Here is a 56,417-nt window from a genome sequence, read left to right as displayed (position 1 = left end):
CACCCAATCCGCAAAGCCCTCGGCTTCGATGGACAGTGTTCCTCCATCGTCCTGCAGCAGAAGGGTTGGCGAGCGCCCGCGGTAGATCCGGTCCAGCGGCGGCGAGGGCATCAGCGCTTCTTGCCGCGAGGCGGGATGCCAGTCGCCGCCCTCCTCGAAACTGCAGTCGGCCAGGCCGAGCACGCGGGTCTGGCCGAGCGTGCAGGCGAAGTAGGTGTGCAGGGCACAACAGAACTCCATGCCGAAGGCGTCGCGGTTCTCGATATCCAGCGTCAGCACCATCGTGTCCGCGGCGAGACGGGCCTCGAGATGCAGGGCGAAGCGGTGCGGCCACAGCGCGCGCGTGGCTTCGGAATCGGTGAGCTCGAGCAGCAGCCGGTCGTCAGCCTGTTCGCGGAGCCGCCAGGGCTGGGTGCGCGCAAACCCATGCCGCGCGTAGGGCCCGCGCGCATTGAACTGCGGAAAGATGACCGGCACGCCGCCGCGGATGGCCGCATGGCCGTCGAGCACCGCGCGCGGGCTCATGAAAAGTCGCTCGCGTCCACCGGCGCGCCAGCGCAGCAGCTGGCCGCCGAACAGGCTGAACTCGGCGAACGCATCGCCATGTTGGAGGGTGAGGGTCTGCATGCACACGCTGCCCGGGAATGCGGCTCGCAGACTGCCAGAACGACGACGCTGGGCGCAGCCCTGGGCCGCATGCGCGCCTTCCTTGGCGCGCGGCAAGACGGCGCGACCTTGGCTTAGAGCTGGCTCAGGCCGACCAGACGGCGCAGCAGCTTGCGGATGGCGGCGGGCAGGCGGTCGGCGGGAATCGCCTGGCCGTCGATGCTGACGCTGCCGCTGAACTCGGGCCCCTCGCCGTCGCGGACGACGGTGAGACCGTTGATTTCCAGCACGCGTGGCGCGCTGTTGGTGGCTCCGGCGGCCGGAGTCAGGGTGAGTCGGCCGCTCAACACGCTTTCGGTGTCGCGGCCTTCGCGGCTGAAGTCGCGGCGCAGGTTGCCGTCGACGCGGCCGCCATCGGCACGCGGCTGGAAGTTCGAGAAGGTGGCCTCGGTGCTGCGGTTGGCGCCGGCCGCACCCAGCTCGCCGGTGGTTACGGCGATCATCTGCCCGCCGCGGCCGTCGGCGAGGGTGGTCTCCTTGCTGAGGGTCATGGCCTGCCCGACCTGAGCGAAGGCGAAAAGCGCGAGAGCGGCAAGGCTGTTGCGAAGGTTCATCGGGGGTCTCCTGTGGCGTCGCAATGGGAGCAGCCCACGCGGGGTCTGCCCGCACTTCAACGCACGGTCGGCGCTCGCGTTGACAGCGCGCCGAGCCAGAGCGCGAGCAGGGCGAACAGCAGCACCGAGAGAAAGCTCGAGTACACCGCGTAGTGGGTGTTCAGCGGGAACAGCAGGGCCAGCAAGGCCAGGCTTGCCGGCCAGGCCCGATCACGCGCCTCGACGGGCGCCGCGCGCAGTGCACGCAGGAAGCACGCCACCGCGCCGAGCCAGCACAGCAGGCCGAGCGTGCCGGTCTCGCTCAGGATCTCCAGCACGATCTGGTGGGCGTGGAAGGCTCCCTGTTCGCCGCGCTCGCCCTCGAACAGGAAGCGGTCATCGCTGGGCGCATGGTCCGGGTAGGCATAGCGGTAGCCGCGTACGCCGACGCCATTGATCGGATGCGCGGTGAACATCGACTGTGCGGCCCGCCAGATCGGCAGCCGGAAGGACAGCGCGTGGTCCAGCGCCGCGGGATCGCCAGCGAGCGCCGCTGCGCTGCGATCGATGCGTTCTGCGAAGCGCTGCGAGCTGTGCTGCAGGACCAGGCCGGCGCCAAGCAGCAGAACGCAGGCGACCGCAAGCGCGGCCAGCCGCTGCGACAGCCGCGGCAGGGCAAACCACAGCATCAGCGCCAGGACGAGGGCATAGCTCAGCCAGGCCGCGCGCGCGCCGGCCAGCCCGATCACCATTGCCAGCGCCAGCGCCGAGAGCGCGAAGCCGCGCCAGCCGAACCGCTGCTTCGCCGCGACCAGCAGCAGTGGCGACAGCGCGGCCATCACCGCGCCGAGCTTCAGGTCGTCGTCGCCGAAGATGCCGCTGAGGCGATCAACACGGTTGCTGCCGCCCAGCGAGACGCCAGCAACGGCCTGGACCAGTGCGTCCATGGTCCACAGCGCCACCAGCAGACCCAGGCCGCGCAGGGCGAACGCCGCGGCACCCGGACGCGACAGTCCGCGCTGGGCGTAGAGCAGCGCAGGCAGGAAGCGCAGGTCCACCGCGACTTCGGTCCAGCTCTTCGAGGCTGCGACCGAATCGAGGGCCGAAAGCAGCTCGGGCAACCAGTAGCCGAGGAAGAGCAGGGCGGCCACGCCTTGCATCGGCTCGGCACCGGCGCGGAACAGAGCGGGCACCTGCTTCGCCCCGAGCACGGCCATCACCAGCAGAGGCAGCTCGTAGCTGCGCGAGAACGGCAGCAGGGCGAACACCGCAATCAGCCACAAGGCAGGCGCCTGCGCCCGCGCCGCCGCGAGATGCGCGCGCAGTGCCTGGCTCATCCGCGCGCGGCTGCGAGTTCGGTGTACAGGTCCAGGGTGGCCTGCTGCATGTCGGCGAGGCGATAGCCGTCGAAGGGCGCGACCGGCACGGGCGAGGTGAGCAGGCGCTGCGCGGCGTCGAGCAGGGCGGCGCCGTCACCCAGCGGCACTGCGCCCGCCGGATACAGCTCGCGCAGCAGTTCCCCCGCTCCGCCGTGTTCAAAACCCAACACCGGCACGCCCATATGCAGGGCCTCGATCACGGTCCGGCCAAAAGCTTCGGGCTTGCGCGAGAGCTGCAGCACCACATCGCTGATCGCGTACACATCGGCCACATCGGCGCGCGGGGCGGTGATGGCCAGCCGATCTTCGACTCCGGCCTCCCGCGCTCGGGCCCGCACGCCGGCCAGATAGCGCTGACGGCCAGCTTGATCCGCGCCCAGCAGCAGCAGGCGTGCATCGATACCGCGCGCGACCAGGCCGGCCAGCAGCTCGATCGCCTGGGCGTGGCCCTTCAGCCGGGTGCCGCGACCGGGCAGGGTGAGCAGTCGCCCGCCCGCCAACTGCGCGTGCCGGCGGAAGAAGTCCTCGCGCCAGGCCTCGCTGGGGCGATGCCCACGCGGGAAAGCCGCGGGCTCGATGCCGCGCGGGATCAACACGTAGCGCTCATCCGGCACGTGCGGATAGTGCTGTCGCATGTAGTCGCAGACGCTGCGCGAGACGCAGATCACGCGCTCGCCGCGGGTCATGATTGCGCTGTAGCGACCGGGCGAATTCAGCCCGTGCGCAGTGGTGACGAAGACCGGCCGCGGGCGCAGTCCGATCATCGCCGCCAGCGCCATCCACGCCGGCAGGCGCGAGCGCGCGTGGACGATGTCGGGCTTGATTTCGCGGATCAGCCAGCGCAGCGCAAGGATCCTCGCCGGCGCGGCCAGCGATTTCGCGCCGATCTTCAGCTCGACGTGGCTGCTGCGCTCCTTTTCCAGCTGCGCGACGAGCCGGCCACCGCCGCTCACCACCCAGGACCGATGCCCCGCGGCGACCAGAGCGCGGCCGATCTCCAAGGTCGAACGCTCGACGCCGCCGGAGTCGAGTCGCGGCAGCAGCTGCAGCACAGTCAGGCGCTTGGGCCCGGCCGGCTCCTCCATGGGCTTCTCGGGCGGCGGCGACTCGTGATCGGCTTCAAGCATGGACAGGCGTTGCGCTCGGGGCGTACGGGGAGGTGGCCGCGACGGGCCGGGCAGCGTGTCCCGGGGCGCCGCGCGGAAAAATGAGGCTCCCACCCGGAGGTGAGTGGCGATTGCCGCCATCGCGCTCGCGCACCGGCGGCAGTGCCCCAGCGGCAGGGTATCGGCAGGAATCCGGGCGCGCGACCCGAAGCCTCAGCCCTTCAGCACGTAGTGCGCGCCGCAGTAGGGGCAGGTGGCCTCACCCTTGGCCTCGATGGCCAGGTAGACCTTGGGATGCGAGTTCCACAGCGACATGCCCGGCATCGGACAGGACAGCGGAAGATCCGCCCGGGTCACCTCGTAGCGGTTCTGGGCGTTGGCGGGGATTACGCGGTCGGAAGCGGTGGCAGGCATGGCGGCTGGGCGCTGTGGGGCGAAGGGGCCTGATTCTAGCGCGGTGGGGGCGGCATACTAAGCGAACACGTCGAGGTGTTCGGGTCTTTCGCGATTGGGGCGGACGGCAGGTGTGCTTCCAAGCTGGGGCCTGAAGTTCAGAGCTGCGCAGTGTGCGGAGATCATTGAAGGGATCATAGATGCCCGCGCGCTGATTGACGGCGCTGGCGGAGGTTGCCGGTGAGCGCGCGTGAGCCCCTGATTCCAATCCCGTCGTTGGGATGCAAGCATTCCGGACCACGTTTGCCCGCGTGTCCTCATTAGGTTCGCCCTCGTGAATAGCAGGGCGGTCAGCTCTGACGAAACATGAAGAACAAGGCCCGCCAATCGGCGGGCCTTGTCCAGAATCATCGGGATGAGGCGCTGTCCGAGAAGCGCGCCAGTCGGATATCGGCTTCTGGGCGCAGCGTCGAGATCCACTCGAATCTGCACGCCATCCCTAAAGCGTGGGCTGCGACGAAACCTCTAGCCGCATTCCCAAACGTTGTCGCGGCAGAAGCACATGCCTGGCTCGTACTGTTGCCAGAAGCAGCGGAAGCGTCCCCCATTGGTTGGGCATGACTGGCCATCGTAGAGGCCACACCGAGGCGTCCATGGGTCGTTGACCAGCGCCGACAGCGCGGAGCCTTGATCATGCGCGTTGGCACCCTTCATCGAGTCGAGGATCAGCCCCGCGGATTGGCTTACATCAACTTGCGCGGCGCCAGATGCCGCGACCGCGGCACCGGAAACGCTCAGCGAGAGCATGGAAAGAAGAATGTACAGAACAAGTGCACGCATTCGATTTCTCCTTGAGATGATGTGCCCGCTTCTTCGGACACGCATGTGAAATGAACATACCAAGCGAATGTTGTCAATCTTCAGAATGGTGATGTTGGATCCCACGCGCTAAGTGTCGGGTCCCGGATGAATATCTCCTGCATAATCGGTCAGCACTGCTGATCGGCCGCGAGGTCTTGGCGGGTTTGCCAGGCGGTCTCTCCGCACCGGACCTTGCATGAATATCCGTCTGCACAAGAACGCCCGAACCACGCCAGTGATTCGTCGCGATATCCAGCAGCCGACGGGCAGCGACTACGAACTGGCCGAGCGTTTCGGCGTCACTCGCGACACCATCCGCAAGTGGCGCAAGCGAACGCCGCAGCAAGACTTCGGCCACACCGCCCACCGGCTTCAGACCAGCTCAATGCGGGCCAGGAAGAAGTGGTGGTGCAGCGGCGCAAGACCCTGCGCTTGTTGCTGGACGACCTGATGTCGGTGGTGCGCGAGTTCATTCACGCGAGCATCAGTCGATCGGCGCTTGCTCGACTGCTACGTCGGCGTGGCGTGTCCCGCCCGCCCGTCGAGCCAGCGCCCGAACGTCCTACGCACGCGAGAATGGGGTCAGGTTCACTTCCCGAAAGTCAAATGCAGGGCTTGCCAGGACCCGGCAGATAGGCCCAGACGGCTGAGGTCGAGCCACCCACAACAACAAAGCCCGCCAATCGGCGGGCTTTGTTGTTTCTGTTTTCCCGTGCTGCCCTAAGCGTTCGGCCACGACACAGAGGACAACGGCCTGCGCTTCGAGCAGTTGCTGAACACCCGCGGCCTGCCCAGCGAGCGCAGCGACGGCTTGGGCGTAACGGCGCGGCTGTTGGACACGCTGAGCTGGGACGGCAACGGCAATCTGACGGCCATCAACGACAAGGTGGGCGACGCGAACGCGTATCGCAACGCCAGCCGCTCGATGATCTACGACGGCTTGGATCGTCTGACCGTGGCCAACAGTTCGCCGCAGCCGCCGCTCCGCACCGAGTCGCCCTGGGCCTACAGCTGGGGCGAAGCCCGTTTCAGCTACGACGGGCTCGACAATCTCCGCACTTTCAAGATGGGCGCTGCAGATTTCAGCTACGCCTATGCGAGCAATGGTCAGCTGCAGAGCGTGAGTCAGGCGGGCGTGGCGTCGCCGATCTTCAACTACAGCCACAACGCGCGCGGGCAGATGACGGGTCGCCAGTTCGGCGGCCAGCAGTTCACGCTGAGCTGGGACAGTGCGCACCGGGTGACGCAGACGTGGAACGCGGCCAGCAGCGTGGTGGAAAGCTACCGCTACGACGCCCACGGCCATCGCGTCCGCACGGTGCGCGGCGGCGAGACGGTGTACCAGGTGTACACGCAGGGCGGCGACCTGCTGATGGAGCGCACGAATACCGGCACGACGCGCAAGTACGCCCGCCTGGGTGGGCGGCTGATTGGTGAGACGGTGAACGGCGCGCGGCGGGCGATCCACACCGACGTGATCGGCAGCGTGCGGCAGAAGACGGACGCCTTCGGCACCCTCGTGCACGAGGACGTGCGCGCACCCTACGGCTCGACACTGATCGGCTGGCAGTACCAGAATGGCCCGGCGTTCACGGGCCACATGGAGGATGGTGCGACCGGTCTGACCTACATGAAGGCGCGCTACTACGACCCGGTGGCGATGCGCTTCATCAGCCCGGATCCGGTGTATGTGAATCTGAGTACCGGTGGGAATTTCAATCGGTATTGGTATGCAAATAACAATCCTTATACCTATACGGATCCAGATGGGCGAGAGGCTGGCTGCGGAACCAGAGTGCAAGGGGGTGCGACATCGCACTGTTCTTCTACGGGCGTTCCTACGGTGTCTGATACAAACAGAACCAATGTCGAGAAGCTCCCCAGAATAGTAGATGGAAGGGCTTCGACACAGGTCGTTGATCTTGATGGGGAGGGCTACGAATCGTTCGAAGCCGCGGGCCTAGCTGGGTATAGGCGTTTTGAGAGTGCGTACTTCGAAACAAGCGAAACTGAGGAGATCGCTGGAGTCACCATCATGGTGAACGATCGGCACTATTTTACAGTCCCCGTGCTCGGCGGTCTTGAGAATAGGTATAGTTTGTCCATCGAGAATGCTCCGGACGGCGCAGTCATTAGTGGTAGATGGCACACCCATCCTTTCAACGGAGCGAATAACTTTTCCCCGCTGGACATAGTCGGCGTGAACAGGGAGGGCGGCGTTCCGTTGCTCCTTCGAGCTGGTTCTGGCTATGTCGGCGCCATTTATCCTGGGCAGGGACCTGGACATGGCTTTGGCGGCGTTCCGATTTGTGACATGTGTCTTTCCCCTCATCCTCGATACGGAGAGTGATCAAATGCGCTTGAATCATAAGAGGTGGCTGCTTTGTGCGGCTTTACTCCCTGCGCTTGGTTGCGGCGCGGCTCCGCGGATTGAGCGGGAGCAGGTGGTTCTCCCGTACTATCCTGCTATGGGGGAGGTGACGGACCGTCATGGAAAAGTGCTTAACGAGGTTAAACCTTCCAGCTTGGAGTTTTCGCGCATAATTCTCAGCACATCTCCCAGCTATTCCCCAGGTTCTGAGCAAGACGCAGCATGCGAGCTGAAGCGCATGCTGCCATCTTCGTTATACGTTCGTCTCCTTGCATCGCGCCAGGCTATCGCAGATTTGTCAATCCAGCGAAGCGATCCGGCCGTTGCTGATCGACTCTACGATATCGCCACCTATATTGGGGAATCGTGGGGGGATGAGTGGACAGAACAGCGGGATTGGATTAGACGTTTGGAAAGGCTTATCGATCTTTCTAGTTCGTGCGTAGATCTTGGTCGATGACTATTGATCTGCCCTCGTAAGCTCTCGTAAGCTCTCCCGTCCGGAAACGGGGTCAGGTTCACTTTCCGGAAGTCAAATGCAGGGCTGGCCAGGACCTGGCAGATAGGGCCTGACATTTGAGGTCCAGCCCACTACAACAGCGACGGAAACGGGGTCAGGTTCACTTCCCGAAAGTCAAATGCAGGGCTTGCCAGGACTTGGCAGATAGGGCCTGACATCTGAGATCGAGCCACCCACAACTGCAAAGCCCGCCAATCGGCGGGCTTTGTTGTTTCTGTTTCCCCGTGCTGCCGTAAGCGTCTGACGTAAGCGTCCGCCCACCTCACCGTAAGCGTCCGCCCACCTCACCTTCCCTCCTGAGCTGATCTTCCCGACCGTCCCCGGTTTCCCCAACGGAGGACCGGTCGATGGCGTGTTCGGAGGCGTGGCGGTGGCGGGCGCATGTGCGTTCGCAGATGCGGAGTTTGCTCAGTCAGGCGGAGTACTGCCGGCTGTGGGGTATCCCGCGGGGAGAGTTCGCCGCGTGGCGGCGGCGGATGTGGGTGCAGGAGGTGTCGCCGCTGCGGCTGCTGCCGATCGTGCGGAGGGACGGCTGATGCGCCTGCCTTCGCAGTGGTTCCTGGCGGTGGAGCCGATCGATCTGCGCTGCGGCATGGATCGGCTGCTGGTGTGGGTCCAGCGTAGCGGCGGTTCTGCGTCGGCGTCGGTCGGCTACGTGTTCCGCAACCGCGCGGGTTCGCGGATCAAGTTGCTGCGGATCGATGGCACCGGCGTGTGGCTGTGCGTGCGTCGGCTGCCCGCGGGTCCAAGGCTTGATCGCCTGCGCCATCCGCACTCGCGGTCGACACAAGCGCGGTGCGTGGCGGCCGGCATCTCAGGCCCGCTGTGAGGCTCTGGCGTCTGCCATTGCCTTGGGTCGAGCCGCCGCACGTTCTTGAAACCCCGGACGCTCCGAGGGAGCGTCCGGGGCTGCAGGCTTCAGCTGCGCCTGGTCTTACCAGTCGTAGGAGATCGCGAACCGCACGGCACGCGGATCCTGGTACAGCGTGGGCAGCAGGTAGGCCGGGTTCGGGTCGCCGTTGTCGTCCTCGCCAAGTTCGTTGACCTCCAGCGTCTTCTGGCTGTTCAGGATGTTGAAGACGTCCAGCTTGATGGCGAGGCGCTCAGACGCCCAGCCGGGGCGATACTCAAGGCCGAGGTCGACCGTGTAGGTGCTGGGCGTGCGACCGCCCGAGCCGCGCGGACGCAGCTGACCGCCGCAGTAGAAGGACTCAGCGCCGTACTCGGCGGCGAACTCATCTGTGGGATGCACGCCGAAGCAGTTGATCGGACGCCCGCTCTGGAACTGCAGGTTCGAGCTGGCCGTCCATTCGGAAGCGAACTTCCAGGCGCCGAACAGCTTGAGCTTGTGGCGACGGTCGTTGGGCAGGTAGCCGCTGGCTCCGTCAAGCAGGCCCGGCTGGTCGAACAGCGTCGTCAGGCCGGCATCGTCCTGGCCGTTGTCGGAACGCACGTAGCCCTCGTTGTTGCCCTCGGACTTCGACAGCGTCCACGAGCCCTGCAGGAACCACACGTCGTTCCAGCTCTTCTCCCAGAACAGCTCGACCGCCTTGTAGGTGCGCGTCGAATCGGGGTAGCCCAGGGCATCGGCGGTGAGCAGGACTTCCTCCAGGCTGCCGTCGCCATCGAGGTCGACGCCCATGCGGATGTCGCGGCCCGGATTGGTCAGGACGTAGTAGTCGAAGCCACCCGCCTCGAAGTCCGCGAAGCCGTTGGCGGCAGCGTAGGCATTGAGGGCGGCGTCCACGGCGACGTCTTCCAGGGTGCTCTTGAGATCGCGGTAGATGCCGCGCACGCCCAGCGTCCAATCGTTCCAGATCTCGCGCTGGTAGCCGAGGATGAACTCATCCTGGTACATCGGCTTGAGATCCTGGTTGACGATCTCGCGGGGATCCTTGATCTCGCCATCCGCGAACACCGAGACGTCGGTGAGCGGCGCGCCGATGATCGGGGTGAAGTCGGCGTTGACGCCGTTCAGCACCAGGAACTGCTCGGTGAAGAACTCGGCGCCCGCAAGCCGGATGTTGGTGTTGTTCGCCACCGGCAGGTGGTAGCGACCGGCATTGGCGAAGAACTTCTGGCTGCCATCGCCCTGGATGTCCCAGGCGAGTCCAAAGCGCGGCGCCCACTGGTTGTCCAGCTTGGTGAAGGTCTCGCCGTTGGCATTGCGATTGTCGAAAGCCTCGTTGCGGATGCCGAGGCTGAGCAGGACGCGGTCGGTGACCTGCCAGGCGTCCTCGAGATAGAAGGCCGAAGCTTCGGTCTCGAAGCTGCCGCCGTTGCTGTAGAAGCGCTGGCGCAGCTCGAAGCCGGTCGGCGAGCGGCTGCTCTGCAGGTACTGCCAGAGCACGCCGCCGGAGTAGGCGACGTTGTCCGCCGAGGTGTTGATCTCGTTGTCGACGCCGAAGCGCAGCACGTGGCGGCCATCCGCCAGGCTCCATTCGACATCCGCGCGCCAGGCTTCGCGATCATCGACGGCCGTGCCGGGCAGCTGGCTGGAGTAGCAGCCGCGGGGGATGCTGGAGCCGCCGGCGCGACGATCGAGGATGACCGGGCAGTCGTCGCCCTCGCCAACGTCCGACCGGTTCGCTTCGCCGCGTCCCCACAGAAGGGACAGGGTGAAGGTGTCGCTCAGGTAGCCGGTGTATTTGAGGATGTCGTTGCGGCCGCCGCGCTCCAGCGTGGTGGCAGAGCGGCGCTCGCCGATATCCGGGTCCGGATAGGCGTAGAGGAAGGCCGTATCGACGGTGTCCGCGCGGTCCGAGAAGCCGGTGTACTCGAGCAGGTGGTTGTCGGTGATGTACCAGTCGAGCTTGGCGCCCCAGAACGGGTCGTCGCTGGCGCGGCGGGTGAAGGAGCCGACGCCGTAGAAGTCGGAGTCCAGGTTGCGCGACTGGCCGAGCAGGAAGAAGAACAACCGATCCTTGATCAGCGGACCGCTGACGTAGGCATTCGCGGTCAGGAAGCTCGACTCGTCGCGGCTGTTGAAGGTGTAGATCTCGCCGTCGGCGAAGAAGGTGTCGCGGGCGGTGCTGGTGAGCGACTCGGGCTCCCAGTACAGATTGCCGCCAAATGCCCACTCGTTCGTGCCGCGCTTGGTGGTGGCGCTGATCACGCCGCCGGTCGAGCGGCCGAACTCGGCACCATAGCCACCGGTCTTGACCTGGAACTCGCGATAGAACTCGAAGGGAACGGTGCTGCCACCCAGGCCGTTGCGGAAGTTGGTGACGTTGAAGCCGTTGATGTAGTACGCGTTCTCGCCGACCGATGCGCCGCCGAAGGAGGCCAGGTTGCCGAACGCGCCGTCGCCCTGGGTGGTGCCCGGGGCCAGCAGAGCCACCGAGGTCAGGTTGCGTCCGACCGGCACCCGGTCGATCACGGCTTCGCTGAGGATGGTGTTCGATTCGACCGAGGACACGTCGATCGGGTTGATCGCCGAGGCGGTCACCTCGATCGCTTCAAGGCTGGTTTCAGTGGCGTCGCCGACGAGCGACACGCGACTGCCTGAGCCTGCGCTCACGACGACCGTGCGGGTCACCCCGTCGGCGGTGATCTGGTAGCGACCGCTGGGAAGATTGCCGACGGAAAAGCGACCGTTGTCGCCGGCCTTGGCCTCACGGACTGCGGCGGTGTCGAGGTTCTCGATGCGGATGGTGGCGCCCTTGGACGCCTCTCCGAAGATCGAGCCCTGCGTGCTCTGGGCCAGGGCTGTGCCAGAGATCAGGCAGAGTCCAAGGGCGAGGCTGAGGGCGGTGCGGCGGGTTCCGACGCGTGTCGTGGTCAAAATCATGCAGGATGCTCCCGGCAAGCTGAAATGTGAATGCGAGCCAAACTGGCAGGCTGTCCGACTTTACCAGTAAAGGCTGCGTTAAGTGTCTTTCCGTCTGGGGGTGGCGCTCGGTCGTGGGCCTGCCCCTCGGCGCCAGCGGCCTGCAGCGAGCGATGGGGCAGCCAGGGTCCGCCCTGCTCCTCCCGCGGGCTGCGCATGCCGCCTGCGGGCGGGGCCACCGCCCTGTCCGGGCGCACCGGCCGGAGGTCCGGGGCAGGCCGCTCGCGGTGGGCTGGGCGAGTCCTTCGGTCACACCCTCAGCGGCCTGCCGCGAGGGGCAACGCGCCGCCCGCCGGGAACGGTTCATGTCTCGACGTTTTCATGCTCTCATCACGCCCGCCGGACCCCGGCGCCGTCATGGACACCACCACGCTCCGCCATGCCCAAGTCCAGAACCAGCAGCAAGCAACCCGTTGACGTGAAGCGCATCCTCGGCGTCGTGCTCGGCATTGCCGCGCTCACGTGGTGGACCCTTGACCGCGCCGAGTACTTCATCTCGCGCAGCATCCTGGTGGCCTATGGAGACTTCGAGACGCGCTTCAGTGGCGCCTGGTTCGAGTGGGATGGCGATCTCTATGCCAAGGACTTCCGCATCGTCGATGAGGAGACCGGCGAGACCGTCCTGCGCGCCGACCATGTCGTCGCGGAGACGCCGGGCTGGTTCTGGGTGCTGCGCAATCTGATCTTCCAGAAGCGCCAGCATCGCATCAAGGTCGACCGCATCCACCTCGAACTTCTCGGCGTCGAGGCGCATGCCGACCTCGGCGATCCCAGCCTTGGCGATCTCGGCCCCTTCAGCGCCGATGCGGCTTCGCCCTGGGATGGTGAAGGCTGCAGCGACCTCCTGTCGTTCAGTCGATTCCAGCTCGCCGACCTTGGATTGAGCCCCGGACCTGCCAAGCTGATGTTCGACTATCAGATCAACGGCCGCGATCTCGACGCGCTGGTGCAGCTTGAGGTGCCGGGCGTCTCGCAGGTGCGGGTGACGCGAAAGGAGGCGCTGCTCGGTGGCAGCAACGCGCTCGTGCTGGACCATCTCGCCACGCAGATCCACTCCGAGCGCATCGAGATCGAGGACCTGGGCTTCGTCGCCGCGCGCAATCGTCATTGCGCGAAGACCGCGGGAATCGACGAAGCGGCTTTCGTGCAGCGGCACATCGACTCGCTGCAGCGCATCTTTGCCCATCACGGTCTGTCGGTGGACAGCGAATCCGTCCGCCTCTATCGCGAGTTCGCGGCGCGCGGCGGCAGCCTGGTCGCGGAGCTCCGCTATGTGCCGCCGCTGGATTCCGAGTCGTTCTACGCCATGCGGCAGTCGATGGAGGTGCTGCCGAGCTTGAGCCTGAGCCTGCAGCGTGCGGGCCGCAGCGTGAGTACGCAGCTGGCGCAGGTCCGCGAGCGACCGCTGGATGGCTTTGACAGTGCGCTCTCCACCTGGCGCCTGATCGAACGCGAGCAGGAGGCCTTGGCGCGCAGGGACGTGCAGGGTGGCAGTCGTTCCTTGGCAAGTCTCGGGGGCAGCGGCGGCGCGCGCTCGGGGCGCAGCGTGCAACCGGCGCGCGCCAGTTCACCTGCCGCCACGGCCGGGCCTTCCCCCGCACTGGCTGCGGCCGATTCGCTGGATGCGGTGCCTGCCTCGCGGCCGGCCGCGCCCACCGACGGCGCCGCCGACGCCGACTGGCAGCCGGAGTTTCGCGACCCCAGCGCCCTGGAGTGGGACGAACTTGGAGCGCTGGAGGGGCAGCAGCTCCGCGTGTTCACCCGCCATAGCGGCGGCCGCGTGGTGGAACTGATCGAGCATCGCGGCACTGAACTCCGGGTGCGCGCAGCACTCGGCGGCGGCAGCGCCGAGTACACGATCCAGCGCGAGGCCTTCCAGTTCGCGCGCAGGATCTGAAGGCGCGAGAGGGCGCCGGCCCAGCCTTGGGAAGTGCCGAGGACGTGCCCCGGATCACTCTGCCGACTGCCAGGACCAGAGCGTTGGGGGGGCGGGCGTTGGCGGGCAGGCCCAGAGTCAGAGCCTGATCGCGTCGATGTGAGCTGGCCTGCTGATGGGCGTCCTGCGCCCCTGGCCCCGCCGAGCGGAGGCGCGCGGCGGCCTGTGCGTAGCGACGTCCAATGCCGAGCAGCGCTCGCACGACTGGGCTACGCTCGGCGGCCTCGAAGAACGCAAGGACGCCGACAGGCATGGCCATGGATGCTGCAATCGAGATCCGCGCGCTGGGCAAGACCTACGACAGCGGCCACGTCGCGCTGAAGGACGTCTCGCTGTCGATCCGCCGCGGCGAGATCTTCGCCCTGCTGGGCCCCAACGGCGCCGGCAAGACCACCCTGATCGGCATCGTCTGCGGCACCGTCCGCGCCAGCTCGGGCCAGGTGATCGCCAACGGCTTCGACATCCAGCGCGACTACCGCGCGGCGCGTGCCTGCATCGGCCTGGTGCCGCAGGAACTGGCCACTGAGACCTTCGAGACGGTGTGGGCGGCGCTGCGCTTTTCGCGCGGCCTGTTCGGCAAGCCGCACGATCCAGGCTTCCTCGAACAGCTGCTGCGCGACCTGTCGCTGTGGGACAAGCGCGACACCAAGATCATGAGCCTGTCCGGCGGCATGAAGCGCCGCGTGCTGATCGCCAAGGCGCTGGCGCACGAGCCGCAGATCCTGTTCCTGGACGAGCCGACCGCGGGCGTCGATGTCGAACTGCGGCGCGACATGTGGCGTCTTGTCGGCGGCCTGCGCGAGCGCGGGGTGACCATCATCCTCACCACCCACTACATCGAGGAGGCCGAGCAGATGGCCGACCGCATCGGGGTGATCAATCGCGGCGAGCTGCTGCTGGTCGAGGACAAGCACACCCTGATGCGCAAGCTCGGCCGCAAGCAGCTGACGCTCAGCCTGAGCGAGCGCATCGAGTGGATTCCGGAAGCGTTGTCCGACCTGCCGCTGGAGCTGGCCCGCGATGGCGAGGCCCTGGTCTACACCTTCGACTCGCAGGGCGAGCGCAGCGGCATCGCCACCCTGCTGCGCCGGCTACAGGACGCGGGCATCGGCTTCCGCGACCTGCACACCGAGGAATCCTCGCTGGAGGACATCTTCGTCAACCTGCTCAAGGCCCCGCGATGAACCTCTACGCCATCCGCGCCATCTACCGTTTCGAGATGGCGCGCACCTTCCGCACCCTGGGCGAGAGCCTGGCCGCGCCGGTGCTGACCACCTCGCTGTACTTCATCGTGTTCGGCGCCGCCATCGGCTCGCGCATGGGCGATGTCGACGGGGTGAGCTATGCCGCCTTCATCATCCCCGGCCTGATCATGCTGTCCCTGCTCAACGAGAGCATCTCCAACGCCAGCTTCGGCATCTACATGCCCAAGTGGTCGGGGACGATCTACGAGCTGCTGTCGGCGCCGGTGTCGGTCACCGAGGTCGTGCTCGGCTACGTCGGCGCGGCCACCACCAAGTCGCTGATGATCGGCCTGCTGATCCTGGCCACCGCGCGCTTCTTCGTGCCCTACTCGATCGAGCACCCGCTGTGGATGCTGTTCTTCCTGGTGATGACCGCCGCCAGCTTCTCGCTGTTCGGCTTCCTGATCGGCCTGTGGGCGAACGACTGGCAGAAGCTGCAGGTGATCCCGCTGATGGTGATGACCCCGCTGACCTTTCTTGGCGGCGCCTTCTACTCGATCAGCATGCTGCCGCCGTTCTGGCAGACCGTGTCCCTGTTCAACCCCGTCGTCTACCTGATCTCCGGCATGCGCTGGGCCTTCTACGGCCAGTCCGATGTGGCCCCCATGCTTTCGGCCGCGATGATCGGCCTGTTCTTCCTCGTCTGCCTGGGCGCTGTGACCTACATCTTCCGCAGCGGGTGGCGGCTGCGGAGTTGAGGCAAGGTCGCGTACTCAGGGCTGCAGCGGCGTCGGCGCTGGCGTGGCGATGGGCGCGTCCAGCCGCACCACCAGATAGGGAAGAAAGAACTGCGTCACCGGGCCGACGCCGAGTGCGAACACCACGGTACCGACGCCGACAGTGCCGCCCAGTGCGACGCCGGCCGCGAGCACCGTGAGTTCGATCAGGGTGCGCACCCGCCGGATCGACCAGCCGCTGCGGCGGGCCAAGCCGGTCATCAGGCCATCGCGTGGGCCCGGGCCCAGTTGCGCGCCGACATACAGCGCGGTGGCGAAGCCGCAGGCCAGCACGCCGCCCAGCATGAAGGCGATCTGCGTGGCCCAGCCTGATGGCGCGCCGAGCAAGGCCAGGTTGATGTCGGCGAAAGGCCCCAGCAGCAGCGTGTTCGCCAGCGTGCCCAGGCCCGGCATGTGGCGCAGCGGAATCCAGGCCAGCAGAACGGCCAGCGACGCGATCACGATCACGGTACCCAGCGACAGCGGCACGTGCAGTGCGATGCCGAGGTGGAAGACATCCCAGGGCGAGGCGCCCAGCGCGCCCTTCACCATCAGCGCGATCGCCACGCCGTACAGCCACAGCCCCAGCAGCAGCCGGAGCAGACGCTGCGGCAGATGGCGCGCCTTGAGTTGATCGATCGGGCCGAGGTTGGCAAGTGTGGTAACGGGCATGGTGGTTTTCATGGCGCCACGATCCCGATAATTGGCTCTTCAATACAGAGCCAATTCTGCGATAGTGGCCCCATGCATCGATCTCTGAGTCCAGAACGCATCGCGGCCCTTGTCGGCGACTTCCCGCGCGCTCCGGCCTACCGTGGCCTCTGCCTTGCGCTGCAGGAACGCATCGGCGACGGACGCATTCCGCTTGGCTGTCGCCTGCCCAGTGAGCGCGCGGTGGCGCCGGTGTTGGGCGTCTCGCGCAATACCGTGACCCGCGCCTACGCGGATCTGGTGAGCGCAGGGTTCGCCATCGCCAGGCAAGGCTCCGGCACCTTTGCCGCGGTGCCCGTGGAACGCCGCCGCGCGCATGATCATGTGCTGCATCCGCTGGGCAGCGGACAGTCTGCCGAGGGCGCGATCGATCTCAACTGCGCGGCGGGTTCTGCGACGCCGGGCGTCGCCGCCGCCTACGAGCGTGCGCTGGCCGCGCTGCCTGCCTACCTGTCCAGCGATGGCTATCTGCCCTCGGGGCTGCCCGTGCTGCGCGCACTCATCGCCGACACCTACTCGCACCGCGGCCTGCCGACCCGCGCCGAACAGATCGTCATCACCAGCGGCGCGCTGGCGGCCATCGGCATCGCGGTGCGGGCGCTGTCGCGTCCGGGCGACCGCATCGCGGTGGAATCGCCGGTGTACTCGAACGCGATCGAAGCGCTGCGGCTGGGCGGCGGACGCTTGGTCAGCGCGCCCATGGGCGACGCGCTCGGCGCGGAGGGATGGGATATCGACGCCATCGATGCCACCTTGCGGCAGACCTCTCCGCGCCTCGCCTACCTGATCCCCGACTTTCAGAACCCCACCGGTTTTCTGATGGCCGACCCGATGCGTGCGGACTACGCGCGTGCCCTGCACGGCACGCGCACGACGGCCATCGTCGACGAGACACTGCAGCCGATCCTGCTGTCTGATGTGCCGATGCCGGCGCCGTTTGCGTGCCACTCAAGGGATGCCATCACCGTCGGCAGCGTCTCCAAGATGTACTGGGGTGGCCTGCGCGTGGGGTGGCTGCGGGTGTCGCCTGAGCTCGTCCCGCGCCTGATCCGGGCACGCGTGCAGAGCGACCTGGGGAGTTCGCTGTTCGATCAATTGGTGGTCGCCGAACTGCTGCAGTCGCCGGAAATTCTGCAGCTTCGACGCGAGCAGCTTCGCCGCCGCCGAGATCTGCTGGTGCAGGCACTGCGCGAACACCTGCCAGAGTGGCGCCTGCGCGTGCCCGAGGGCGGGCTGTGCCTGTGGGTGCAGCTGCCGCGGGGCAGTGCGACCCGCCTGGCCGCCGATGCCGAGCGCGAGCATGTGCACGTGGCGCCGGGCCCGATGTTCAACGTCGAAGGCGGCTCGGACGCGTGGCTTCGGATTCCGTATGCGAAACCGGAGGCCGAGCTGACACAGGCGGTTGAGCGGCTGGCGCGCACGTGGCGCAGCCTTGCTTCTGAATCACCACGCGAGCGCAGGGCAACGCGACTCCTGATTGCCTAGGGGGAATGGAGGCTGGGTGCGCGACGATCGTGCGCACGCAAGAGCGTGAACGTGAGCGACATTCGCCCTCTGTATCGGCTGCTTCCACAGCGGGCGGCGGCAGCGGAGTTGAGCGCAGGCTGCGCCGAACAGGGAGAGGCGTGCCGAGGCCCGACGCGCGCCGCTCAGCCCGGCTGCGCAGGCAGACGCACCATCCGATCCATCAGATGCTCCAGCGTGGCCACCAGATCACCGCCGCAGCGGCCCATGTGCACGGGCGAGGTCTGGATGATCGCGCTGCGCTGCGCCGTGAGCCAATGGAAGCGCGTGCGCGGCGGCAGCAGGCCGATCGGCGCCGCGGCTTCACCGCCGCGGCAGATCGCCGGGATCGCATCCAGATGCCGGCAGACCAGTTCCATGTCGATGGCCGGGGCGAGCGCGCGCAGGCGCGCTTCGTCCACCTCGATCCGTGCCTGCAGGAACCCGGCGGCCTCGCAGGACAGGATCACGCCAACGTTGATGAACTCCTCGCGCTCCACGCGCGGCACCACGCGGATCACCGCGTAGTCGTAGAGCTCATGCGCGCGCACGGATCGCCTCCTGCACGAAGCCCTGGCGCTCGGCCAGCCGGCGGCTCAAGTAGTCCACGTAGGCCGCGCGCTGGGTGCGCGGATCGCCGAAGTCCTGCGCGCCCTGCAGCCACGCATCGGGCACCTGCGCCACCACCTCGGCGATCACATCGCCCTGCAGGCGCTGCGCCATGTCCGCGTCGACCTCAGCGATGGCGGACGCCCCGCGCAGCAGCACGTGGTCACGAATCAAGGGGAAGGGCTTCCCGGCCTGCGCCGTATCGCCATCCCAGCCGTGATGGAAGTACAGCGCCGCGCCGTGATCGATCAGGAACAGCCGGCGGTGCCAGACCATCAGGTTCGGATTGCGCGCCGTGCGGTCGAGGTTGTGGATGTAGGCATCGAACCAGACGATGCGCGAGGCCAGCTCCGCATCGGGCTGCTCGGCGACCGGATCGAAGTTGATCGCGCCCGGCAGGTAGTCCATGCCCAGGTTGAGCCCGGCGCTGGCGCGAATCAGATCCTGGATCTCCGGATCGGCCTCGGTCCGCGCCAGCTCCGGGTCCAGATCCATCAGCACGATCTCCGGCACCGGCAAGCCCAGCGCCCGCGCCAGCCCACCCGCAATGACCTCCGCCACCAGCGCCTTCGGCCCCTGGCCGGCGCCGCGGAACTTGAGCACATACAGCCCCTCGTCCTCGCCCTCCACCACGGCAGGCATCGAACCGCCTTCGCGGAGGGGGGTGATGTAGCGGTTGACGGCTAGGTGGCGTAGGGGCATGCTGCAAGGGTAGCCGTCAGTTTGGGTGCGGCAATGCCGCGGGTTGGCGAGCGAATGGGAACTGACTACCGCTTTGGTGCCTACCTTGATGCGGAAGCAGAAAGGAAGGCGTCGCAGCCAGCTTTTGATTTGCAGGCTGAGCCAGTTAACTGGCTACCTCCAATTTTCGGCCGCCTTTTCGGCCGACGTCCCCCCTTTTCAGCATTTTTACTCGGGAATTGTTCGGCGATAGGATGCCAACCTAAAACCCTCAGGAACAGGCTTGTAGGGATCAGAATCCTCGGGCCATCGTGTCGCTCTACTTTGGAAAGCGCGAAGCTCTGCCACATCGATTTCGACAACCACCACGTGCTCGTTTCTACCGCCTCTCAAGCGGCAAAGGTCTCGGCCGTGATGCGCCTTTGATGGCACCCGGACCCTACTATCCCCATACTTACGGTTGTTGACCAAGGCAATGCTCGCGTGCACGTCAAGACTCGCCGACTCAACGAGCGAAGAAAACGTTTCTAAATCTTGATTCCAAGACAGCACCATCAGGCAATCAACGTCCCCCTGCAAGTCCAAGCGATGACCGGCATTCTGCAACTCCGAACAAACCAGCACCGCGAACGCAAACCCATTGTGTATGTATACCGGCTTGCGAGGTGGCAAGCCCGTCGTCCAGCCGACACCAAAATCCTTACGCAATAGCTTGTCTTCCCCCGGGGCAGGGAGGGATTTCACTTGACGCACCTCGACGCGCGTGGGATACCCAAGACGCGTGTCCTCAAGTGTAAGCACGGCCGAACTATGAATAGCGCCTGTGCCGCCGGACTGGTAATCGACACCGGCCACTAGTCCAATTCCGACATCGCCTAGCATTTGTGAAACCGTATCTATCCACCGTTCGGGAAGCGAAAGCTCCGGCAAGAGAAGATACGACGGCTTCGGAACTGCACTGATAGCTTGATTGACAACGGTGCGCACCCGCTCGTATCGGTCCCGGCCTATATCTGAAGTCCCGGCAGCAGCCTTACGCCAGCTGGCGACACTGGTTTCAATGCTGCTAATCCCGAGCAAGACCTTCGGGGGGCGATCGTCCCCCCCGAGGTATGCGACGTCGAGCCATTCTGAATCGGAAGTACACCCCGTCTTGGAAAGCCTAGTGCGAGGCCGTCTCGACGGATTTTCTGGCGCATCCGCCCAAGCCCCTCGCACTGCTTGTGCGTATCTCGCCCAATTGGCCGTAGCATGAGGCTCGGCTTCAAATACACATTTATCTGGCAACAGGCCAGATATCTGCTGCGTTGAATAGGGCCTAGTTGGAAAAACGTATGGAAGCAATGAATCGCGCGAAAAATCCATCGCGCCAGCGCCGGGACTCGTGCGTGGCAAGCCGACCCGACCAGGGGACTCATCGCAGTGAACGAGAAAATCGCGAAGCCCGTCGAAACGACGATACAGACTCGTAAGCGCCACCTCATCTTCTGCCAGGGCTCTGTGTTTCAGCGCAGTGATTGCCAAGTGCTGCTTATATGGCATCTTCGCAAGATCCGCCTCTCTGATCTGAAGCGCGAGCGCCTCGACGGTTTCCTGTGCTGCCCGCATGCCCAATCGCTCGCACAACGCGAGTGCGCTAGTCGGAAGCGGGTGCGCTTTCCCTGTCGCGCTGTCCCATCGAATCGAACAAACCACGGCATCCACAAGAAGACCATTCAGGGCTTCTAGAAAATCCTGCCAAACAGCACTGCCCAAGCCACACTGCATGCCGTTCACAATTACGTGCGACGAGTTCTCCTTAAGAGCAGCTACCGCAGACATGGCCGAACTAATCAGGCCTTCTGCCTCGCCCCACTCCGCCAACGCTACGGCTAGTGACAGCAAGCGGGGTAGATAGTCCATGTGATCTAGGATGCGATCCGCACGGAGCACGTGATTACGCGCAAATCGATAGAACTCGGCTCGTTCCTCCGCCCAGTCTTGCTGCCGCAGGTCGCGGGCGAGAATCTCGACCGCTCGCAGCTGGAGCGACCAGCTCAAACGACGGATGGATAGGCCCTCGGCCCTTCGCAGTGTGTCTGCCTCTTCAGCCGCATGACTGGCAGCGCTGAGGACCTTTGCCGACGCCATCGCACCTAGCCTGTCTGGCGAGGGCATCAGCCGCCGCTCGCTGGCCACGCTGCGAATTTGGGCCTCGATGCTGTCGAGAAGGTCAAGACCTGCACTGCCACTAAGAAAGAACACCTTCTGCTTGGAAGGCTGGAGTGACAGCACTGTGCGTCCTTGGTACTGCCCGGGCAATCGCAGCTCGACTATGTCGCCGTTAACGGTCGAAGGAAAGCACTTCGCGCGGGCACCGATGTATTCAAGCATTCCCCGGGCTGACTTCACGTTGCCTGGATCGCGGAACACCAAGAAAATGTCGTCGATATAGCGTCCGTAATAAATAGGCGCGAGTTCTCGTTCGAGGTCCCGATCGAGCTCAACGAGCAGGACATTTGCGACAATTCGACTGGCGGCCAATCCGATCGGAAGGCCGCCGTCTGCAGGGCTCTCGGAGAACCATCGAGATGCGAAATGCGCTCCTACTTCGCGAGACCAAGCGCACAGGAATGCGCAAAAGGCCGCGTTCAGATCCATCTCCCAGTCGTTCAGTTCGATCCCTAGGCGTGCATGGAAATCGCGGGACGCGAGAAACGCTGGATCGATACGGTGGTAAAAACTCTTTAGATCCAAGGACAAAGCGACGACAGAACGCTCGCCCTTCAGCTCGTCCCTTATTGCCTTTAGACCCAGCTGTCGCCACTGTCTGTAGGGGCGGAAATAGGGTTGGAAAGAACCCACAGCATCAATGTGGTAGGTGCCTGCGCCCTCTCTTTGGTTGCTGCGGGGGCGGAATCGCTTCAGGCGCGACCCGGACGCAACCTTTCCAAGACATGCATCGAACTTGTGACCCACATGATTGATCCAGAGCGCGGACAGGATGTGCGCCTCGACAGAGAAGTCGCCAATCACCCTGAATTCAGGTCGTATTTCAAATTCCTGCAGGACGCGCTCGAAAGCCCGCTCTGCATCGGAAAAATAGGCGTGACCGCCTTGCTCCGCCTGGCGAGCCTCCAACGTCAGCTTCTTTGCGACGACACGGTAGCAACGAACATCTCCCTCAAGAGCCTCATTTATGAGTCCATTGCGTAGCCGTTCAAGCAGACGGACTAGATTTCCGCGCAGATCTCGCTCGTAGTCCGAAAATCGAAAGGAGACAGCGGCGACTCGATCATAAAAACAATCCGCCTTCGCTTTTCGATATGCGTAAAGCATGTGCTGGAGCGTGAGCTCCCCCCAAGATGAAACCTCCATCTCCATCTTCTCCAGACAAAAGAGAAATGAACCGTTCTTCAATACAGTGAAGGGCTACATATTCCTCCGATACTCCCCACCCACCTCGTACAGCGATTGGCTGATCTGGCCGAGGCTGTGGGTCTTCACCGCCTCGATAAGCGGATCGGGATCAGGTCTAGCGTCGTAGCAGGAACCTAAGCGCAGCATCGCCACCTGATCCAAGTGGCACATTGCAAGACCTGACCACGCTCCCCGCCCTCACCTCAACACCCCCACCATCGGATGCCGCGCACTCGCCGCATCCAGCACCACCCGCCGCACCTCCAGCCCCTGCGCTTCCGCTGGACAGCGCTGCAGGGCCGGCGCGTAGTCGTCCTCAGTGCCCTCACCCACCTGCAGGCCCAGCGGCGATGGCAGGCGCATGCCGACGAAGTTGCGGCCGTCGCCGGTGGCCGCCTTGATCCAGCCGATGTAGGTCACGACGCCCGCGGGCGCATCGAAGCGCAGGCCCAGGCTGCCCTCGTTCGGCACCTGGTAGCCGCTGCCGCCGCCGGCGTAGTTCCAGTAGCGGATGCCGTTGAACTGCTGCTCGCCGCCGCGCACGACCTCGCAGAAGTAGAACCAGCGCTGGCGCGACTGCATGTCGACGATGTCCCACTCGATGTCGCCGCCCGTGATCGATCCAAACTCTGCTTTCAGGAGTCCGGGGATGTAGTCATCCACGGTGGCCGGCTTCTCGACCTGGCCGAAGTAGGTGGTGAGCGCATTGAAGGCCTGCTGGCATTCGGTCTTTGACTTGTGCCAGCAGTCCACGCCGTAGCGGCCGATGACATAGCCGCGCTCGGACAGCGGTACGGCCTCCAGCCGCTGCTGCTTGACCTGCGTGTACGGCGTGCACCCCGACGCGGCCACCAGCGCGAGTGCGGCGCTGAACACACGACTGCTTCGGATTTTCATGTTGCCCCCTGATTCGAGCCCGCATAAAAGTCCATGCAGTGGCGGGCGTCAAGACAGGTCCCGGGTCGAAGTGGGGCCGATCTGAGAGCAGCGGGCGGGACGGCTGCGTCTGCGCCGTGCGGCCTTTGACGAACAGCGCCCTGCCATGGCCGGTGCTATCGTCCGCAGCACATCGGGGGCCGACCCTGGGGAGCCGTCATCATGTGCGCGAGAAGCACGGTGCTGTGGGTGTTTCTGATGGGCTTTGCGATGCTGGCGGGGCTGCCTTCCAGCGCTTCAGCGCAGACCGCCAACATCGGCAACTTCGTGTGGCGTGACTTGAACCGCAACGGGATCCAGGACGCGGGCGAACCCGGCATTGCGGACGTCACCGTGCAGCTGTGGAACGGGGCGCGCACGCAGCTGCTGGCAAGCACCACCACCAATGCCAACGGCATCTACACCCTGCAGGGCCCGACAGGCACCGCAATTCGCGTCCGCGCGATTCTGCCCGATGCCAGCCTGCGCTTCTCGCCGATGGATGCCGGCGGCGATGACACGCGCGACAGCGACATCTTTCCTTCCGGCAGCGAAGCCGGATTCACCGCCAGCTTCACCCTGGCCTCCAACGTCATTTCGATCACGAGCTTCGACGTCGGCATGATGACGCCGCCGATGGCGAATGTCGGCAACTTCGTGTGGCGTGACTTGAACCGCAACGGCGTGCAGGACAGCGGCGAGCCCGGCATCCCTGATGTCACCGTGCAGCTGTGGAACGGGGCGCGCACGCAGTTGCTGGCAAGCACGACCACCAATGCCAACGGCATCTACACCCTGCAGGGCGAGAACGGCATCGCGCTGCGCGTGCGTGCCCTGCTGCCGGATGCCAGCCTGCGCTTCTCGCCGATGGATGCCGGCGGTGATGACACGCGCGACAGCGACATCTTTCCTTCCGGCAGCGAGGCCGGCTTCACCGCCAGCTTCACCCTGGCCAGCAACGTCATTTCGAACACCAGCTTCGACATCGGCATGATGACGCCAGCGATGGCGAACCTCGGCAATCGAGTGTGGGAAGACTTCGACGGCGACGGCGTGCAGGGCGCTGGTGAGCCCGGCCTGGCCGGCGTGACGATGCAGCTGTGGAACTCCGCCATGACGCAGCTGCTGGACAGCACCACGACTGACGCGAACGGGATCTACACCCTGATCACACCCGAGCCCGGCGACTACCGGCTGCGCGCACTGCTGCCGGTGGGTTTCACCCGATCGCCCAAGGACCAGGGCGGCGACGACACGCGGGACAGCGACTTCAACACCGGCGTGCCGATTGGATTCACCGACATCTACACGATCGCCCCGAATCTGATCTCGATAACCAGCATCGATGCCGGCATGCGTGGAAGCACGCTGTTCCGCAGTGGGTTTGAGGATCTTTGAGCTGGGAAGCGGGGCTGCGAACGGGGTCCGGTTCACCCTCCAGTTTCCGTCATCGATCAACGCCCGACTGCGAGGCCGATTGCCTCCTGTTCTTCCCACGTCTGCTCTGGCGTCAGCCTCGCGTGCTCGCCACTCCGACGCGCTGCACTTCCAGCCTTATGGCCTGCAGCAGCCCGCCTCACGCCCGCTCCAGCGCCTGCCTCAAATCCCCCAGCAGATCCTCGATGTGCTCGATGCCGATGCACAGGCGCACGGTGTCGGGGGTGACGCCGGTCTTCTCCAGCTCGGCCGGTGACAGCTGGCGGTGGGTGGTGGACGCAGGATGTGTGGCCAGCGACTTGGCGTCGCCGATGTTCACCAGCCGAGTGAACAGCTGCAGGGCATCGAGAAAGCGTGCGCCTGCTTCGACGCCGCCGGGCAGGCCGAAGGTGAGCAGGCCCGAGGCGCCGCGCGGCAGGTACTTCTTTGCCAGCGCGTGCTCGGGGTGGTCGGGCAGGCCGGCGTAGTTCACCCAGGCCACCTTCGGGTGCTGCTGCAGGTACTGCGCGACGGCCAGCGTGTTCTGGTTGATGCGGTCCATGCGCAGGTGCAGGGTCTCAATGCCCTGCAGGATCAGGAAGGCGTTGAAGGGCGACAGCGCCGCACCCGTATTGCGCAGCGGCACCACGCGGGCGCGGCCGATGTAGGCGGCGGGGCCCAGCGCTTCGGTGTAGACCACGCCGTGGTAGCTGACGTCGGGCTCGTTCAAGCGCGGGAAGCGCGCCCGGTGCTCGGCCCAGGGGAAGCGCCCCGAGTCGACGATGGCGCCGCCGATGCTGTTGCCGTGGCCGCCCAGGTACTTGGTCAGCGAGTGCACGACGATGTCAGCGCCATGATCGATCGGCCGCAGCAGGTAGGGCGAGGGCACGGTGTTGTCGACGATCAGCGGCACGCCGTGGGCGTGCGCGACTTTCGCGACGGCCTCAATGTCGGTGATGTTGCCGCGCGGGTTGCCGACCGACTCCACGAACACCGCCTTGGTGCGCGCGTCGATGAGTTTCGCGAACGCATCGGGCTCGCGGTAGTCGGCGAAGCGCGTCTCGATGCCGAACTGCGGCAGGGTGTGGGCAAACAGGTTGTAGGTGCCGCCGTAGAGCGCGCTCGATGAGACGATGTTGTCGCCGGCTTCGGCGATCGTCTGGATCGCATAGGTGATCGCCGCCTGGCCCGAGGCCAGCGCCAGCGCGGCGATGCCGCCTTCGAGCGCGGCCACGCGCTGCTCCAGCACGTCGGTGGTCGGATTCATGATCCGCGTGTAGATGTTGCCCGGCACCTTCAGGTCGAACAGGTCGGCGGCCTGCTGGGCGCTGTCGAACGCGTAGGCCACGGTCTGGTAGATCGGCACCGCCACCGCGCGGGTGGTCGGGTCCGGCGTGTAGCCGCCGTGCACCGCGATGGTTTCGGGCTTCCAGTTCGGGGGGCTCTGGCTCATGCGGGCGGCGTCCGTGGGCGAAGGGCCCTCGAAGCTAAGCGAGGCGTTGCGACTACGCCGGCATATGGCGCGGCTTGCTCCGCGACGGACTAAGCGCGCGTTGAAGCCGAGTTGCCTTGATGGCGCGCAAACGAAGAAGGGCGGCCCCAGGGCCGCCCTTCCGTCGGGACTGCAATGCCGAAGCGCTTACTCGGCGGCTTTCAGCGCGCCCTCCAGACCAATCGAGATCTTGATGTCGTCGCCCACGGCCGGCACGGCGTAGTTCATGCCGAAGTCCGAGCGCTTGATCGTGGCGGTGGCGTTGAAGCCGACCCACGGGGTCTTGCGCATCGGGTGCTCGCCGATCTTGTTGACGGTCACGTCCAGGGTCACCGGCTTGGTCACGCCGAGCAGGGTCAGGTTGCCGGCCACGGCCAGCTTGCCTTCGCCGTTCTGGGTCACGCCCGTGGTTTCGAAGCTCATCGCGGGGAACTGCTCGACGTTGAAGAAGTCGGCATTCTTCAGGTGCTTGTTCAAGCCCTCGTGGCGCATGTCGACGGTGCTGGTGTCGATGCTGGCGCTGACGGTCGAGTTGGCCAGGTTCTCCGGGTCGACCTTCAGATCGATATCGAACTTGGTGAAGTCGCCATACATGTCGGAAAACCCGAGGTGGTTGACGTAGAACCACACGCGGGTGTGCGACAGGTCGATCTCGACCGGCTGCGGGGCGGCGAAGGCGGGGGCGGCGAAGCTGGCGGCAAGCAGGGCGGCGGCGATGGGCTTCAGCATGGGCGGTGTTCCTCGTGGAGAAGGCGCGGGCGCGCCGGTGGGCGAAGCGCCGCGAAGCGACGCGATGGGGCGGGGAGGGGAGAGCGCTTACAGCACCTGGCAGGCTTCGTCGAAGGGCAGGCGCGGGCTGCGCGGGAACAGCTTGTCGGCGTCGCCATAGCCGAGGTTGACCAGCACATTGCTTCGCCAGCCGGTGTCCTTGAAGAAGGCTTCGTCGACCTTGGCCTGATCGAAGCCCGACATCGGACCGGCATCAAGCCCGAGCGCGCGCGCGGCCAGGATCAGGTAGGCGACCTGCAGCGTGCCGTTGCGGAAGGCCGTGGTTTCGGCGACCTGGGCACTGCCGGTGAACCAGCTGCGCGCGTCGGTGTGCGGGAACAGGTAGGGCAGCTTGTCGTAGAACTTCGGGTCGTTGGCGACAATGACGGTGACCGGCGCCGCCATCGTCTTCTCAAGATTGCCGGCCGACAGCGCGGGCTTGAGCTTTTCCTTGGCCGCTTTCGACTGCACGAAAACGAAGCGGGCGGGCGAGCAGTTGGCGCTGGTCGGGGCCATCTTCACCAAGTCGTAGAGCTGTTGCAGCAGGGCGGGCTCGATGGCGCGGTCCTGCCACGCATTGTGCGTGCGGGCCTTGAGGAAGAGCTGGTCGAGGGCGGTGCTGTCGAGGGGATGCATGCGGGGCTCCAGTGCGGAATCTGCGGGAGCAGCGCTGGACGCTGCGGCTTCACAATCGTAAAGGCTAGGACTGCGGGGGTCAGAGGCCCGTGAGCATGGGGCGCAGTCTAGGCCTGGTGCGGGCGTGGAATAATCCGGGCCCGACGCAACGCTGCGTTGCAGATCCGGGGCTCACCGCATGCATCCGACGCTGGCTCCGGCCTGGGTTCTGACCGACGGCGCCACCGGCAACCGCAAGCCCGCCCTGGCACTGGCCGAGGCCCTGGGCATCGAGCCCTACGAGTGGACGCTGCAGACCCGCGCGCCCTGGCGCTGGCTGGCGCCGCGCTGGCTGCCAGGCCGCGGCGATGTCTTCGCGGCGGGTTTCGAGCAGGCGCTGCGCGAGGCGCCGCCGCGGCTGGCGATCGGCTGTGGCCGCCAGGGCGCGCTGGCAACGCGCTGGCTGAAGCGCCATGTGCCCGGCTGCAAGGCCGTGCAAATCCTCGATCCGCGGATCGACCCGCGCCATTGGGACGCGGTGCTGGCGCCGGCCCATGACGGGATCGCCGGCCCCAATGTGTTGAGTTTCACGGGCGGCCTGCACGGCGTCGACGGGCCGACGCTGGCGCGGGCGCGGATCGCGCATGCCGAGCTGTCCCGCCTGCCCTCGCCGCGCACGGTCGTGCTGTTGGGTGGCCCGCATTCCTCCTTTGATCTGGACCGCGGGCTGTGGCTGCGCCTGTGCACGATCCTGCACCACTGGCAGGCGCGCGACGGCGGCAGCCTGCTCGTCAGCAGTTCGCGACGCTCGCCGGCCTGGCTGCGTGAGGCCGCGCGCAAGGACCTGGGCGACCTGCCCGGCCTGCAGTGGCATGGCGAGGCCGACGGCCCCAACCCCTACGGCGGCCTTTTGGCCTGGGCCGACCGCATCGTGGTCACCCCGGACTCGGCGAACATGCTGGCCGAAGCCTGCGCCACCACCGTGCCGGTGCTGGTGCCGGCGCTGAAGCCGGTGCGCGGCAAGCTGGGGCTGCTGTACCGCGATCTGCTGGAGCGCGGCCGGGTGCGCCCGCTGAAGCTTGACTATCAGCGCTGGGATGTTCTGCCGCTGCGCGAAACCGCGCGGATTGGTGCGGAACTGCAGGCCCTGCTGGCTGCGAATCCGGTCACGCCTGCGGCTTCCGAGGCGGGTCAGAACTTAAAGTAGTTTCTAGCTTGACCGCCCAAGCGCATGTTTCCCTGCGCTTTTGCCTGGAAATTGCCCGATCCTGTTCAGAAAACCCCAACGCCGACAGGGGTTTAGCTGCGTTTTCGCTCCGGAAATTTCTTGACACCCCGTAAACCCGTGCTTAGTGTGGGTAGCCGTAGAAAAAACGGGTTTTTTGTGGGGTTCGGTGGGGAATGTTCCAGGGCGAGACTGCCATCACGATCGACGACAAGGGCCGGCTGGCGGTGCCCACCGCCTACCGCGAGCTTGTCGCGCGTGACTGCGCGAACCGCCTGGTCGTCACCTACAACCCCTACGAGCAGGGCTGCCTGTGGCTGTATCCGGTGGCTGCCTGGGAACAGGTGCGCGACCAGGTCAACGCCCTGCCGAATGCCAAGAAGGTGCACCGCGCCCTGCAGCTGAAGCTGGTGGGCGCGGCGACCTTCGTCGACGTCGACGCGAACGGGCGCCTGCTGTTGCCGGCCAGCCATCGCAACGCCGCCGGCATCGAGAAGAAGGCCGTCCTGCTGGGCATGGGCGGCAAGTTCGAACTCTGGAGCGAGCAGGCGCACCTCGCGCAGATCCGTCAGACCATCGGGGAAGACGAGATCAGCGATGCCATGCTCGACCTCACGCTGTAGCCGGGGAGGACTCGGGCGATGCGCCACGAAGCGCCGCCGGCCGACCACATCCCGGTGCTGTATGCGCAGGTCATGGAAGGGCTGCGGGTGGTCAAGGACGGAACCTATCTGGACGGCACCTTCGGCCGCGGCGGGCATGCGCGCGGGGTGCTGAGCCAGCTCGGACCGGCCGGCCGACTGCTGTTGATGGACAAGGACCCGCAGGCGATCGCCTGCGCCGAGGCCGAGTTCGCGGGCGATCCGCGGGTGGCGATCCGGCGCGGCAGCTTCGCGGGTCTGGCGGAGTGGGAGGCCACGGCCGGTGGGCTGGATGGCGTGCTGCTGGACCTCGGGGTGTCCTCGCCCCAGTTGGACCAGGCCGAGCGCGGCTTCAGCTTCATGCAGGACGGGCCGCTCGACATGCGCATGGACCCGGATACCGGGGAGAGCGCAGCAGAGTTTCTGGCGCGGGCCACCGAGACGGAGATCGCGGATGTGCTGTGGGCCTACGGCGAAGAGCGGATGAGCCGGCGCATCGCGCGGGCCGTCGTCGCGCGCCGGGCCGAGGCGCCGTTGAGCCGTACCGCGGAGCTGGCTGACCTGGTGCGCGCGACCCTCGGTCGCGGCGAGCCCGGCAAGCATCCCGCCACACGTACGTTCCAGGCCCTGCGGATCTATCTGAACCGCGAGCTGGACGATCTGGTTACAGGGCTGGCGGCCGCCCTTTCCCGGCTGAAACCGGGGGGGCGGCTTGCCGTTATCAGCTTCCACTCGCTGGAAGACCGCCAGGTCAAGCAGTTCATGCAGGCGCTGGCCAAGCCGGCGCCCGGCAACCGGCGCCTGCCGGTGGCCGTCGAGTTCAAGCCGACGCTCGCCCTGATCGGCGGCGCCATCCGCGCCGACGCCGAGGAGTTGGCGAGCAACCCGCGCGCCCGCAGCGCGGTGCTGCGCGTGGCGGAGAAGCTCGCATGAACCTGCGCGTGCTGTTCGGGCTGCCGCTCCTCGTCGGCGTGGTGATGAGCGGCATCGCCCTGGTGCAGTCGCGCCATGAGCATCGCCAGCTGTTCGCTGAGCTCAATCGTCTCGAAGCGCAGCGCGACGAACTCAACATCGAGTTCGGCCGTCTGCAGCTGGAGCAGGCCACCTGGGGCGAGACTTTCCGTATCGAACGGGTGGCTCGCGAGCAGCTCGGCATGCGCTCGCCCGAGCCGGCCGAGGTGCAGGTGGTGCGCCAATGAAGAGATCGCGTCGACCCCCGGTCAACCTCCGCATGCGGCTGAACCTGCTGGCCGCGGGTCTGGCCTGCTGCGGCGCGCTGCTGGTGGCGCGCGCGGCCGACATGCAGCTGCTGCGCGCCGACTTCTACCAGGCCAAGGCCGAGCAGTACCACCTGCGCGAGCTGCCGGTGCCGACCTCGCGCGGCATGATCACCGACCGCAACGGCGAGCCGCTGGCGGTGTCGACGCCGGTCGCTTCGCTGTGGGCGAATCCGAAGGAACTCTCCCGCTACCCGGAGCGCATCTCCGAGCTGGCTGTGGCCCTGGGCCTCGACCCTGCCGAGCTCGCGCGTCGGGTCGAGGAGCGCGCCGACCGCGAGTTCCTGTTCCTGCGCCGGCAGATGAACCCGGACGAGGCCGAGGCCGTGCTGGCGCTGGGTATTCCGGGGGTGCACAACCGTCGCGAGTTCCGCCGCTTCTACCCGATGGGCGAGATCGCTGCCCACGTCATCGGTTTCACCAATGTCGATGATGTCGGCCAGGAGGGCCTGGAGCTGGCCTTCAACGATTGGTTGAGCGGCAAGCCCGGCAGCAAGCGGGTGGTGCGCGACCAGAAGCTGCGTCCGATCGACGTTGACCTGCTCAGCCCGGCCGAGCCTGGCCGCGACCTTGCGCTTTCGATCGACCGCCGCCTGCAGCATGTCGCCTACCGCGAACTGCGCCGCGCGCTGGAGGAAAACCGCGCGGCTTCCGGTTCGGTGGTGATCACCGACGTGCCCACCGGCGAAGTGCTGGCGATGGTCAACCTGCCGACCTACAACCCGAACACTCGCGAGGGCGCCGACGCCTCGGCGCGCCGCAACCGCGCGCTCACCGACGTGTTCGAGCCCGGCTCGGTAATCAAGGTGTTCACCGTGGCGGCCGCGCTGGAGACCGGGCGCTGGAAGCCCGACACCGTGATCGAGACCAGCCCCGGCTACATGCCGCTGGCCCGCCACACCATCCGCGACATCCGCAATTTCGGCACGGTCAGCCCGACCCGCCTGTTGACCAAGTCCTCCAACATCGCCGCGGTCAAGCTGGCGCTGGACATGCCCAACGAGCATTTCCACGATCTGCTGCGCCGCTTCGGCTTCGGCGAGTTGACCGGGGTGGGGTTTCCCGGCGAGCAGGCCGGCGTGCTGACCGCACCCAGCGGCTGGGGCGTGCTGGAGAAGGCGACGATCTCCTACGGCTACGGCCTCTCCACCAACGCCCTGCAGATCGCCCAGGCCTACGCCGCGATCGGCAACGGCGGGGTGTGGATGCCGCCGACCTTCGTCCGCGGTGGTGCCGGCGAGGGGCGCTCGGTGATCGACCCGCAGCTGGCACGGACCCTGCTGGACATGCTGGAGACGGTGACCGGCCCCGAAGGCAGTGCGACCCGTGCGCGCGTCTCGGGCTATCGCGTGGCCGGCAAGACCGGCACCTCGCGGCGCTCGGTACCGGGCGGCTACGAGAAGCGCTACATCAGCATGTTTGCCGGCCTCGTGCCGGCCTCGAATCCGCGTCTGTCAATGGTGGTGGTGATCAACGACCCCGATCCGCAGCAGCACTTCGGTGGTCTGGTGGCCGCCCCTGTATTCGGTCACGTGATGGCGGACGCGCTGCGCATCCTTGATGTGCCGCCGGACGACATCCAGCAGTGGTACGTCTCGACGCCGATCCAGGCGACGCCTCTGCCGCCCGGCGAACTGCCGCCCGAGGCCGAGGGCGCGATCGAGCCCATGCCCGACGCCGGGGTGATCCAGTGAACCCCCGACTGCCCGCGCTCAGCCTGCAGGAGCTGCTGCCCGAGCGCTCCGACCTGCCGAACCTCTCGGTGTCCGGACTGCGTCTGGACAGCCGTGCGATCGAGCCGGGCGAGGGCTTCGTCGCACTGGCCGGGGCGCGCACGCATGGCCTGCTGCATGCCGCCGAAGCCGTGCGCCGCGGCGCTGTGCTCGTGCTGGCCGAGCCCTTCGAAGGCGAGGCGCCGCTGCTGCCGGTGCCGCTGGTGGTCGTGCCCGGCCTGCGCGAGCGCCTGCCGCAGCTGGCGCAGGCACTCTATGCCGCGCCAACCCTGGGCCTGCAGCTGGTCGGCGTCACCGGCACCAACGGCAAGACCTCGACCGTGCAGCTCACCGCCCAGGCGCTGCAGCTGCTGGGCCGCGTGGCTGGCAGCATCGGCACCCTCGGCGCCGGCCTGCACGGCCAGCTGGTGGCGCACGAGCGCACCACGCCCGACGTCCTCGAAGTGCATCGTCTGCTGGCCCAGCTCAGTCTGTCGGGTGCCCAGGTGGTGGCCATGGAAGTGTCCTCGCACGCCCTCGACCAGGGCCGCGTGGCCGGCCTGCAGTTCGATATCGCGGTGTTCACCAATCTCAGCCGCGATCACCTCGATTACCACGGCACCATGGAAGCCTACGCCGCCGCCAAGGCCAGCCTGTTCGCCTGGGACAGCCTGCGCGCGGCGGTGATCAATCTGGACGACACCCAGGGCGCGCTGATCGCTGCCGGCCTGCGCGAGCGCGTCGATCTGATCGGCTTCAGCGCGCTGGGCGCGGGCAATGCCGTGCTGCGTGCGGGCGACCTCGTGCTCGACGCCGCCGGCCTGCATTTCCAGCTGCAGTACGGCGTCGAGTCGGTGCGTATCGACTCGCCCTTGCTCGGCCGTTTCAACATCGAGAACCTGCTCGCCGTCGCCGGCGTCTTGCTCGCCCTCGGCGTGGACTTCGCCCGCGTCGCCGCGCTGCTGCCCCGCTTGTCGGCGATTCCCGGCCGCATGAACCGTCTGGGCGGCGCCAGCGGCCAGCCGCTGGTGGTGGTCGACTACGCCCATACGCCCGATGGCCTTGAACAGGCCCTGGCCAGCTTGCGCCAGCACACCGCAGGCCGCCTGCTCTGCGTGTTCGGCTGCGGCGGTGATCGCGACCGCGGCAAGCGTCCGCAGATGGCGGCGATCGCCGGCCGTCTGGCCGACCGCGTGTTCGTCACCGACGACAATCCGCGCAGCGAGGATGGCGAGGCCATCGTTGCCGACATCTTGGCCGGCTTCGCGCCCGGTGCTGCCGTTGAGGTCGAGCGCGACCGCGCGGCGGCGATCGCCGCCGCCGTCCGTGCGGCCGGACCCGGCGACACCGTGCTGGTCGCCGGCAAGGGGCACGAGACCTACCAGGAAACCGGCGACCGCCGGCTGCCCTTCGATGACCTGGCGGTGGCCGCGCTGGCACTGAGGGGGCGCGCATGAGGCCGCTCAGCCTGGTCGAGGTCGCGCGCTTCGCCGATGCCGAACTGCTGATGGGTCCGCACGTGCCCGGCAAGCCGGTGCTGCGCGTGCAGACCGACTCGCGCGCGCTCTGTCCGGGCGACCTGTTCGTCTGCCTGCGCGGCGAGCGCTTCGATGGCCATGCCTTCGCCGATGCAGCCTTCGCCGCCGGCGCCGCCGCGCTGCTGGTCGAACGCCCGCTGGCCCTGCCTCTGCCGCAGCTGCGCTGCGACGACACCCGCCTGGCGCTGGGGCGGCTCGCCGCCGGCATGGCGCGCAGCCGTTCGACCCGGGTGTTCGGGCTCACCGGCAGCAACGGCAAGACCTCGGTCAAGACGCTGCTGGCCGGCATCGTCGAGCGCGCCGGCCGCGCGTATGCCAACCCGGGCAACTTCAACAACGAGATCGGCCTGCCGCTGTCGGTGCTGAACCAACCCGAGGACGCCGAGTACGCGGTCTACGAGATGGGCGCCGGTGCACCCGGCGACATCGAGTGGCTGGCGCGGATCGCGCGGCCGCGCTATGGCCTGGTCAACAACATCGGCCCGGCGCATCTGGAGCGCATGGGCTCCCTGCTCGGCATCGCCGAGACCAAGGGCGCGATCTATCGCGAACTGCCGCCGGACGGCGTGGCGATCATCAATGCCGACGATGCGTTTGCGCCGCTGTTCGCGCAGATGGCTGACGGGCGCCGGCAGCTGCGCTTCGGCGTGGAGAACGATGCCGACGTGTTCGCCGAGGATGTCCGGATGGAAGCTTCCGGCAGCCGCTTCCGCCTGTGCTCGCCGGCCGGGCTGCTGGCCCTGCGCCTGCCGCTGCCGGGCCGGCACAACGTGATGAACGCGCTGGCCGCAGCGGCGATGGCGCTGGCGGCCGGCATCGATCTGGTGCAGATCGGCCAGGGCCTGGAGGCGGCACAGGGCGTCGCCGGGCGCTTCAGTGCGCGCCTGCACGCCAGCGGTGCGCAGGTCATCGACGACAGCTACAACGCCAACCCCGGCTCGGTGCGCGCCGCCATTGACACGCTCGCGGCTTCGCCGGGTCCGGCCTGGCTGGTGCTGGGCGATATGCGCGAGCTCGGGCCGGACGGCGAAGCCCTGCACGCCGCGGTCGGCCTGCATGCCCGCGCTCAGGGCCTGGCCGGCCTGTTCACGGTGGGCGAGCTGGCTGCCGCCGCCAGTCGCGCCTTCGGCGAGGGTGCGCAGCACTTCGAATCGCAGGAGGCACTGGCCGAGGCCCTGCGCCCGCGCCTCGCCGCAGGTCTGCGCGTGCTGGTGAAAGGCTCACGCGGCAGCCGCATGGAGCGCGTGGTCGCCGCGCTGTTCGATGAAGCCGACAGCGGAGGTCCGCATGCTGCTTGAACTGGCGCGCTGGCTGGAGGGCTTCGACCGCTTCTTCGCCGTCTTCAACTACCTGACCCTGCGGGCGATCCTGGGCGCACTGACCGCGCTCGCGCTGTCGCTATGGCTGGGGCCGGCCTTCATCCGCCGGCTGGCGGCGCTGAAATCCGGCGGCCAGCCGATCCGCAGCGACGGCCCGCAGTCGCACTTCTCCAAGGCCGGCACGCCGACCATGGGCGGCGCACTGATCCTCTCGACCGTAGCGGCCTCGACCCTGCTGTGGGCGGACCTGTCGAACCGCTACATCTGGATCCTCCTGGGCGTACTGGTGGCCTTCGGCTTCATCGGCTGGCTGGACGACTACCTCAAGATCGTCCGCCGCGATCCGAAGGGCCTGAAGTCGCGCTGGAAGTACCTGCTGCAGTCGGTGTTCGGCCTGATCGCCGCGATTGCCCTCTACGCCACCGCCGATGTGCCGGCCGCCACCGCCTTCCACATCCCGCTGGTCAAGGACTTCGCCCTGCCGCTGGGCATGGGCTTCATCGTCATCGCCTATTTCTGGATCGTCGGCTTCTCCAATGCCGTCAACCTGACCGACGGACTCGATGGCCTCGCCATCATGCCGACCGTGCTGGTGGCCGGTGCGCTCGGTGTGTTCGCCTACGTCTCCGGCCATGCGCTGTTCTCGCAGTACTTGCTGATCCCGCAGATCCCCGGCGCCGGCGAGCTGGTGGTCCTGTGCGCGGCGATCGGCGGCGCGGGCCTGGGCTTCCTGTGGTTCAACACCTATCCGGCCCAGGTGTTCATGGGCGACATCGGCGCGCTGGCATTGGGTGCGGTGCTCGGCACCCTGGCGGTGATCGTCCGCCAGGAGCTGGTGCTGGTGATCATGGGCGGCATCTTCGTCATCGAGACCCTGTCGGTGATGATCCAGGTCGCGAGCTTCAAGTTGACCGGCCGCCGGGTGTTCCGGATGGCGCCGATCCACCACCACTTCGAGCTCAAGGGCTGGCCCGAGCCGCGCGTGATCGTCCGCTTCTGGATCATCACCGTGGTGCTGGTGCTGGTCGGGCTCGCCACCTTGAAGGTGCGCTGATGTTCGGCCTGCCGATGCCGCAAGCGCAGAAGCGCGACGAGATCGCCGGCGCCTACGATGGCGTGCTGATGGCGGTCGTGCTGACCCTGGTCGGCATCGGCGTGGTGATGGTGGCCTCCAGTTCGCTGGCGATCTCGGAAGGCCACGGCGTTGAGCCGCTGCACTACCTGCACCGGCATCTGTTCTTCCTCGCGGTGGGCCTGATCGGCGCACTGATGCTGATGCGCACCGAGCTGCGTGCGCTTGAGCGCCGCGGCAGCAGTCTTCTGATCCTCGCCTTTGCCCTGCTCGCCGCGGTGCTGGTGCCGGGCCTCGGGCGCGAGGTCAACGGCGCGACCCGCTGGATCGAGCTGCGCTTCTTCGGCTTCCAGGCCGTGGAGGCGGTGAAGCTGCTGCTGATCCTGTGGTTGGCCAGCTACATGGTGCGCTACCGCGAGCAGCTGCAGGACCGCTTCTGGGGCGTGTTCAAGCCGCTGGCGGTGGTCGGCATGCTCGGCGTGCTGCTGCTGCTGCAGCCCGACTTCGGATCGACCGTGCTGCTGTGCGCGATCACCGGCGGCATGCTCTGGCTGGGGGGCGCGCGTGCGCCCTTCCTGCTGGCGCCGGCGGCGCTGGGCGCGGTGGGTCTGGCTGCGCTGGCCGTGTTCGAGCCCTACCGCATGCGGCGCCTGGTGTCTTTCCTCGATCCCTTCCAGGACCCGTACGGCGCGGGCTACCAGCTCAGCCACTCGCTGATCGCGATCGGCCGTGGCGAAGCCACCGGCGTCGGCCTTGGTGCTTCCGTGCAGAAACTCTTCTACCTGCCCGAGGCGCACACCGACTTCATCTTCGCGGTCTATGCCGAGGAAACCGGCTTCATCGGCGTCAGCCTGCTGATCGGCCTGTTCGTGCTGCTGGCCGCGCGCGCCTTCTGGCTGGGTCTGCGGGCGATCGAGATGGGCCGCGCCTTCGCCGGCTACTGCGCCTTCGGTGTGGCCCTGTGGATGAGCCTGCAGGCGCTGGTGTCGATCGGCGTCAACATGGGCGTGCTGCCGACCAAGGGCTTGACCCTGCCGCTGATCTCCTCCGGCGGCTCCAGCGTGATCCTGAGCTGCATGGCGCTCGGTCTGCTGCTGCGGGTCAGCTACGAAGCCGAGCGTGCCCGCCGCCAGGCCGGCAAGCTGCGCAGCGAGGACCTGCAGGATCCGGCCGAGCTGCTGCAGCGCCCGGCCTCGGCGGCCAGCGCTCGCATCGAAGCGCCGAGCCCGGTGTTCCGCCCCGGCCCGGCGCGCACGCGCATCGAGCCCGGTATCGGAGCCCTGCCATGAGCGGCCCCGTGCTGATCCTTGCCGGCGGCACTGGCGGACACATCTTCCCCGGCCTCGCCGTGGCGCGCGCGCTGGCAGCGCAGTCGGTGCCGGTCGAATGGCTGGGTGCCGAGGGCGCGATGGAAACCCGGCTGGTGCCGCCCGCCGGCATCGCCCTGCACACTTTGCCGGTGCGCGGTCTGCGCGGCGGCGGCTTGGTGCGGCAGCTCACCGCGCCCTTCATGCTGCTGCGGGCCTTGCTGGGTGCGATGCGCCTGCTGCATCGCCTCAAGCCGCGCTGCGTGCTGAGCTTCGGCGGCTTCGCCGCCGGCCCCGGTGGGTTGGCCGCCTGGCTGTTGCGGCGTCCGCTGCTGCTGCACGAATCGAACCGGGCACCGGGACTGACCAACCGATTGCTGGCGCGCTTCGCCTGCCGCCGTCTGGTCGGCATGCCAGGCACCTTCGCGAACGAGGAGGTCGTCGGCAACCCGGTGCGCGCTGCGATCGCCGCGCTGCCCGAGCCCAAGCTGCGCGAACGCGCGCCGGGCCCGCTGCGCCTGCTGGTGGTGGGCGGCAGCCAGGGCGCGCGCGCGCTCAACCTGCACCTGCCCGAGGCACTGCGCCTCTCCGGCGTCTGCTGCGAGATCCGCCACCAGACCGGCACGGCGGCGCTTGAAGCCACCGCCCAGCGCTACCGCGAGGCCGGGCTGCGCGCCGAGACCACCGCCTTCATCGAGGACATGCCGGCGGCCTACCGCTGGGCGGATCTCGTGGTCTGCCGAGCCGGCGCTTCGACGCTCGCCGAACTCTGCGCGGTCGGCCTGCCGGCCGTGCTGGTTCCCCTTCCGACCGCGGCCGATGACCACCAGAGCCGCAATGCCGACTGGCTGGTCGAAGCGGGCGCTGCGCTGAAGGTCGCCGAGGGCGAGGCCTTCGCCCAGCGCCTGGGCGAATCCTTGGCCGCGCTCGCCGCCGACCCCGCGCGCGCCGCCGGCATGGCCGAGGCCGCGCGCCATCTGGCGCGCGTCGATGCCGCCGAGCGCGTGGCCGCCATCTGTATCGAGGAGTCCCGCGCATGAGGCGCCTGTCAGACCACGGCGACATCGCCAGCGCCTTCCGTCGTGTCCACTTCGTCGGCGTCGGCGGTGTCGGCATGAGCGGCATCGCTGAAGTGCTGTGCACGCTGGGCTATACCGTCTCCGGCTCGGACCTCGCCGAGGGGGCTGCGACCGCGCGACTGCGCGAACAGGGCGTGCGCGTCGACATCGGCCACCGCGCCGAGAACGTGCGCGATGCCGACGTGGTGGTGGTGTCGAGCGCGGTGCGCGCCGACAACCCGGAACTGGTCGAGGCCCGCGCCCAGCGCATTCCGATCGTGCCGCGCGCCGAGATGCTGGCCGAGCTGATGCGCTTCCGCCGCGGCATCGCCATCGCCGGCACCCACGGCAAGACGACCACCACCAGCCTGACCGCCAGCGTGCTGTCCGAAGGCGCGCTCGACCCGACTTTCGTGATCGGCGGCAAACTGCTCTCGGCCGGGGCCAATGCCGGGCTGGGGCAGGGCGACTGGTTGGTCGCCGAGGCCGATGAAAGCGACGGCAGCTTCCTGCGCCTGACGCCGCTGATCGCGGTGGTCACCAATATCGATGCCGACCACCTCGAGAACTACGGTGGCGACTTCGCGCGCGTGCGCGCCGCCTTCTCCGAATTCCTGCACCGCCTGCCGTTCTACGGGTTGGGCGTGCTCTGCATCGACGACCCGGAGGTGCGCGCACTCGCCGCCGAGATGCCGCGACATCTGGTGACCTACGGCTTCGCCGAGGATGCCGACGTGCGCGCTACCGCGGTCAGCCAGCGCGGCGCGCAGATGCATTTCACCCTGCACCTGCCCGGCGAGGCGCCGCTGCCCGTGCTGCTCAACCTGCCCGGTCGCCACAACGTGCAGAACGCGCTGGCCGCGGCTGCCGTGGGCTGGCAGCTGGGCGTCGACGGCGCGGCGATCGCGCGCGCGCTGGCCGCCTTCCAGGGCGTGGGGCGGCGCTTCAACCGCCTCGGCACGCTCAACCTGCGCGCGGGCAGCGCCGAACTCGTTGACGACTACGGCCACCACCCGCGCGAGCTCGCCGCGACCATCGCCGCCGCGCGCGGCGGCTGGCCCGACAAGCGCCTGGTGCTGGCCTTCCAGCCGCACCGCTACAGCCGCACCCGCGACCTGCTGGACGACTTCGCCGCGGTGCTGAGCGAGGTCGATGTGCTGGTCCTGACCGAGGTCTATCCCGCCGGCGAGGCACCGATTCCAGGCGCGGATGCGCGCGCCCTCGCTCGCGCCATCCGCGCCCGCGGCCGCATCGATCCGGTGCTGGTCGGGCATCCGCGCGACCTCGCCGCGACCCTGCCGGACCTGCTGCAGGACGGCGACTTTCTGATCCTCTCCGGCGCCGGCGACATTGGCCGCAGCAGCCAGGCCCTGGCCGCCACCGGACTCGACTTCACTGCCCACACGGACGGGGCCGCATGAGCCTGAGCACGCCTGATCCCAAGACCTTCGGCCGCGTCGCGGTGCTGCTCGGCGGCAGCTCCAGCGAGCGCGAAGTCAGCCTCGACTCCGGCCGCAACGTGCTGGAAGCGCTGCGTGCGCGCGGCGTCGATGCCTTCGCCGTAGACGGCATCCCCGCCTTGCGCGAGTTGCTGGCGAAAGGCGCGGTCGATCGCGTCTTCAACATCCTCCACGGCCACCACGGCGGCGGTGAGGACGGCATCGTGCAGGGCCTGCTCGAAGCCTACGGCGTGCCCTACACGGGTTCGGACGTGCTGGGCTCGGCGCTGTCGATGGACAAGATCCGCAGCAAGCAGGTCTGGATCGCGCTGGGCCTGCCGACGCCGCGCTATGTGCGTCTCAAGAAGGGCGAGGACGTGCAGGCCGCGGCGCGCACGCTCGGCCTGCCGGTGATCGTCAAGCCGGCCTGCGAGGGCTCCAGCGTCGGTGTCAGCCGCGTGTTCAGCGAGGCCGATCTCGACACCGCGATCGAGCTGGCCGCGCGCTATCCCGGCGAACTGCTGATGGAGCAGTTGATCGAGGGCGGCGAATTCACCGTCGGCATTCTCGACGGTCGCGCCCTGCCGAGCATCCAGATCGTGCCCAAGGGCGCCTGGTACGACTACGAGGCCAAGTACGTCTCCGACGAGACCCAGTATCTCTGTCCGGGGCTGCAGGGCGACGCGGAAGCGGAGCTCGGCGCACTGGCGTTGGCGGCCTTCCAGGCGCTGGGCTGCCGCGGCTGGGGGCGTGTCGACGTCATGCGCGACCGCGAGGGTCGCAACTGGCTGCTGGAGGTCAACACCGCGCCGGGCATGACCAGCCACTCGCTGGTGCCGAAGGCAGCGCGGCAGACCGGACTCGGCTTCGAGGACCTGTGCCTCGCCATCCTCGCCCAGACCCTCGGGGGCCACGCGCGCGCATGAACGCCCTGGTCCGCCTGCTCGCCTGGCTGTTCGCGCTCACCGTCATCACCCTGCCGGTGGTGGCGGTGCTGAACGGTTGGTTCGCGTCCGACCGCTGGCGGCTGGAGCAGCTGCGGGTGTCGGCCGAGTTCCAGCGGGTCAGTGCCGAGCAGGTGCAGGCAGCCGTGCGGCCGCATCTCGACCGCGGTTTCTTCGCGGTCGATGTCGAGGCGGTGCGCGCGGCGCTGGCCGCCTTGCCTTGGGTCGAGCAGGTGGCGGTGCGCAAGCTGTGGCCCGACACACTGGAGATCGTGCTGGTCGAGCATCGCCCGCTGGCGCGCTGGGGCGAGTCGCGCCTGCTGTCCGATCGGGGCCGGCTCTTCGAGGTGCCCTATCTCGAAACCCTTCAGGGCCTGCCGCGCTTCGAGGCGGAAGATCGCGAGGTCGCCCGGATGATGGAGATGCACGCCGCGGTGCAGCCGCTGCTGACCCTGGTCGGCGATCCGCCCCAGCGCATGCAGCTGAGCCCGCGCGGCAGCTGGATCTTGGGCCTCACCAGCGGCACCGAGGTCGTGTTGGGTCGCAACGAACCGCTGCCCCGATTGCAGCGCTTTGTCGCCGCGCTGCCGGAACTCGCGCGCTCAGCCGCGCGCCCCCTGCTTCGTGCCGACCTGCGCTATGCCAACGGCTTCGCCCTGCTGTGGGCCGAGCCCCCGGCCGTCGAGGCCGGCACCCCCGCTGCACCGAGACAGAACACATGAACCGCAAAGGCGACAAATCCCTGATCGTCGGCCTCGACATCGGCACCTCCAAAGTGGTGGCCCTGGTCGGCGAGTACACGCCCGACGAGCCGCTGGAGGTCATCGGTATCGGCAGCCACAGCTCGACCGGCCTGCGCCGCGGCGTGGTGGTCGACATCGAGTCGACCGTGCACTCGATCCAGCGCGCGATCGAGGAGGCCGAGGTCATGGCCGGCTGCGAGATCCGCTCGGTCTACGCCTCGATCTCGGGCAGCCACACCCAGTGCAAGAACTCGCCGGGCATCGTGCCGATCCGCGAGGGCGAGGTCAGCTACGGCGACATGGAGCGCGTGCTCGAAGCCGCCAAGGCGGTGGCGATCCCGTCCGACCAGAAGATCCTGCATGCGATCCCGCAGGAGTACATCGTCGACAACTCGCAGGAGGGCATCCGCCATCCGGTCGGCATGTCGGGCGTGCGCCTCGAAGTGCGCGCGCACCTGGTGGTCGGCGCGCAGTCGGCGGCGCAGAACATCATGAAGTGCGTGCAGCGCTGCGGCCTGCAGGTCGACGATCTCATCCTCGCCGGGCTCGCGAGCTCGCAGGCGGTGCTGACCTCCGACGAAAAGGAGCTCGGCGTTGCTCTGGTCGACATCGGTGCCGGCACCACCGACATCGCCGTGTTCGCCCAGGGCGCGATCCGCCACACCGCCTCGCTGCCGATCGCCGGCGACCAGGTCACCAGCGACATCGCCCACCTGCTGCGTACGCCAACGCCGCATGCCGAAGAGATCAAGGTCCGCTATGCCTGCGCCCTGGCCCAGCTGGCGACCGCGGAAGAGAGCATCCAGGTGCCCAGCGTGGGCGACCGGCCGCCGCGGCGACTGGCCCGGCAGGCCCTGGCCGAGGCGGTGCAGAACCGCTACGAGGAAATCTTCGAGATGGTGCAGGCCGAACTGCGTCGCTCCGGCTTCGAGGAGCTGGTGCGCGCGGGTCTGGTGCTGACCGGCGGGGCCTCGCGCATGGAGGGCGTGGCCGAGCTGGCCGAGGAGATGCTGCACATGCCGGTGCGCATCGGCATTCCGCAATACGTGGGGGGCTTGGGCGAAGTGGTCGGCAATCCCGTGCACGCCACGGGCGTCGGATTGCTGCTGTGGGGAAGCCAGCAGGAGCGCCCGCGCCGCGCGCCGGTGGTGCCGGGCAAGGTCGGCAGCGCCTTCGGGCGCCTGCGCAACTGGTTCAGAGGCGAGTTCTAGAGCCGTCGGCGCCTCTGCGCCGGTGGAATCAATCAGGGGTCATCAAGCAGCTGCGTCACAAGGAACGGAAGGAGAGCACGATGTTTGAACTGGTGGAGCGGGCCGCGCCGAATGCGGTCATCAAGGTGGTCGGAGTGGGCGGCGGCGGCGGCAACGCGGTCGCGCACATGGTGAATTCAAGCCTGGACGGCGTTGAATTCATCTGCGCCAACACCGACGCGCAGGCGATCCGGGGCACCGGCGCCAAGCACATCCTGCAGCTGGGCTCGGGCGTCACCAAGGGGCTCGGCGCGGGGGCCAATCCCGAGGTCGGCCGCCAGGCCGCGCTGGAGGATCGCGAGCGCATCGTCGAGGCGATCTCGGGCGCCGACATGGTGTTCATCACCGCCGGCATGGGCGGCGGCACCGGCACCGGCGCGGCGCCGGTGATCGCCCAGCTCGCCAAGGAGATGGGCATCCTGACCGTGGCCGTGGTCACCAAGCCCTTTCCGTTCGAGGGCCGCCGCCGCATGCAGGTGGCCCTGAAGGGCATCGAAGAGCTGTCCAGCCACTGCGACTCGCTGATCACGATCCCCAACGAGAAGCTGATCACCGTGCTTGGCCGCGACGCCACCATGGTGCATGCCTTCCGCGCGGCCAACGACGTGCTGCAGGGCGCGGTGCAGGGCATCGCCGACCTCATCGTCCGTCCCGGCCTGATCAACGTCGACTTCGCCGATGTGCGCACGGTCATGAGCGAGATGGGCATGGCGATGATGGGCTCGGGCTGCGCCCGCGGCGAAGAGCGCGCCATGGAGGCCGCCGAGAAGGCGATCAGCAATCCGCTGCTGGACGACATCAACCTGTCCGGCGCCTGCGGCATCCTGGTCAACATCACCGCCGGCCCCGACTTCACCATGCGCGAGTTCGACGAGGTCGGCCGCACCATCGAGGAGTTCGCTTCCGAGGACGCCACCGTGGTGATCGGCACCGTGCTCGATCATGAGATGCAGGACGAAGTCCGCGTCACCGTGGTCGCCACCGGCCTGAATCGCGGCGTGGCCGCTCGCCCGGCGCCGCGCAACGAGCGCATCGAGAAGGTGGAGACGCCGCGGCTGCGCCCCGTCGCCGGACTGCGCGATGCCACCACCGGCATGGCCATCGATCCAGTCGCCGCCCCCGCGCCGCGCGCTGCCGCGCGCAGCGAAGGCCGCGTCGCCACCGCTGACCTGCCGATGGACTACCTCGACATCCCGGCCTTCCTGCGCCGCCAAGCCGACTGATCGAGTCGAACGGATTCCGCCCCACCCGTGGGGCTGAATCGCCGCCGACCGCGTTCCGACCGTTCCCGGAACGCGGTCACGGTTTAGCTTGGTTCTGTTGTTTTTCGGCGACAGATTGTGGGGTTTTCGCCGATTGTTGCGCTTGCGTGACCGCGGAGCGCGTGCGATCCTCGGCGCCGTTTTGTCACGCACTCCTTCGGGACGCCGCCCACGCATGATCCGTCAACGCACGCTCCGCAATGCCATCCGCGCCACCGGCGTGGGCATCCACTCGGGCGAGAAGGTCTACATGACCCTGCGTCCGGCCGCGGTCAACACCGGCATCGTGTTCCGTCGCACCGATCTGGTCGAGCCCGCCGAGATCAAGGCCTGCGCCCACTGCGTCGGCGAGACCAGCATGGCCAGTACCCTGGTGAACAAGGACGGCGTCAAGGTCTCCACCGTCGAGCATCTGCTGTCGGCCCTCGCAGGCCTGGGCATCGACAACTGCTACATCGACCTGTCGGCGCCGGAAGTGCCGATCATGGACGGCTCGGCCGGCCCCTTCGTGTTCCTGGTGCAGAGCGCCGGCATCGAAGAGCAGAACGCCCCCAAGAAGTTCATCCGCATCAAGAAGACCGTCACCGTCAAGGACGGCGACAAGTGGGCCCGTTTCGAGCCCTTCGAGGGCTTCAAGGTCGGCTTCACCATCGACTTCAAGCATCCGGTGTTCTCCAAGAACACGTCCAGCGCCGAGATCGACTTCTCGACCACCAGCTTCGTCAAGGAAGTGAGCCGCGCGCGCACGTTCGGATTCATGAAGGACATCGAGATGCTGCGCGAGCGCAACCTTGTGCTCGGTGGCTCGATGGACAATGCGATCGTCCTGGACGACTACCGCATCCTCAACGAGGACGGTTTGCGCTACGAAGACGAGTTCGTCAAGCACAAGATCCTCGACGCGATCGGCGATCTTTACCTGTTGGGCCACAGCCTGATCGGCGCCTTCTACGGCTACAAGTCGGGGCACGGCCTGAACAACCAGCTGCTGCGCGCCATGCTGGCCGACGCGTCGGCCTGGGAAGAAGTCACCTTCGAGGACGAGGCCAAGGCGCCGATCTCCTACGCGCATCCGGCGCAGGCGATCGCCTGACTATCGGAACCTTTTGATTGGCTGCCCGGTTTGGCGGCCTCGGGGCGTTCGCCCCTTCAGGAAGTGGAATCGGCCAGGGAGGCCAAAGCCAGCAGCTGCTGGCGGAGTTCGGGATCGGTGGCCTGGAGGGCCGCTTCCCGCAGCGCCGCTGCCGCTGCCGGCGTGACGGGTGAGTGCGATGCCTGCTCCGGGGGAACGGTCAGCATCGGCGCCACTTTCACGGTGAGTTCGAAGGCCGGTACGCCGGCTTCGCTGGCTGCAGCCAAGAGGTTGCTCGCTTCCAGTCGAAGCCTGGTGCGCCACAGCGGCGAGCTCGCCAGAAAGACAAGCCTGCCTTCGCGCACGTTGGCCAGACGACACTGGCTGGCGAGCGGCTCGGGCAGGGACTGACGCAGACGCTTGTCGAGCGCGGCCAGGGCACGGGCGCGGTCGATCAGGCTGACGAGAGGCGAGCCTTCCTTCGCCGCCAACAGCGGTTGGAAGGTGCTCTTGGAAAAGGTCTGCATGGGCGAACGAACGACCGGAGTGCCATGAACGTCATCATCGTAGCGAGTTTCCTGAAGGCGCCGCGCAAGCTGAACCTGCTCGACGTGCGCCTGATCGGCGGCGGCCTGGCCGCGCTCGCCCTGCTGGTGGGCAGCGGATTTGGCTTGGGCTGGGCCCTGCGCTCGAGCGAAACCCTCGCGCTGACCCAGCTCGAAGCCCTCAACGAAGAACTGACCGGGCAGCGCGATGCGATTGCGGCTGCGCGCACCCAGGCCGAAGAAGAGCTGAACGCGATGGCGGCGCGCCTCGGTCAGCTTCAAGCGCAGGCCAATCGCCTCAACGCGCTGGGCGAGCGTCTGACCCAGATCGGCCAGCTCGAGGACGGCGAGTTCGACTTCTCCGAACCGCCGGCGCTGGGTGGCCCCGAAGACATGGGCGCGGTCGCCAACCGCAGCAAGCAGGAACTGGTCGACTCGCTGGATCGCCTTGCCCAGCAGTTGGCCCAGCAAGGCGAACAGCTCGACGTGCTGGAAAGCCTGCTGCTTGATCGCGAGCTGGAGCAGGCCATGCTGCCGACCGGCAGCCCGGTGCGCTCGGGTTATGCCTCCTCCAACTACGGCACCCGCATCGATCCCTTTACTGGTCGCAGTCATTTCCATGCAGGCGTGGACTTCAATGGCCCTCGCGGTAGCGACATTCTCTCCGTGGCTGATGGCGTGGTGGTGTTTTCCGGCCGCCATCCCGGCTACGGCAACATGATCGACATCGACCACGGCAACGGCTACGTGACCCGCTACGCCCACAACCAGGAGAACCTGGTGAGCGAGGGGGATCGTGTCCGCGCCGGCGATCTGATCGCCAAGATGGGTTCGACCGGACGCTCGACCGGTTCGCACGTGCATATCGAAGTGATTCAGAACGGCCGCACCGTGAACCCGCATCCCTTCCTGCGGCAGGCGCGACAGGCGCCCGCGCGCGGTTGAGCGGTGCGTCTGCACGTGTATTCGATCCGGGCTTGATTCGCGCGAATTCACCCACAGGTTAGAATGCCGGGCGCTGCGGCGCCCGAGCGCCCGACAAGGCCGCTGCGAGGCGGCCTTTTTCGTTGGCGGCGTTGCAGCCCCTCCTTCCACCTTCAAGGCGGCCGCCGGCCGCGACCCGGAACTGCCCATGTTCAATGCTCTTCTGACCCGCATCTTCGGCAGCCGCAACGAGCGCCTGGTGCGGCAGTTCACCAAGTCGGTCGCGCGCATCAATGCGCTGGAACCCGCGATGCAGGCGCTCGACGATGCCGCCCTGCAGGGCAAGACCGTCGAGTTCCGCGAGCGCCTCGGCAAGGGCGAGACCGTCGATCAGCTGCTGCCGGAGGCTTTCGCGGTGATGCGCGAGGCCTCGCGACGCGTCCTCGGCATGCGCCACTACGACGTGCAGATGATCGGCGGCATGGTGCTCAATTCAGGCCGCATCGCCGAGATGCGCACCGGCGAGGGCAAGACCCTGATGGCGACCCTGCCGGTGTACCTCAACGCGCTTGAAGGCAAGGGCGTGCACGTGGTCACCGTCAACGACTACCTGGCCAAGCGCGACGCCGCTTGGATGGGCCGCGTCTACAACTGGCTGGGTCTGTCGGTGGGCGTGGTCTACCCGGGCATGCCGCACGGCGACAAGAAGGCCGCCTACGCCGCCGACATCACCTACGGCACCAACAACGAATACGGCTTCGACTACCTGCGCGACAACATGGCCCTGCGCCATGAGGACCGCTTCCAGCGCGGCCTGCACTACGCCATCGTCGACGAGGTCGACTCGATCCTGATCGACGAGGCGCGCACCCCGCTGATCATTTCCGGTCCGGCCGACGATTCCCCCGAGCTCTACATCCGCGTCAACAAGCTGGTGCCGAAGCTGGTGCGCCAGGCCGACGAGAAGGGCGAGGGCGACTACTGGGTCGACGAGAAGGGCAAGCAGGTGCACCTGTCGGAAGCCGGCATGGAGCACGCCGAGCAGCTGCTGCGCGAGGCCGGCATCCTCAAGAACGACGAGGACCTCTATGCCGCCCACAACCTCGCTGTGGTGCATCACCTGAACGCTGCCGTGCGCGCGCATGCGCTGTTCCAGCGCGACGTCGACTACATCGTGCGCGACGGCGAAGTCATCATCGTCGACGAGTTCACCGGGCGCACCCTGCCGGGCCGGCGCTGGTCCGACGGCCTGCATCAGGCGGTCGAGGCCAAGGAAGGCGTGCCGATCCAGCGCGAGAACCAGACGCTGGCCTCGATCACCTTCCAGAACTACTTCCGCATGTACAAGAAGCTGTCCGGCATGACCGGCACGGCCGACACGGAAGCCTACGAATTCCAGAGCATCTACGGCTTGGAGGTCACGGTCATCCCGACCCACCGGCCGATGATCCGCAAGGACATGCCGGATCTCGTCTTCCTCAAGAAGGAAGCGAAGTACAAGGCGATCAGCGAGGACATCAAGGCCTGCCACGAGCGTGGCCAGCCGGTGCTGGTCGGCACCACCTCGATCGAGACTTCCGAGCTGCTGTCGAACCTGCTGAAGAAGCAGAAGATCCCGCACGAGGTGCTGAACGCCAAGCAGCACGAGCGCGAGGCCCACATCGTCGCCCAGGCCGGCCGTCCGGGCGCCGTCACCATCGCCACCAACATGGCCGGCCGCGGTACCGACATCGTGCTCGGCGGCTCGCTGGAAGCCGAGCTGCAGGCACTCGGCGAAGCCGCCTCGGACGCCGATCGCGAGCGCGTGCGCGGCGAATGGCAGGCGCGCCACGAGCAGGTGCTCGAAGCCGGTGGCCTGCACATCATCGGAACCGAGCGCCACGAGAGCCGCCGTATCGACAACCAGCTGCGCGGCCGCTCCGGTCGCCAGGGTGACCCGGGCAGCTCGCGCTTCTATCTGTCGCTCGAAGACAACCTGATGCGCATCTTCGCCGCCGACTGGGTGCAGAAGGCGATGGCCTTCTTGGGCATGAAGGAAGACGACGCCATCGAGGACCGCCTGGTCAGCCGCCAGATCGAGAAGGCTCAGCGCAAGGTCGAGGCGCACAACTTCGACATCCGCAAGAACCTGCTCGACTTCGACGACGTCAACAACGACCAGCGCAAGGTCATCTACGAGCAGCGCAACGAGCTGCTTGAAGTGGAGGACGTCAAGGACACCGTCGCCAGCATCCGCGCCGACGTGTTCACCGAGGTCACCCAGCAGCACGTGCCGGCCAACTCGATCGATGCGCAGTGGGATATCGAAGGCCTGGAGAAGGTGCTCGCCGCGGACTTCGGCCTGCAGGTCGACCTGAAGAAGCTGGTCAGCGAACGCGAGGAGCTGACCGCCGAGGATGTCGCCCAGCACGTCGTCGAAGCCGCCGATGCGCTCTTCGCCGAGAAGGAGGCGCAGGTCGGGGCCGAACTGATGCGTGCGCTGGAGAAGCACGTGATGCTTACCGTGCTCGACGGCAGCTGGAAGGAGCATCTGGCGCGCATGGACTACCTGCGCCAGGGCATCCACCTGCGCGGCTACGCACAGAAGCAGCCCAAGCAGGAGTACAAGCGCGAGGCCTTCGAGCTGTTCTCCGAGATGCTGGAGAAGGTCAAGCGCGAAGTCACCACCATGCTGGCGCGCGTGCGCATCCGCAGCGACGACGAGATCGAGCGCCTGGAAGCCGAGGAGCGTCGTCGCGCCGAACTGGAAGCCAAGCGCATGCAGTTCCAGCACGAGAGCGCCGGCGGCTATGGCGCCGACGAGGAGGCCGCGCAGGTGCAGCAGGCGCAGGCGACTGCGCCGGTGCGAGTCGATCCCAAGGTCGGCCGCAACGATCCCTGCCCCTGCGGCTCTGGCAAAAAGTACAAGCACTGCCACGGCCAGCTGGCCTGAGCTCACACAACGGGGCCGCGCAAGCGGCCCCGTTGCTGTGTGGACTCCACTGATCCATCGCGCGTCCGATATGACCGAGATCCTGCCCACGCTGGGCGTCGCTGCCGGCCTGCTGTTCGATGCGGCCGGGCGGGTGCTGCTGGCGCAGCGGCCCGCGGGCCGCGAGGACGCAGGCCTGTGGGAGTTTCCCGGCGGCAAGCTCGAAGCGGGCGAGTCGGCGTTTGCGGCCCTCAAGCGCGAGCTGCTGGAAGAGCTGGGTGTCGATATCGCCTCCGGTCGGCCGCTGATCCGGGTGCCGCAGCGCCAGCCGCAGCGCCTGCTGTGGCTCGCGGCGATCTCGGTGGACGACTGGCGCGGCGAGCCGCGCGGTCTAGAGGGGCAGGCCCTGCGCTGGCTTGCCCCCGAGGCCATCGATCCGCACACGCTGCCGGCGGCGGATCGTCCGATCCTGGCCTGCCTGCGGCAGCCCGCGCAGTACTGGATCAGCCCGGAGAGCGTCGCTCAGCCGGCGGTGCTGGGGGCCTGGCTCGGCGCCGCCGAGGCGGCCGGCGCCAGACGCCTGCAGCTGCGCGTACCGGCGCTTGGCAGTGCGGCGCGAGCGGCGCTGGCGCGCCATGCCGCCGAGCGCGCGCAGGCGCTGGGCCTCGAACTGTTGCTGAACGCGCGCAGCCCAGCGGATCTCGAACTCGCCGACGCATTGGGCTGTGGCGCCCAGCTCAGCCGCACCCTGTTGATGCGCCTCGACCGGCGGCCGGCGCTGGCCTGCGTCGGCGCGTCCTGCCACGACCCGGTCTCACTGCGTCAGGCCGAGTCGCTGGGCTGCGACTTCGCCCTGCTCTCGCCGGTGCTGCCCACGCGCAGCCACCCCGACGCGCAGCCCCTCGGCTGGTCCGGCTTCAGCCGCCTGCGCGCCTGCACCTCGCTGCCTGTGTACGCGCTGGGCGGCGTCGGGCCCGGCGATCTTGCCGAGGCCCGCGCGGCCGGCGCGCAGGGCGTGGCGGGCATCCGCGGCTTCTTCGCGGGCGATGCGGCGTAGGCAGCGAACGCCACGGGGCGCAACTGCGCTCCCCATCGTCTTGGGCGGGGCCCAATGGCCGGCTGCCTCTTGGCAGGGGCCTGGTCTGGGAATACATCCCGCGTGAACGGGGAGCCTTGCGCGAGGCACCCTGCGGATGCGGAACGAAGATATTCCGTTCTGAGGGCGCTTTCCGGATTCAGGGCGGGGCCGGTACCCGATTCGCCGCCGGTGCCGGCCCCGCCGCGCCTCAGGCTCGACCGGGCAGACGGAAGTCGACCGGCACCCGCGCAATCGCCGCCACCGGCCGGCCATCGCGCTCGGCTGGCTTGAAGCGCAGGCGCTTCAGCGCGTAGTCGACGGCGGCGCGGTCGAGCACGCGGTGTCCGCTGGAGCGCTCGACTTCGACATGGGTGGGCACGCCCTCCGCGTCGACGTGGATGCGCAGCAGCACCAGGCCTTCCTGGCGGGCCCGCAGCGCTGGGCCCGGATAGATCGGGGCGCCGGGCGGGCGCGCGTAGGCGAGCTGGCTGACCTCATACGGTCCTTCGTCGGCGCCGGGCCCCGGCTCGTCATAGGCGCTGGGCAGCTCGCGTGTGGGCTCGATGGGTGGCGTGTAGACCGCCATCGGGTTCGGCTCGGGGATGTCCACCGGCGGCGGGGGCGCGACGGCCGCCAGCATCGGTCGCGGCGGTGGCGGCCTCTTTGGAGGTGGCGGCGGGGGCGGAGGCGGTGGGGGGGGTGGGGGCGGAGGTGGCGCATCGATCCAGACCAGAGGTTCTGAGGTAGCGCGTGCCTCGGCCTCTGCGGTCTCGATCGGTTTAGCGCCGACGAACAGCATCAGACCGGCGCCGACATGGAGACTCAGGGTGGCCGTCATGCCGAGGCAGCGCATGACCGAGAATCCCTGCAGTGATTTGGAATGGGCTGACATCGAACACGCTCCCCCTGGCAGCGGAAGGGCCAGGCGCAAGCCCTGTACGCTGCGACCGACCGAACGGGGTTACCGGCATGTGGGGGCTGATCGGCAACGGCTCCGATTGGGCTGAGCACAGGGCTTCGGGAGCAGCTGCCGCGCCAAGCCCGGTCTTCGGGCCGCGGCGTGCTGCCGGTATACTTCCGTGACCGCCGCCACGGCTTTCGCCGCGAGGCGTAGCCGTGTCCCTTCGCCTGCACGCCCGTCTGCGGTGTGTCCGCCCCGATTCCCCCACAGCGACCGGCCTTGGCCGAGTCGCCGCCAATGGAGCCGCTATGAGCATCGAACAGCTGGAAGACATCGCCCAGGCCATGGTGGCCCCGGGCAAGGGCATCATCGCCATCGACGAGTCCACCAACACCATCAAGAAGCGCTTCGAGGCCGTCGGCGTCGAGAACACCGAGGAGCACCGCCGCGCCTACCGCGAGATGCTTCTGACCACGCCGAACCTCTCGCAGCACATCTCCGGCGCGATCCTGTACGACGAAACCCTGCGCCAGGCGACGCGCAGCGGCGTGCCCTTCGCCGAGTACATGGCGAAGAACGGCATCCTGCCGGGCATCAAGGTCGACAAGGGCACCACGCCCCTGGCCGGTTTTCCGGGCGAGCTCGTCACCGAGGGCCTCGACGGCCTGCGTGATCGCTTGAAGGAATACGCGAAGCTCGGCGCCAAGTTCGCCAAGTGGCGTGCGGTGATCACCATCTCCGACGACACGCCCTCGGGCAGCTGCATCGAGGCCAACACCCACGCCCTGGCCCGCTATGCCGCGCTGTGCCAGGAGCAGGGCATCGTGCCGATGGTCGAGCCGGAGGTGCTGATGGACGGCGCCCACGACATCGAGACCTGCTACGAAGTCACCGAGGCGACCCTGCGTTCGCTGTTCGGCGCGCTCTACGAGCAGAACGTGCTGATCGAAGGCACCATCCTCAAGGCCAGCATGGTGCTGCCCGGCAAGGATTGCCCGGAGCAGGCCTCGGTCGAGGAAGTGGCGCTGGCCACCCTGCGCTGCCTGCGCGCATCGGTGCCGGCCAACCTGCCGGGCATCGTGTTCCTGTCCGGTGGCCAGAGCGACGAGGCCGCCACCCTGCACCTGAACGCGATGAACCAGCTCGGCCATCGTCCATGGCCGCTGTCCTTCAGCTACGGTCGCGCGATGCAGCAGGCCGCGCTGAAGATCTGGGCCCAGGACATGGCCGGCAACCTGGCGGCCGCGCAGAACACCGTGTTCGAGCGCGCCCGCGCCAACGGTCTCGCCGCCTTGGGTGAGTTCGAGGGCTGATCGCTCCTCCACCTGGGGCACCCGAAACGCCGGCCGACATGGCCGGCGTTTCGCGTTCTGGGGAGGTGAGACCACGCGGCCCGGTCCTGCGCTGTTGCAGTGCGGCAGACAAAGTCGACCGAGCTCGAAGGGGCGGGGCGATGACGGAAGCCGGCATTCGCGGCAGGCGCGGAGCTTGCAGGGAGCAGGCCAGGCGCCAATTCCGCCCAAGGAAATCCCCGATGAACGAGTCGATCGACCTGTCCGTCCTGCACCTGTTGCCGCAGCCCATGGCATGGATCGATGCCGACCTCGGCCTGCGTCTGTGCAACCCCGCAATGGCGGGCCTGCTCGGACTGGATCCCGCGAGCCCCGGCAGCGCCAACGGCCTGGGCTTGGCTCCCGAGCAGTTCCGCCAAGAGGCCGAGAATGTGCTGGTGCGGAGCCAGCGACTTCGGCTCTGGCCCTGGCAGCAGGGTTGGCTGCTGACCCAGGCGCCGGCCGCACCTGGCGATCTCTTGGCGATGGCGGCCTCGCAGCTGCAGGCCTGCGATCTCAGCCTGCCCTCGGTGCCGGCGGACTTGGCCGAGGACCCGCGTCTGGCCATGTTGAGGTCGGGCTTCGGCAACCTGTCCGAGGCGCTGCGGCAGGCCGTGCAGCTGGTCCGCGAGGTGGCCGCCGCGGTGCCGGCACTCAACCGCGGCAGTGCCGATGTGCGAGAAGCCTCCGGCCTGCAGGTCGACGAGATCGACCATGCCCAGGCCTCGGCCGAGGCCCTGGCCTCGGGATTGCGGCAGGCCGGCGAGGCGCTGACGGCGGTGCGCAGCATGGCCGACGAAGCCGCGCAGCTGGCCGGCAGCGGTTCGAGCACAGCCGAATCCTTCCACCAGACCATGAAGGCGGTCGAGGAAAGCACCCGCCGCGCCGACTCGATCATCGAGATGATCGACAGCGTCGCCCTGCAGACCAACATCCTGTCGATCAATGCCGGCATCGAGGCCGCCCGCGCCGGCGACGCGGGGCGCGGCTTTGCGGTGGTGGCGCGCGAGATCCGCGCGCTGTCCGAGCGGACCGCCGGGGCCGCGCGCGATGTGCGCGGCACCCTGGACGGCATCCATTCGCGGATGGGCGACGGCCTGCGGCAGGCCGGCGAGACGCGCGCCGTGCTGGATCGCGCCATCACCCTGATGCAGCGCGCCGGCCAGGCGATGCGCGACAGCGGCGCCCGCGTGGGTGAGCAGATCGAGGCCGTTGCCGGCCTGCAGTCCGTGCTCGGCGATGTCGCCGGCCACGCCCGCGACAACCTGAGTTCGGTCGAATCCATGCTGGCCCGCAGCGGCGACATGGCCACCGGCATCGGTACTCTGGAGGACTGCGTCGGCCTGTTCCGGCTGAGCCCGGACCCACTGGCCGAACCGCGCCATGCCCGCGCCCTGCAGCTTGCGCGATCGGGCGCCGAGCAGGTCGGGCACGTGCTGGAGTCGGCGCTGGCGGCGCGCCGCCTGCGCGAGGACGCGCTGTTCTCTCGCGAGTACACGCCCATCCCCCGCACCGAGCCACAGAAGCACTCGACCGCCTTCGACGCGCTCTGCGACGAGCTGCTGCCGCCGCTGCAGGAGCCCCTGGTGAGCGCCGAGGCCTGGGTGGTCTACGCCATCACCGCCAACCGCGATGGCTACGTCCCGACTCACAACGACCGCTACTGCCAGCCGTTGACCGGCGATCCCAAGCACGATCTGGTGCACAACCGGACCAAGCGCATCTTCGGCGATCGCGTCGGCCGCACCGTCGGTGCCCATACCGACCCTTTCCGCCTGCAGGTCTATCGCCGCGACACCGGCCAGATCATGTTCGATCTGTCGGTGCCGATCCGGGTCAAGGGGCGCCACTGGGGCGGCTTCCGCGTTGGCTATTCGCTGCTCTGAGCGACACCCTGCTCCGATCGGCGCCGCTACGGCGGGGCGCCGGGGCAGCGGAAATCGCGCCAGCCCCTCGAAGCCCTGCCCTCCAGCCGCCCGAGCAACGAGGGTGCGCGCCCTTCCATTCGCCAGTCGTAGATCAGGCTGAACGCCATGACTCGGGCGACGTACTCGCGGGTCTCCTGGAAAGGAATCGTTTCCAGCCACAGCAGCGGGTCGTCCAGCAGGGGTGCCACGGGCGGGCGCGCCGCCAGCCAGCGCGCCACCGCGGCCGGGCCGGCGTTGTAGGCGGCCGTGGCCAGCCCCGGTTTGCCCGCATGGGCATCGAGCATCTGCCGCAGGTAGGCGGTACCCAAGGCGATGTTCAGATCTGCCTGATGCAGCGACTGCGGGCCGCTGAAGCCGAGGCCCTGGCGCCGCGCCGTGTCGCGTCCCGTGGCTGGCAGCAGCTGCATCAGTCCGCGGGCGTCCGCCGCTGAGCGCGCCGCCGTCATCCAACTGCTTTCGGCGCGGATCAGGCCGGCCACCCAAGCAACTTGCAGGCCGTGGCGGCGCGCTTCCCGTCGCAGTGTGGTGGCGTGCGGCCGGGGGAAACGCTCGCGGTAGTAGCGCATGCCCTCACCGCTGCCCAGGGTCTGGGAGGCGCGGTCGTACCAGCCATGTCGCAGGGCTGCAGCCACCGCCAGCGCCTGCTGGTCGGGCGGCAGATCGGCCATCGCGTGCTGCCACTGTCGATGCGCCCAGCCGGGGCGACCGAGCGCATGCAGATCCAGCGCATCCCGCACGCCGGCGCGCTCAAGTGCGCGCAGTGCGGACCGCCCGCTGGCGGCGGGCAGGGGGCACAGCGGGTAGTCGAGGCCGGCCAGCTCTGCAGCCAGGAAACCGTGGAAGTTCGCCTCGGTGGCGGCCTCGCTGAGCCTGACCTGTGCGGCCGCGTTGTCGCCGCGCGCGGCCAACAGCCGGGCTTCGATCAGCCGCCAGCGTGCCTGCTCGCGCAGTGCCGCCGGCATCGCCGCCAGCGCGGCCAGCGCGGCCGCACCATCGCGCCGCGCGATCGCCTCGCGCACCCGCCACTCGTGCAGGCGATCGTCGAAGGCCTCGGCGGGCACGCGGGCGAAGCGGTTGTCGGCCTCCGGCAGATAGCTGGCGGCACTCCACAGCGCGATCGCGTGGCGGAGGCGGGCGACCCGATCCCCCTCGAGAGTCAGCGGCGCTGCCAGTGCGTCGAGCAGGGATTCCGCAGCCGCAGGATCACGCCGCGCCAGGGCGCTGAGCCCGGCCTCGACCGCGGCGCGCGTGCGCGGGGTCGAGGACGCGGCCGGGAT

47 protein-coding genes and 1 pseudogene (2 of these 48 running past the window's edge) are annotated in these 56,417 nt (G+C 67.7%); 30 read left to right on the top strand and 18 right to left on the bottom strand.

Going from position 1 to position 56,417, the window contains the following annotated elements:
- The 6 genes from BLP83_RS14265 to BLP83_RS18375 form a co-directional block, all read right to left on the bottom strand.
- A protein-coding gene (locus BLP83_RS14265; RefSeq protein WP_091244168.1) for a D-hexose-6-phosphate mutarotase crosses the window boundary here: on the bottom strand, nt 1-627 show its 5' portion. Its footprint begins 162 nt before the window's first position; 627 of the gene's 789 nt are visible here — the first part of the coding sequence; its start codon is at nt 625-627; the stop codon falls past the left edge of the window.
- Nucleotides 628-740: 113 nt separating this feature from the next.
- Nucleotides 741-1,220, bottom strand: a complete 480-nt coding sequence (locus BLP83_RS14260; protein WP_091244166.1) for a hypothetical protein — start codon at nt 1,218-1,220, stop codon at nt 741-743.
- Nucleotides 1,221-1,276: 56 nt separating this feature from the next.
- Nucleotides 1,277-2,536, bottom strand: a complete 1,260-nt coding sequence (locus BLP83_RS14255) for an O-antigen ligase family protein (RefSeq protein WP_091244164.1) — start codon at nt 2,534-2,536, stop codon at nt 1,277-1,279.
- A complete protein-coding gene (locus tag BLP83_RS14250; protein ID WP_091244214.1) occupies nt 2,533-3,663 on the bottom strand; it encodes a glycosyltransferase in 1,131 nt (376 codons plus the stop codon). Before BLP83_RS14250 ends, BLP83_RS14255 begins: the two co-directional genes overlap by 4 nt.
- A 234-nt stretch (nt 3,664-3,897) precedes the next feature.
- Nucleotides 3,898-4,098 (bottom strand): zinc-finger domain-containing protein, encoded by a 201-nt coding sequence (locus BLP83_RS14245; RefSeq protein WP_091244162.1) that lies wholly within the window; start codon nt 4,096-4,098, stop codon nt 3,898-3,900.
- Nucleotides 4,099-4,602: 504 nt separating this feature from the next.
- Nucleotides 4,603-4,917, bottom strand: coding sequence for a hypothetical protein (locus BLP83_RS18375; protein WP_143006696.1), 315 nt, complete (start codon nt 4,915-4,917; stop codon nt 4,603-4,605).
- A 217-nt stretch (nt 4,918-5,134) separates the two neighbouring features.
- Here BLP83_RS18375 and BLP83_RS18370 point away from each other — a divergent pair, with 217 nt between their 5' ends.
- The 4 genes from BLP83_RS18370 to tnpB all read left to right on the top strand — a co-directional run bounded on the left by BLP83_RS18370 (nt 5,135) and on the right by tnpB (nt 8,658).
- Entirely contained in the window at nt 5,135-5,389 is a 255-nt protein-coding gene (locus BLP83_RS18370; protein WP_143006695.1) for a hypothetical protein, read from the top strand.
- A 318-nt stretch (nt 5,390-5,707) separates the two neighbouring features.
- Nucleotides 5,708-7,288, top strand: coding sequence for an RHS repeat-associated core domain-containing protein (locus BLP83_RS14240; protein ID WP_091244160.1), 1,581 nt, complete (start codon nt 5,708-5,710; stop codon nt 7,286-7,288).
- 888 nt (nt 7,289-8,176) lie between these two features.
- Complete coding sequence (gene tnpA / locus BLP83_RS19410) at nt 8,177-8,365, top strand: IS66 family insertion sequence element accessory protein TnpA (RefSeq protein ID WP_091244157.1); 189 nt, start codon at nt 8,177-8,179, stop codon at nt 8,363-8,365.
- A complete protein-coding gene (tnpB, locus tag BLP83_RS14230) occupies nt 8,365-8,658 on the top strand; it encodes an IS66 family insertion sequence element accessory protein TnpB (RefSeq protein WP_091244154.1) in 294 nt (97 codons plus the stop codon). The genes tnpA and tnpB overlap by 1 nt, the downstream gene beginning before the upstream one ends.
- Nucleotides 8,659-8,763: 105 nt before the next feature.
- On the opposite strand, the gene BLP83_RS14225 is transcribed toward tnpB, so the two are convergent.
- Nucleotides 8,764-11,619, bottom strand: a complete 2,856-nt coding sequence (locus tag BLP83_RS14225; RefSeq protein WP_091244151.1) for a TonB-dependent receptor — start codon at nt 11,617-11,619, stop codon at nt 8,764-8,766.
- Between the two features lie 418 nt (nt 11,620-12,037).
- Here BLP83_RS14225 and BLP83_RS14220 point away from each other — a divergent pair, with 418 nt between their 5' ends.
- The 3 genes from BLP83_RS14220 (at nt 12,038) to BLP83_RS14210 (ending at nt 15,536) form a co-directional block, all read left to right on the top strand.
- A complete protein-coding gene (locus BLP83_RS14220; RefSeq protein ID WP_143006694.1) occupies nt 12,038-13,555 on the top strand; it encodes a hypothetical protein in 1,518 nt (505 codons plus the stop codon).
- Nucleotides 13,556-13,851: 296 nt separating this feature from the next.
- A complete protein-coding gene (locus tag BLP83_RS14215; RefSeq protein WP_091244145.1) occupies nt 13,852-14,778 on the top strand; it encodes an ABC transporter ATP-binding protein in 927 nt (308 codons plus the stop codon).
- A complete protein-coding gene (locus BLP83_RS14210; RefSeq protein ID WP_091244142.1) occupies nt 14,775-15,536 on the top strand; it encodes an ABC transporter permease in 762 nt (253 codons plus the stop codon). The genes BLP83_RS14215 and BLP83_RS14210 overlap by 4 nt, the downstream gene beginning before the upstream one ends.
- A gap of 15 nt (nt 15,537-15,551) precedes the next feature.
- On the opposite strand, the gene yczE is transcribed toward BLP83_RS14210, so the two are convergent.
- Nucleotides 15,552-16,238: a membrane protein YczE gene (gene yczE / locus BLP83_RS14205; RefSeq protein ID WP_091244139.1), complete on the bottom strand. Its 687-nt coding sequence runs from the start codon at nt 16,236-16,238 to the stop codon at nt 15,552-15,554.
- A 60-nt stretch (nt 16,239-16,298) separates the two neighbouring features.
- Here yczE and yczR point away from each other — a divergent pair, with 60 nt between their 5' ends.
- Nucleotides 16,299-17,750, top strand: coding sequence for a MocR-like transcription factor YczR (gene yczR / locus BLP83_RS14200; protein ID WP_091244136.1), 1,452 nt, complete (start codon nt 16,299-16,301; stop codon nt 17,748-17,750).
- A 164-nt stretch (nt 17,751-17,914) separates the two neighbouring features.
- On the opposite strand, the gene BLP83_RS14195 is transcribed toward yczR, so the two are convergent.
- From BLP83_RS14195 to BLP83_RS14180, 4 genes are all read right to left on the bottom strand, one after another.
- The gene (locus BLP83_RS14195) at nt 17,915-18,319 is read right to left on the bottom strand and encodes a DUF3037 domain-containing protein (protein WP_091244134.1); all 405 of its coding nucleotides are present in this window, start codon (nt 18,317-18,319) and stop codon (nt 17,915-17,917) included.
- Complete coding sequence (locus BLP83_RS14190) at nt 18,306-19,079, bottom strand: HipA family kinase (protein WP_091244131.1); 774 nt, start codon at nt 19,077-19,079, stop codon at nt 18,306-18,308. The genes BLP83_RS14195 and BLP83_RS14190 overlap by 14 nt, the downstream gene beginning before the upstream one ends.
- 207 nt (nt 19,080-19,286) lie before the next feature.
- On the bottom strand, nt 19,287-22,415 hold the full coding sequence (locus BLP83_RS14185; protein ID WP_176764211.1) for an RNA-directed DNA polymerase: 3,129 nt from the start codon (nt 22,413-22,415) through the stop codon (nt 19,287-19,289).
- A gap of 240 nt (nt 22,416-22,655) precedes the next feature.
- A complete protein-coding gene (locus BLP83_RS14180) occupies nt 22,656-23,354 on the bottom strand; it encodes a hypothetical protein (RefSeq protein ID WP_143006693.1) in 699 nt (232 codons plus the stop codon).
- A gap of 201 nt (nt 23,355-23,555) precedes the next feature.
- Here BLP83_RS14180 and BLP83_RS14175 point away from each other — a divergent pair, with 201 nt between their 5' ends.
- Nucleotides 23,556-24,770 carry an SdrD B-like domain-containing protein gene (locus BLP83_RS14175; protein WP_091244121.1) on the top strand — a complete coding sequence of 405 codons (1,215 nt, stop codon included), beginning with the start codon at nt 23,556-23,558 and terminating at the stop codon, nt 24,768-24,770.
- A gap of 178 nt (nt 24,771-24,948) precedes the next feature.
- Here the strand turns inward: BLP83_RS14175 and BLP83_RS14170 are convergent, their stop codons facing one another.
- From BLP83_RS14170 to BLP83_RS14160, 3 genes are all read right to left on the bottom strand, one after another.
- Nucleotides 24,949-26,241 (bottom strand): O-acetylhomoserine aminocarboxypropyltransferase/cysteine synthase family protein, encoded by a 1,293-nt coding sequence (locus BLP83_RS14170; RefSeq protein WP_091244118.1) that lies wholly within the window; start codon nt 26,239-26,241, stop codon nt 24,949-24,951.
- 186 nt (nt 26,242-26,427) lie between these two features.
- Entirely contained in the window at nt 26,428-27,009 is a 582-nt protein-coding gene (locus tag BLP83_RS14165) for a YceI family protein (RefSeq protein WP_091244116.1), read from the bottom strand.
- 87 nt (nt 27,010-27,096) lie between these two features.
- Entirely contained in the window at nt 27,097-27,684 is a 588-nt protein-coding gene (locus BLP83_RS14160; protein ID WP_091244113.1) for a malonic semialdehyde reductase, read from the bottom strand.
- A gap of 178 nt (nt 27,685-27,862) precedes the next feature.
- Here BLP83_RS14160 and BLP83_RS14155 point away from each other — a divergent pair, with 178 nt between their 5' ends.
- The 16 genes and pseudogenes from BLP83_RS14155 to lpxC all read left to right on the top strand — a co-directional run bounded on the left by BLP83_RS14155 (nt 27,863) and on the right by lpxC (nt 45,543).
- Complete coding sequence (locus BLP83_RS14155) at nt 27,863-28,870, top strand: mitochondrial fission ELM1 family protein (protein WP_091244110.1); 1,008 nt, start codon at nt 27,863-27,865, stop codon at nt 28,868-28,870.
- Between the two features lie 194 nt (nt 28,871-29,064).
- On the top strand, nt 29,065-29,511 hold the full coding sequence (gene mraZ / locus BLP83_RS14150) for a division/cell wall cluster transcriptional repressor MraZ (protein WP_091244107.1): 447 nt from the start codon (nt 29,065-29,067) through the stop codon (nt 29,509-29,511).
- Between the two features lie 18 nt (nt 29,512-29,529).
- Complete coding sequence (rsmH, locus tag BLP83_RS14145) at nt 29,530-30,462, top strand: 16S rRNA (cytosine(1402)-N(4))-methyltransferase RsmH (protein ID WP_091244104.1); 933 nt, start codon at nt 29,530-29,532, stop codon at nt 30,460-30,462.
- Nucleotides 30,459-30,728 carry a cell division protein FtsL gene (gene ftsL / locus BLP83_RS14140; RefSeq protein WP_091244100.1) on the top strand — a complete coding sequence of 90 codons (270 nt, stop codon included), beginning with the start codon at nt 30,459-30,461 and terminating at the stop codon, nt 30,726-30,728. The genes rsmH and ftsL overlap by 4 nt, the downstream gene beginning before the upstream one ends.
- A pseudogene (locus BLP83_RS14135) lies at nt 30,725-32,564 on the top strand (peptidoglycan D,D-transpeptidase FtsI family protein); the annotation flags it as partial. The gene ftsL and the pseudogene BLP83_RS14135, both read left to right, overlap by 4 nt.
- Nucleotides 32,497-33,975, top strand: a complete 1,479-nt coding sequence (locus tag BLP83_RS14130; protein ID WP_245680053.1) for a UDP-N-acetylmuramoyl-L-alanyl-D-glutamate--2,6-diaminopimelate ligase — start codon at nt 32,497-32,499, stop codon at nt 33,973-33,975. The pseudogene BLP83_RS14135 and the gene BLP83_RS14130, both read left to right, overlap by 68 nt.
- The gene (locus tag BLP83_RS14125; RefSeq protein WP_091244093.1) at nt 33,972-35,354 is read left to right on the top strand and encodes a UDP-N-acetylmuramoyl-tripeptide--D-alanyl-D-alanine ligase; all 1,383 of its coding nucleotides are present in this window, start codon (nt 33,972-33,974) and stop codon (nt 35,352-35,354) included. Before BLP83_RS14130 ends, BLP83_RS14125 begins: the two co-directional genes overlap by 4 nt.
- On the top strand, nt 35,344-36,429 hold the full coding sequence (gene mraY / locus BLP83_RS14120; RefSeq protein ID WP_091244090.1) for a phospho-N-acetylmuramoyl-pentapeptide-transferase: 1,086 nt from the start codon (nt 35,344-35,346) through the stop codon (nt 36,427-36,429). The genes BLP83_RS14125 and mraY overlap by 11 nt, the downstream gene beginning before the upstream one ends.
- A complete protein-coding gene (ftsW, locus tag BLP83_RS14115) occupies nt 36,429-37,736 on the top strand; it encodes a putative lipid II flippase FtsW (RefSeq protein WP_245680052.1) in 1,308 nt (435 codons plus the stop codon). The genes mraY and ftsW overlap by 1 nt, the downstream gene beginning before the upstream one ends.
- A complete protein-coding gene (murG, locus tag BLP83_RS14110) occupies nt 37,733-38,794 on the top strand; it encodes an undecaprenyldiphospho-muramoylpentapeptide beta-N-acetylglucosaminyltransferase (protein ID WP_091244087.1) in 1,062 nt (353 codons plus the stop codon). The genes ftsW and murG overlap by 4 nt, the downstream gene beginning before the upstream one ends.
- Nucleotides 38,791-40,233, top strand: coding sequence for a UDP-N-acetylmuramate--L-alanine ligase (gene murC, locus BLP83_RS14105; RefSeq protein ID WP_091244084.1), 1,443 nt, complete (start codon nt 38,791-38,793; stop codon nt 40,231-40,233). The genes murG and murC overlap by 4 nt, the downstream gene beginning before the upstream one ends.
- Nucleotides 40,230-41,177 carry a D-alanine--D-alanine ligase gene (locus BLP83_RS14100; RefSeq protein WP_091244081.1) on the top strand — a complete coding sequence of 316 codons (948 nt, stop codon included), beginning with the start codon at nt 40,230-40,232 and terminating at the stop codon, nt 41,175-41,177. The genes murC and BLP83_RS14100 overlap by 4 nt, the downstream gene beginning before the upstream one ends.
- Nucleotides 41,174-41,917, top strand: coding sequence for a cell division protein FtsQ/DivIB (locus BLP83_RS14095; protein WP_091244078.1), 744 nt, complete (start codon nt 41,174-41,176; stop codon nt 41,915-41,917). The genes BLP83_RS14100 and BLP83_RS14095 overlap by 4 nt, the downstream gene beginning before the upstream one ends.
- Nucleotides 41,914-43,149 carry a cell division protein FtsA gene (ftsA, locus tag BLP83_RS14090; protein WP_091244075.1) on the top strand — a complete coding sequence of 412 codons (1,236 nt, stop codon included), beginning with the start codon at nt 41,914-41,916 and terminating at the stop codon, nt 43,147-43,149. Before BLP83_RS14095 ends, ftsA begins: the two co-directional genes overlap by 4 nt.
- Before the next feature lie 80 nt (nt 43,150-43,229).
- Nucleotides 43,230-44,411, top strand: a complete 1,182-nt coding sequence (gene ftsZ, locus BLP83_RS14085) for a cell division protein FtsZ (protein WP_091244073.1) — start codon at nt 43,230-43,232, stop codon at nt 44,409-44,411.
- A gap of 214 nt (nt 44,412-44,625) precedes the next feature.
- Nucleotides 44,626-45,543 carry a UDP-3-O-acyl-N-acetylglucosamine deacetylase gene (lpxC, locus tag BLP83_RS14080; RefSeq protein WP_091244070.1) on the top strand — a complete coding sequence of 306 codons (918 nt, stop codon included), beginning with the start codon at nt 44,626-44,628 and terminating at the stop codon, nt 45,541-45,543.
- A gap of 56 nt (nt 45,544-45,599) precedes the next feature.
- Here lpxC and BLP83_RS14075 read toward each other — a convergent pair whose 3' ends face one another.
- Nucleotides 45,600-46,013 (bottom strand): DciA family protein, encoded by a 414-nt coding sequence (locus tag BLP83_RS14075; RefSeq protein WP_176764210.1) that lies wholly within the window; start codon nt 46,011-46,013, stop codon nt 45,600-45,602.
- Between the two features lie 60 nt (nt 46,014-46,073).
- Between BLP83_RS14075 and BLP83_RS14070 the strand changes: the two genes are divergently transcribed.
- From BLP83_RS14070 to BLP83_RS14060, 3 genes are all read left to right on the top strand, one after another.
- Nucleotides 46,074-47,012 (top strand): M23 family metallopeptidase, encoded by a 939-nt coding sequence (locus BLP83_RS14070; protein WP_091244066.1) that lies wholly within the window; start codon nt 46,074-46,076, stop codon nt 47,010-47,012.
- A 187-nt stretch (nt 47,013-47,199) separates the two neighbouring features.
- Nucleotides 47,200-49,923, top strand: a complete 2,724-nt coding sequence (secA, locus tag BLP83_RS14065) for a preprotein translocase subunit SecA (protein WP_091244063.1) — start codon at nt 47,200-47,202, stop codon at nt 49,921-49,923.
- A gap of 70 nt (nt 49,924-49,993) precedes the next feature.
- Nucleotides 49,994-50,959 carry a Nudix family hydrolase gene (locus BLP83_RS14060; protein ID WP_091244060.1) on the top strand — a complete coding sequence of 322 codons (966 nt, stop codon included), beginning with the start codon at nt 49,994-49,996 and terminating at the stop codon, nt 50,957-50,959.
- A gap of 229 nt (nt 50,960-51,188) precedes the next feature.
- On the opposite strand, the gene BLP83_RS14055 is transcribed toward BLP83_RS14060, so the two are convergent.
- On the bottom strand, nt 51,189-51,620 hold the full coding sequence (locus BLP83_RS14055; RefSeq protein ID WP_176764209.1) for an energy transducer TonB: 432 nt from the start codon (nt 51,618-51,620) through the stop codon (nt 51,189-51,191).
- A gap of 569 nt (nt 51,621-52,189) precedes the next feature.
- On the opposite strand from BLP83_RS14055, the gene BLP83_RS14050 reads away from it, so the two are divergent.
- Nucleotides 52,190-53,194: a class I fructose-bisphosphate aldolase gene (locus tag BLP83_RS14050; protein WP_091244058.1), complete on the top strand. Its 1,005-nt coding sequence runs from the start codon at nt 52,190-52,192 to the stop codon at nt 53,192-53,194.
- A gap of 221 nt (nt 53,195-53,415) precedes the next feature.
- Nucleotides 53,416-55,098: a methyl-accepting chemotaxis protein gene (locus BLP83_RS14045; protein WP_143006692.1), complete on the top strand. Its 1,683-nt coding sequence runs from the start codon at nt 53,416-53,418 to the stop codon at nt 55,096-55,098.
- Nucleotides 55,099-55,124: 26 nt separating this feature from the next.
- On the opposite strand, the gene BLP83_RS14040 is transcribed toward BLP83_RS14045, so the two are convergent.
- Nucleotides 55,125-56,417: the 3' portion of a transglycosylase SLT domain-containing protein gene (locus BLP83_RS14040; protein ID WP_143006691.1), read on the bottom strand. Its footprint extends 693 nt past the window's final position; 1,293 of the gene's 1,986 nt are visible here — the last part of the coding sequence; its start codon lies off the right edge, out of view — the gene reads right to left on this strand; it ends in the stop codon at nt 55,125-55,127.

Source organism: Aquimonas voraii (assembly GCF_900101825.1).
Classification (GTDB): domain Bacteria; phylum Pseudomonadota; class Gammaproteobacteria; order Xanthomonadales; family Xanthomonadaceae; genus Aquimonas; species Aquimonas voraii.
The sequence above is the reverse complement of the archived record's forward strand: the minus strand, read 5'-3'. Positions and strand labels throughout refer to the sequence as shown.

Excerpts from the sequence above, each read along its gene's own strand:
- murG (WP_091244087.1), top strand. The coding sequence starts at position 37,733 with ATGAGCGGCCCCGTGCTGATCCTTGCCGGCGGCACTGGCGGACACATC.
- BLP83_RS14165 (WP_091244116.1), bottom strand. The coding sequence starts at position 27,009 with ATGCTGAAGCCCATCGCCGCCGCCCTGCTTGCCGCCAGCTTCGCCGCC.
- BLP83_RS14050 (WP_091244058.1), top strand. The coding sequence starts at position 52,190 with ATGAGCATCGAACAGCTGGAAGACATCGCCCAGGCCATGGTGGCCCCG.
- ftsA (WP_091244075.1), top strand. The coding sequence starts at position 41,914 with ATGAACCGCAAAGGCGACAAATCCCTGATCGTCGGCCTCGACATCGGC.
- BLP83_RS14245 (WP_091244162.1), bottom strand. The coding sequence starts at position 4,098 with ATGCCTGCCACCGCTTCCGACCGCGTAATCCCCGCCAACGCCCAGAAC.
- secA (WP_091244063.1), top strand. The coding sequence starts at position 47,200 with ATGTTCAATGCTCTTCTGACCCGCATCTTCGGCAGCCGCAACGAGCGC.
- BLP83_RS14175 (WP_091244121.1), top strand. The coding sequence starts at position 23,556 with ATGTGCGCGAGAAGCACGGTGCTGTGGGTGTTTCTGATGGGCTTTGCG.
- ftsL (WP_091244100.1), top strand. The coding sequence starts at position 30,459 with ATGAACCTGCGCGTGCTGTTCGGGCTGCCGCTCCTCGTCGGCGTGGTG.
- BLP83_RS14215 (WP_091244145.1), top strand. The coding sequence starts at position 13,852 with ATGGATGCTGCAATCGAGATCCGCGCGCTGGGCAAGACCTACGACAGC.
- BLP83_RS14100 (WP_091244081.1), top strand. The coding sequence starts at position 40,230 with ATGAGCCTGAGCACGCCTGATCCCAAGACCTTCGGCCGCGTCGCGGTG.
- mraY (WP_091244090.1), top strand. The coding sequence starts at position 35,344 with ATGCTGCTTGAACTGGCGCGCTGGCTGGAGGGCTTCGACCGCTTCTTC.
- BLP83_RS14160 (WP_091244113.1), bottom strand. The coding sequence starts at position 27,684 with ATGCATCCCCTCGACAGCACCGCCCTCGACCAGCTCTTCCTCAAGGCC.
- mraZ (WP_091244107.1), top strand. The coding sequence starts at position 29,065 with ATGTTCCAGGGCGAGACTGCCATCACGATCGACGACAAGGGCCGGCTG.
- rsmH (WP_091244104.1), top strand. The coding sequence starts at position 29,530 with ATGCGCCACGAAGCGCCGCCGGCCGACCACATCCCGGTGCTGTATGCG.
- BLP83_RS14070 (WP_091244066.1), top strand. The coding sequence starts at position 46,074 with ATGAACGTCATCATCGTAGCGAGTTTCCTGAAGGCGCCGCGCAAGCTG.
- tnpB (WP_091244154.1), top strand. The coding sequence starts at position 8,365 with ATGCGCCTGCCTTCGCAGTGGTTCCTGGCGGTGGAGCCGATCGATCTG.
- murC (WP_091244084.1), top strand. The coding sequence starts at position 38,791 with ATGAGGCGCCTGTCAGACCACGGCGACATCGCCAGCGCCTTCCGTCGT.
- yczR (WP_091244136.1), top strand. The coding sequence starts at position 16,299 with ATGCATCGATCTCTGAGTCCAGAACGCATCGCGGCCCTTGTCGGCGAC.
- BLP83_RS14045 (WP_143006692.1), top strand. The coding sequence starts at position 53,416 with ATGAACGAGTCGATCGACCTGTCCGTCCTGCACCTGTTGCCGCAGCCC.
- BLP83_RS14155 (WP_091244110.1), top strand. The coding sequence starts at position 27,863 with ATGCATCCGACGCTGGCTCCGGCCTGGGTTCTGACCGACGGCGCCACC.
- yczE (WP_091244139.1), bottom strand. The coding sequence starts at position 16,238 with ATGAAAACCACCATGCCCGTTACCACACTTGCCAACCTCGGCCCGATC.
- BLP83_RS14180 (WP_143006693.1), bottom strand. The coding sequence starts at position 23,354 with ATGAAAATCCGAAGCAGTCGTGTGTTCAGCGCCGCACTCGCGCTGGTG.
- BLP83_RS18370 (WP_143006695.1), top strand. The coding sequence starts at position 5,135 with ATGAATATCCGTCTGCACAAGAACGCCCGAACCACGCCAGTGATTCGT.
- BLP83_RS14250 (WP_091244214.1), bottom strand. The coding sequence starts at position 3,663 with ATGGAGGAGCCGGCCGGGCCCAAGCGCCTGACTGTGCTGCAGCTGCTG.
- BLP83_RS14095 (WP_091244078.1), top strand. The coding sequence starts at position 41,174 with ATGAACGCCCTGGTCCGCCTGCTCGCCTGGCTGTTCGCGCTCACCGTC.
- lpxC (WP_091244070.1), top strand. The coding sequence starts at position 44,626 with ATGATCCGTCAACGCACGCTCCGCAATGCCATCCGCGCCACCGGCGTG.
- BLP83_RS14255 (WP_091244164.1), bottom strand. The coding sequence starts at position 2,536 with ATGAGCCAGGCACTGCGCGCGCATCTCGCGGCGGCGCGGGCGCAGGCG.
- BLP83_RS14125 (WP_091244093.1), top strand. The coding sequence starts at position 33,972 with ATGAGGCCGCTCAGCCTGGTCGAGGTCGCGCGCTTCGCCGATGCCGAA.
- BLP83_RS14055 (WP_176764209.1), bottom strand. The coding sequence starts at position 51,620 with ATGCTGGCGGCCGTCGCGCCCCCGCCGCCGGTGGACATCCCCGAGCCG.
- ftsZ (WP_091244073.1), top strand. The coding sequence starts at position 43,230 with ATGTTTGAACTGGTGGAGCGGGCCGCGCCGAATGCGGTCATCAAGGTG.
- BLP83_RS14060 (WP_091244060.1), top strand. The coding sequence starts at position 49,994 with ATGACCGAGATCCTGCCCACGCTGGGCGTCGCTGCCGGCCTGCTGTTC.
- BLP83_RS18375 (WP_143006696.1), bottom strand. The coding sequence starts at position 4,917 with ATGCGTGCACTTGTTCTGTACATTCTTCTTTCCATGCTCTCGCTGAGC.
- ftsW (WP_245680052.1), top strand. The coding sequence starts at position 36,429 with ATGTTCGGCCTGCCGATGCCGCAAGCGCAGAAGCGCGACGAGATCGCC.
- BLP83_RS14210 (WP_091244142.1), top strand. The coding sequence starts at position 14,775 with ATGAACCTCTACGCCATCCGCGCCATCTACCGTTTCGAGATGGCGCGC.
- BLP83_RS14225 (WP_091244151.1), bottom strand. The coding sequence starts at position 11,619 with ATGATTTTGACCACGACACGCGTCGGAACCCGCCGCACCGCCCTCAGC.
- BLP83_RS14220 (WP_143006694.1), top strand. The coding sequence starts at position 12,038 with ATGCCCAAGTCCAGAACCAGCAGCAAGCAACCCGTTGACGTGAAGCGC.
- BLP83_RS14190 (WP_091244131.1), bottom strand. The coding sequence starts at position 19,079 with ATGCCCCTACGCCACCTAGCCGTCAACCGCTACATCACCCCCCTCCGC.
- BLP83_RS14170 (WP_091244118.1), bottom strand. The coding sequence starts at position 26,241 with ATGAGCCAGAGCCCCCCGAACTGGAAGCCCGAAACCATCGCGGTGCAC.
- BLP83_RS14260 (WP_091244166.1), bottom strand. The coding sequence starts at position 1,220 with ATGAACCTTCGCAACAGCCTTGCCGCTCTCGCGCTTTTCGCCTTCGCT.
- tnpA (WP_091244157.1), top strand. The coding sequence starts at position 8,177 with ATGGCGTGTTCGGAGGCGTGGCGGTGGCGGGCGCATGTGCGTTCGCAG.
- BLP83_RS14185 (WP_176764211.1), bottom strand. The coding sequence starts at position 22,415 with ATGGAGGTTTCATCTTGGGGGGAGCTCACGCTCCAGCACATGCTTTAC.